Annotated in this window: 54 protein-coding genes and 1 pseudogene (2 of these 55 only partly in view); 13 read left to right on the top strand and 42 right to left on the bottom strand. The window is 69.3% G+C overall.

The window, feature by feature from the left end; genetic code table 11:
- A protein-coding gene (gene yaaA, locus RBB84_RS05440) for a peroxide stress protein YaaA (protein WP_064256247.1) crosses the window boundary here: on the top strand, positions 1–320 show its 3' end. It extends 424 nt beyond the left edge of the window; the window shows 320 of its 744 coding nt (coding positions 425–744); the start codon falls outside the window, past its left edge; the stop codon is at positions 318–320.
- Here yaaA and RBB84_RS05435 read toward each other — a convergent pair.
- The 4 genes from RBB84_RS05435 to mqo all read right to left on the bottom strand — a co-directional run bounded on the left by RBB84_RS05435 (position 313) and on the right by mqo (position 5800).
- Positions 313–1395 carry an FUSC family protein gene (locus tag RBB84_RS05435; RefSeq protein ID WP_064256248.1) on the bottom strand — a complete coding sequence of 361 codons (1083 nt, stop codon included), beginning with the start codon at positions 1393–1395 and terminating at the stop codon, positions 313–315. The two genes, yaaA and RBB84_RS05435, sit on opposite strands and share 8 nt — an antisense overlap.
- Before the next feature lie 92 nt (positions 1396–1487).
- Positions 1488–2909 carry an MFS transporter gene (locus RBB84_RS05430; protein WP_228045118.1) on the bottom strand — a complete coding sequence of 474 codons (1422 nt, stop codon included), beginning with the start codon at positions 2907–2909 and terminating at the stop codon, positions 1488–1490.
- A 59-nt stretch (positions 2910–2968) separates the two neighbouring features.
- Positions 2969–4231, bottom strand: coding sequence for a uroporphyrinogen-III C-methyltransferase (gene cobA, locus RBB84_RS05425; RefSeq protein ID WP_041803306.1), 1263 nt, complete (start codon positions 4229–4231; stop codon positions 2969–2971).
- A 96-nt stretch (positions 4232–4327) separates the two neighbouring features.
- Entirely contained in the window at positions 4328–5800 is a 1473-nt protein-coding gene (gene mqo, locus RBB84_RS05420; protein WP_230809625.1) for a malate dehydrogenase (quinone), read from the bottom strand.
- Positions 5801–6041: 241 nt separating this feature from the next.
- Here mqo and RBB84_RS05415 point away from each other — a divergent pair, with 241 nt between their 5' ends.
- Together RBB84_RS05415 and mtr are read left to right on the top strand one after the other, a co-directional pair.
- Entirely contained in the window at positions 6042–7112 is a 1071-nt protein-coding gene (locus tag RBB84_RS05415) for an alpha/beta hydrolase (protein WP_064061050.1), read from the top strand.
- Complete coding sequence (gene mtr, locus RBB84_RS05410) at positions 7109–8482, top strand: mycothione reductase (RefSeq protein ID WP_064256249.1); 1374 nt, start codon at positions 7109–7111, stop codon at positions 8480–8482. The genes RBB84_RS05415 and mtr overlap by 4 nt, the downstream gene beginning before the upstream one ends.
- Before the next feature lie 75 nt (positions 8483–8557).
- On the opposite strand, the gene RBB84_RS05405 is transcribed toward mtr, so the two are convergent.
- Positions 8558–9124: a hypothetical protein gene (locus tag RBB84_RS05405; protein ID WP_024100650.1), complete on the bottom strand. Its 567-nt coding sequence runs from the start codon at positions 9122–9124 to the stop codon at positions 8558–8560.
- A 75-nt stretch (positions 9125–9199) separates the two neighbouring features.
- On the opposite strand from RBB84_RS05405, the gene RBB84_RS05400 reads away from it, so the two are divergent.
- Positions 9200–9502, top strand: coding sequence for a hypothetical protein (locus RBB84_RS05400; protein ID WP_350247252.1), 303 nt, complete (start codon positions 9200–9202; stop codon positions 9500–9502).
- Between the two features lie 108 nt (positions 9503–9610).
- Here RBB84_RS05400 and map read toward each other — a convergent pair whose 3' ends face one another.
- Both map and RBB84_RS05390 read right to left on the bottom strand, forming a co-directional pair.
- Entirely contained in the window at positions 9611–10468 is an 858-nt protein-coding gene (gene map, locus RBB84_RS05395) for a type I methionyl aminopeptidase (protein WP_019289132.1), read from the bottom strand.
- A 65-nt stretch (positions 10469–10533) separates the two neighbouring features.
- A complete protein-coding gene (locus tag RBB84_RS05390; protein ID WP_019289131.1) occupies positions 10534–12177 on the bottom strand; it encodes an AMP-binding protein in 1644 nt (547 codons plus the stop codon).
- A gap of 108 nt (positions 12178–12285) precedes the next feature.
- Here RBB84_RS05390 and RBB84_RS05385 point away from each other — a divergent pair, with 108 nt between their 5' ends.
- Complete coding sequence (locus RBB84_RS05385) at positions 12286–13149, top strand: LuxR C-terminal-related transcriptional regulator (protein WP_006554249.1); 864 nt, start codon at positions 12286–12288, stop codon at positions 13147–13149.
- A gap of 49 nt (positions 13150–13198) precedes the next feature.
- A complete protein-coding gene (locus tag RBB84_RS05380; protein WP_019289129.1) occupies positions 13199–14554 on the top strand; it encodes an APC family permease in 1356 nt (451 codons plus the stop codon).
- 2 nt (positions 14555–14556) lie between these two features.
- Here the strand turns inward: RBB84_RS05380 and RBB84_RS05375 are convergent, their stop codons facing one another.
- From RBB84_RS05375 to dxr, 5 genes are all read right to left on the bottom strand, one after another.
- Positions 14557–16398, bottom strand: a complete 1842-nt coding sequence (locus tag RBB84_RS05375) for a penicillin-binding transpeptidase domain-containing protein (protein ID WP_197481833.1) — start codon at positions 16396–16398, stop codon at positions 14557–14559.
- A gap of 32 nt (positions 16399–16430) precedes the next feature.
- Entirely contained in the window at positions 16431–17267 is an 837-nt protein-coding gene (locus RBB84_RS05370) for a GNAT family N-acetyltransferase (RefSeq protein WP_064256251.1), read from the bottom strand.
- Positions 17268–17381: 114 nt separating this feature from the next.
- The gene (gene ispG / locus RBB84_RS05365; RefSeq protein WP_024100645.1) at positions 17382–18536 is read right to left on the bottom strand and encodes a flavodoxin-dependent (E)-4-hydroxy-3-methylbut-2-enyl-diphosphate synthase; all 1155 of its coding nucleotides are present in this window, start codon (positions 18534–18536) and stop codon (positions 17382–17384) included.
- Positions 18537–18581: 45 nt separating this feature from the next.
- Positions 18582–19799, bottom strand: a complete 1218-nt coding sequence (locus RBB84_RS05360) for a M50 family metallopeptidase (RefSeq protein WP_064256252.1) — start codon at positions 19797–19799, stop codon at positions 18582–18584.
- 15 nt (positions 19800–19814) lie between these two features.
- Positions 19815–20966, bottom strand: a complete 1152-nt coding sequence (gene dxr / locus RBB84_RS05355; protein WP_064256253.1) for a 1-deoxy-D-xylulose-5-phosphate reductoisomerase — start codon at positions 20964–20966, stop codon at positions 19815–19817.
- Between the two features lie 151 nt (positions 20967–21117).
- Here dxr and RBB84_RS05350 point away from each other — a divergent pair, with 151 nt between their 5' ends.
- Positions 21118–21366 (top strand): DUF2631 domain-containing protein, encoded by a 249-nt coding sequence (locus tag RBB84_RS05350; RefSeq protein WP_024100642.1) that lies wholly within the window; start codon positions 21118–21120, stop codon positions 21364–21366.
- Positions 21367–21457: 91 nt separating this feature from the next.
- Here RBB84_RS05350 and rlmN read toward each other — a convergent pair whose 3' ends face one another.
- On the bottom strand, positions 21458–22567 hold the full coding sequence (gene rlmN, locus RBB84_RS05345) for a 23S rRNA (adenine(2503)-C(2))-methyltransferase RlmN (protein WP_024100641.1): 1110 nt from the start codon (positions 22565–22567) through the stop codon (positions 21458–21460).
- Positions 22568–22703: 136 nt separating this feature from the next.
- Between rlmN and RBB84_RS05340 the strand changes: the two genes are divergently transcribed.
- Positions 22704–23537 (top strand): CoA ester lyase, encoded by an 834-nt coding sequence (locus tag RBB84_RS05340; protein ID WP_064256254.1) that lies wholly within the window; start codon positions 22704–22706, stop codon positions 23535–23537.
- 12 nt (positions 23538–23549) lie between these two features.
- On the opposite strand, the gene RBB84_RS05335 is transcribed toward RBB84_RS05340, so the two are convergent.
- From RBB84_RS05335 to rpsB, 6 genes are all read right to left on the bottom strand, one after another.
- A complete protein-coding gene (locus RBB84_RS05335) occupies positions 23550–24296 on the bottom strand; it encodes a class I SAM-dependent methyltransferase (protein WP_064256255.1) in 747 nt (248 codons plus the stop codon).
- Between the two features lie 7 nt (positions 24297–24303).
- A complete protein-coding gene (locus RBB84_RS05330) occupies positions 24304–25242 on the bottom strand; it encodes a phosphatidate cytidylyltransferase (RefSeq protein WP_064256256.1) in 939 nt (312 codons plus the stop codon).
- Between the two features lie 2 nt (positions 25243–25244).
- Positions 25245–25802 carry a ribosome recycling factor gene (frr, locus tag RBB84_RS05325; RefSeq protein ID WP_024100638.1) on the bottom strand — a complete coding sequence of 186 codons (558 nt, stop codon included), beginning with the start codon at positions 25800–25802 and terminating at the stop codon, positions 25245–25247.
- A 28-nt stretch (positions 25803–25830) separates the two neighbouring features.
- Complete coding sequence (gene pyrH, locus RBB84_RS05320) at positions 25831–26559, bottom strand: UMP kinase (RefSeq protein ID WP_006550976.1); 729 nt, start codon at positions 26557–26559, stop codon at positions 25831–25833.
- A 197-nt stretch (positions 26560–26756) separates the two neighbouring features.
- Entirely contained in the window at positions 26757–27581 is an 825-nt protein-coding gene (tsf, locus tag RBB84_RS05315) for a translation elongation factor Ts (protein WP_006550975.1), read from the bottom strand.
- A 130-nt stretch (positions 27582–27711) separates the two neighbouring features.
- Positions 27712–28554: a 30S ribosomal protein S2 gene (gene rpsB / locus RBB84_RS05310; protein ID WP_060650992.1), complete on the bottom strand. Its 843-nt coding sequence runs from the start codon at positions 28552–28554 to the stop codon at positions 27712–27714.
- 308 nt (positions 28555–28862) lie between these two features.
- On the opposite strand from rpsB, the gene RBB84_RS05305 reads away from it, so the two are divergent.
- On the top strand, positions 28863–29366 hold the full coding sequence (locus RBB84_RS05305; RefSeq protein ID WP_024100636.1) for a M23 family metallopeptidase: 504 nt from the start codon (positions 28863–28865) through the stop codon (positions 29364–29366).
- Between the two features lie 98 nt (positions 29367–29464).
- On the opposite strand, the gene RBB84_RS05300 is transcribed toward RBB84_RS05305, so the two are convergent.
- Complete coding sequence (locus RBB84_RS05300; RefSeq protein ID WP_024100635.1) at positions 29465–30991, bottom strand: MinD/ParA family protein; 1527 nt, start codon at positions 30989–30991, stop codon at positions 29465–29467.
- Positions 30992–31057: 66 nt separating this feature from the next.
- Positions 31058–31996: a tyrosine recombinase XerC gene (locus RBB84_RS05295; protein ID WP_006550971.1), complete on the bottom strand. Its 939-nt coding sequence runs from the start codon at positions 31994–31996 to the stop codon at positions 31058–31060.
- A gap of 85 nt (positions 31997–32081) precedes the next feature.
- On the opposite strand from RBB84_RS05295, the gene RBB84_RS05290 reads away from it, so the two are divergent.
- The gene (locus RBB84_RS05290; RefSeq protein WP_024100634.1) at positions 32082–33269 is read left to right on the top strand and encodes a multidrug effflux MFS transporter; all 1188 of its coding nucleotides are present in this window, start codon (positions 32082–32084) and stop codon (positions 33267–33269) included.
- A gap of 15 nt (positions 33270–33284) precedes the next feature.
- Here the strand turns inward: RBB84_RS05290 and RBB84_RS05285 are convergent, their stop codons facing one another.
- The gene (locus RBB84_RS05285; RefSeq protein WP_006550969.1) at positions 33285–34049 is read right to left on the bottom strand and encodes a siderophore-interacting protein; all 765 of its coding nucleotides are present in this window, start codon (positions 34047–34049) and stop codon (positions 33285–33287) included.
- 114 nt (positions 34050–34163) lie between these two features.
- Between RBB84_RS05285 and RBB84_RS05280 the strand changes: the two genes are divergently transcribed.
- Both RBB84_RS05280 and RBB84_RS05275 read left to right on the top strand, forming a co-directional pair.
- The gene (locus RBB84_RS05280; RefSeq protein WP_006550968.1) at positions 34164–34430 is read left to right on the top strand and encodes a hypothetical protein; all 267 of its coding nucleotides are present in this window, start codon (positions 34164–34166) and stop codon (positions 34428–34430) included.
- Positions 34431–34572: 142 nt separating this feature from the next.
- Positions 34573–35889, top strand: a complete 1317-nt coding sequence (locus tag RBB84_RS05275; RefSeq protein WP_064256258.1) for a ClC family H(+)/Cl(-) exchange transporter — start codon at positions 34573–34575, stop codon at positions 35887–35889.
- A 24-nt stretch (positions 35890–35913) separates the two neighbouring features.
- Here RBB84_RS05275 and dprA read toward each other — a convergent pair whose 3' ends face one another.
- From dprA to RBB84_RS05230, 9 genes are all read right to left on the bottom strand, one after another.
- Complete coding sequence (gene dprA / locus RBB84_RS05270; protein WP_064256259.1) at positions 35914–37047, bottom strand: DNA-processing protein DprA; 1134 nt, start codon at positions 37045–37047, stop codon at positions 35914–35916.
- Positions 37044–38552, bottom strand: coding sequence for a YifB family Mg chelatase-like AAA ATPase (locus tag RBB84_RS05265; protein ID WP_006550965.1), 1509 nt, complete (start codon positions 38550–38552; stop codon positions 37044–37046). The genes dprA and RBB84_RS05265 overlap by 4 nt, the downstream gene beginning before the upstream one ends.
- Positions 38552–38926, bottom strand: a complete 375-nt coding sequence (locus RBB84_RS05260) for a YraN family protein (protein WP_019289117.1) — start codon at positions 38924–38926, stop codon at positions 38552–38554. Before RBB84_RS05260 ends, RBB84_RS05265 begins: the two co-directional genes overlap by 1 nt.
- A gap of 177 nt (positions 38927–39103) precedes the next feature.
- Entirely contained in the window at positions 39104–39418 is a 315-nt protein-coding gene (locus RBB84_RS05255) for a DUF2469 domain-containing protein (protein WP_006550963.1), read from the bottom strand.
- Between the two features lie 37 nt (positions 39419–39455).
- Entirely contained in the window at positions 39456–40208 is a 753-nt protein-coding gene (locus RBB84_RS05250) for a ribonuclease HII (RefSeq protein WP_024100630.1), read from the bottom strand.
- On the bottom strand, positions 40205–41014 hold the full coding sequence (gene lepB, locus RBB84_RS05245) for a signal peptidase I (RefSeq protein WP_006550961.1): 810 nt from the start codon (positions 41012–41014) through the stop codon (positions 40205–40207). The genes RBB84_RS05250 and lepB overlap by 4 nt, the downstream gene beginning before the upstream one ends.
- Before the next feature lie 228 nt (positions 41015–41242).
- Positions 41243–41584: a 50S ribosomal protein L19 gene (gene rplS / locus RBB84_RS05240; RefSeq protein WP_006550960.1), complete on the bottom strand. Its 342-nt coding sequence runs from the start codon at positions 41582–41584 to the stop codon at positions 41243–41245.
- A gap of 83 nt (positions 41585–41667) precedes the next feature.
- Positions 41668–42573 carry a hypothetical protein gene (locus tag RBB84_RS05235; protein WP_024100629.1) on the bottom strand — a complete coding sequence of 302 codons (906 nt, stop codon included), beginning with the start codon at positions 42571–42573 and terminating at the stop codon, positions 41668–41670.
- 68 nt (positions 42574–42641) lie between these two features.
- Entirely contained in the window at positions 42642–45002 is a 2361-nt protein-coding gene (locus RBB84_RS05230; RefSeq protein ID WP_064256365.1) for a Tex family protein, read from the bottom strand.
- A 155-nt stretch (positions 45003–45157) separates the two neighbouring features.
- Here RBB84_RS05230 and RBB84_RS05225 point away from each other — a divergent pair, with 155 nt between their 5' ends.
- Positions 45158–46144 carry a hypothetical protein gene (locus RBB84_RS05225; protein ID WP_228045015.1) on the top strand — a complete coding sequence of 329 codons (987 nt, stop codon included), beginning with the start codon at positions 45158–45160 and terminating at the stop codon, positions 46142–46144.
- A gap of 18 nt (positions 46145–46162) precedes the next feature.
- Here the strand turns inward: RBB84_RS05225 and trmD are convergent, their stop codons facing one another.
- The 11 genes and pseudogenes from trmD to smc all read right to left on the bottom strand — a co-directional run.
- A complete protein-coding gene (gene trmD, locus RBB84_RS05220) occupies positions 46163–46870 on the bottom strand; it encodes a tRNA (guanosine(37)-N1)-methyltransferase TrmD (protein WP_006550956.1) in 708 nt (235 codons plus the stop codon).
- A gap of 3 nt (positions 46871–46873) precedes the next feature.
- Positions 46874–47464 carry a ribosome maturation factor RimM gene (gene rimM / locus RBB84_RS05215; RefSeq protein ID WP_064256367.1) on the bottom strand — a complete coding sequence of 197 codons (591 nt, stop codon included), beginning with the start codon at positions 47462–47464 and terminating at the stop codon, positions 46874–46876.
- A gap of 10 nt (positions 47465–47474) precedes the next feature.
- Entirely contained in the window at positions 47475–47717 is a 243-nt protein-coding gene (locus RBB84_RS05210) for an RNA-binding protein (RefSeq protein WP_006550954.1), read from the bottom strand.
- On the bottom strand, positions 47717–48163 hold the full coding sequence (gene rpsP, locus RBB84_RS05205) for a 30S ribosomal protein S16 (RefSeq protein WP_064256368.1): 447 nt from the start codon (positions 48161–48163) through the stop codon (positions 47717–47719). The genes RBB84_RS05210 and rpsP overlap by 1 nt, the downstream gene beginning before the upstream one ends.
- A 241-nt stretch (positions 48164–48404) precedes the next feature.
- A pseudogene (locus tag RBB84_RS05200) lies at positions 48405–49148 on the bottom strand (amidohydrolase family protein); the annotation flags it as partial.
- Positions 49149–49212: 64 nt separating this feature from the next.
- The gene (gene ffh / locus RBB84_RS05195) at positions 49213–50781 is read right to left on the bottom strand and encodes a signal recognition particle protein (RefSeq protein WP_024100624.1); all 1569 of its coding nucleotides are present in this window, start codon (positions 50779–50781) and stop codon (positions 49213–49215) included.
- A 128-nt stretch (positions 50782–50909) separates the two neighbouring features.
- Positions 50910–53423: a [protein-PII] uridylyltransferase gene (locus RBB84_RS05190; RefSeq protein WP_064256370.1), complete on the bottom strand. Its 2514-nt coding sequence runs from the start codon at positions 53421–53423 to the stop codon at positions 50910–50912.
- Positions 53413–53751: a P-II family nitrogen regulator gene (locus RBB84_RS05185; RefSeq protein ID WP_006551220.1), complete on the bottom strand. Its 339-nt coding sequence runs from the start codon at positions 53749–53751 to the stop codon at positions 53413–53415. The genes RBB84_RS05190 and RBB84_RS05185 overlap by 11 nt, the downstream gene beginning before the upstream one ends.
- Before the next feature lie 63 nt (positions 53752–53814).
- Complete coding sequence (locus RBB84_RS05180) at positions 53815–55122, bottom strand: ammonium transporter (protein ID WP_006551219.1); 1308 nt, start codon at positions 55120–55122, stop codon at positions 53815–53817.
- A gap of 221 nt (positions 55123–55343) precedes the next feature.
- Entirely contained in the window at positions 55344–56936 is a 1593-nt protein-coding gene (gene ftsY, locus RBB84_RS05175; protein WP_064256371.1) for a signal recognition particle-docking protein FtsY, read from the bottom strand.
- Positions 56937–56948: 12 nt separating this feature from the next.
- Positions 56949–57671 carry the end of a chromosome segregation protein SMC gene (smc, locus tag RBB84_RS05170; protein WP_064256372.1) on the bottom strand. Its footprint extends 2904 nt past the window's final position, so only the last 723 of its 3627 coding nucleotides appear in the window; its start codon lies off the right edge, out of view; it ends in the stop codon at positions 56949–56951.

Below are 57671 nucleotides of genomic sequence, written 5' to 3'. Positions count from 1 at the left end.
AGTCCGTGTGGCGGAACGAGCTCACCGACGCGCTGGTGGCCGAGGCCGGCGGCGACCTCGTGGTCGATCTCCGCTCCGGGGTCTACCAGCAGCTCGGTCCCGTGCCAGGTGCGGTGACCGCAACCGTGCTCACCGAGCAGCCCGACGGCACCCGCAAGGTCGTCAGCCACTTCAACAAGCACCACAAGGGCCTGCTGGCCCGCGCGCTGGTCCTCACCCGCGCGGAGCCGAGCGATATCGGAGCGCTCGCCCGCGTCGCGACGAAGGCGGGACTGAGGGTCGAGGTGGAGTCGCCGACCGAGCTGGTCGTGCTCACCTGACCTCGAGTCCCATCGCCGCGACGATCCGGCGAGCCGTGTGCAGGACGGCGCCGAGTCGCGCGGTCAGGACCAGGTCGTCCGATTCGGTGGCGAACCGTTCGAGTTCGGTGAGATTGCTGCGGCACGTCCCGTCGGGGTCGACCTCCCGGCCCGCCCCCACGGCATCGACCATCTCGGCGAGGGCGTCGAGCATCGCTGCGATCCCCGTCCGCAGGCGGCGACGGTCGGCTTCGGCGACGTCGTCGCCGAGTACGGGGTCCAGAGCGTGCGCGAGTTCCTCGACAGCGCTGGACACCGACGAGAGGTCGTCGAGGGTCCGGTCCCAGCGACGTGCCCATTCCCCGGCCCGTGCAGCGGCGGGGCGTGGGTTCATCCGGGCACTCTCGTGCGCCCACCGTGATTCCTCGAAGGCGCGTTGCACGAGGCTGTCGATGCCCCGCGCGCGCTGCACCCAGTCCCGCACCCCCGACGATCCCTCACGGCATCCGGACGCCATGTCCCGCAGCAGGTCGCGCAGCTCACCGGTGAGTTCGCGGGCCTCCTTGCCCGCCGAGTACACCGGCGGGAAGACCAGCGCCGTCACGGCCACGCCGATCGCCGCGCCGATCGCCGTCTCCGCGAGTCGTTCACCGAGCAGGATCGGGCTGTCCGAGGCGCCCGTCGCGATCACCAGCAGCGCGGTGATCGCCACCCAGATGCCACTGGCCCCGAACCGTCGCCAGCGACCCGCGAAGTAGCCGATCGCCACGGCGATGCCGATCGCAGCGGTCGTCGACTCCACGAGCCGCGTCACCACGACCGCGACCAGCAGACCCGCAACCACCGCCCCGACCTGCACCACCGCCTGCTGGAGCGAGCGCACGAGTGTCGCCTCGACGAGGAAGACCGCGACATAGGGCGCGAGGAAGGCCTGCTGGAAGTGGAAGACCTCGGTCACGACGAGCCACGCGACGACCGCGGCGAGCGTGGACCGGAACGCCTGGAGGGCGACGTACCGCTCGTGTCCGGCCTCGCGCACCGCGCGGACGATCCACGATCCGACGAATCTGCCCCGTTCGCGAACACCGACCTGCATGAGTGTCGGGTACCCGGGGGTCGTGCGTGGCAGGCGTGAGCAAACTCATCCGCCGCAGCGATCGCTCGTCCGCCACGGTGACGGTCCGACGGTCAGGAGGTCTGCGCGGCCTTCTCGGCCTCCTGCGCCTGCGCGACCTCTTCGGGAGTGAAGCGGATGAACAGCGCCGCGACACCGGCGATCACCGCGCAGACCGCGCAGCCGACGAGCGCGAACATGTATCCCTCGCCCTGGGCGACGAGCTGGGCGTCGGTCATGTCGGCGACGGCTCCGGAGACACCACCGAGCGACATCGTCCGCGAGGTGGCCATCGCACCGATCACCCCGAGGCCGACCGGACCTCCGAGAGTCTGGGCGACCTGCGCGATCGCCGAGAGCGGTCCGATCTCGTGCGGTCCCACCCCGGAGATCGCGCACAGCGGCAGCGGGACCACGGCCAGGCCGACCCCGAAGCCGACAACGAGCACCAGCACGAACAGGGTCGGGAAGTAGCGGACGCTGCCGTCCATGGTCGAGCCGTAGAGCAGGCTGACAGTCATGATCGCCGAGCCGGTGACCACGAGCCAGCGCGGTTCGATCCGCGCGACCAGCTTCGACGACACCGCGGCGGCACCGCCGAGACCGAAGGCGAACGGCACGAAGGCCAGACCCGCGGCGAGCGGGCTGTAGCCGAGGATGTCCTGCACGAACAGGGCGACGAAGGCCGCGAGGCTGAACATCACGGCGCCCGCGAAGAAGATCGCCACGAAGGTCGCGACGCGGTCCTTGTTGCGGAACAGCACGAACGGCAGCAGCGGGTTCTCCGCCCGCCGCTCGACGAGCAGGAACACTCCGAGCAGCACGAAGCCGGCGACGATCGCGCCGATGACCGAGGGGCTCGACCAACCGACTTCGGGCCCCTCCGTGAGACCGAAGACCAGGCCGGTGCATCCGAGTGTCGCGAGGATCGCGCCCGGCACGTCGAGCGCGAGGCGTTCGGAGGCGGTCTCACGTAGCGCGATCGCGGCGAGCACGACGATGAGGACGCCGATAGGGACGTTGATGAGGAAGATCCAGCGCCACGAAAGCTGGGTGAGCGCACCCCCGAGGATCAGTCCGGCGATGGACCCGACACCGGTCATGGCCGCGAAGACCGCGATGGCGCGGTTGCGTGCCGGACCTGCGGCGAAGGTCGTCGCGACGAGCGCGAGGGCGGTCGGGGACGCGACCGCGGCGCCGACGCCCTGCAGGGCGCGGGCGCCGATGAGCATCGCCTCGCCGGTCGCCAGACCGCACAGCAGGGAGGCCAGGGTGAACAGGCCGACTCCGCCCATGAACGTGCGTTTGCGTCCGTAGCTGTCGCCGAGACGGCCGCCGAGGAGCATCAACCCGCCGAAGGCGAGGGCGTAGGAGGTGAGGACCCAGTTGCGACCCGCATCCGACAGTCCCAGATCACTCTGCAGCGGCGCGAGCGCGAGGTTCGCGACCGTTCCGTCGAGCACGACCATCAACTGGAGGCCGCTGAGGACCAGCATGGCCAGAGCGACCGCGCGGGTGGCCGACGGATGCGAAGTGGCTGACACGTGATCCAACGTTACCCACCGTCCGAGTCGGAGCCGGTCCGCGGATCGAGTCCGAATCCGGCCACCGGCCCGATCACGACGATCGCGGGCGGGCGCACGGCCTCGTCCCGGACACGCTGAGCGACGGTCGACAGATCGGCACGCACCACACGTTGGCTGCTCAGCGTGCCCTCCTGCACGACGACCACGGGGGTGTCGGTGGGACGTCCGCCGGCGATCAGGGCGTCGGCGAACTGCTCGATGCGTTCGACGGCCATGAGCAGGACCAGGGTGCCGCGCAGCTTGGCGAGCGCGTCCCAGTCGGTGAGCGAGTCGGGATGTCCGGGCGCGACGTGGCCGCTGGCCACGACGAATTCGTGGGTGACCCCACGGTGGGTGACGGGGATCCCGGCCGCAGACGGCACGGAGATCGCGCTGGTGATGCCGGGGACGACGGTCACCGGGATGCCGGCCGCGGTGCAGGCCTCGAGCTCCTCGTAACCGCGACCGAAGACGTACGGGTCGCCGCCCTTGAGTCGGACGACGAACTTGCCGGCCTTTGCGCGGTCGATGAGGGTCTCGTTGATGACCTGCTGGGCCATGGCCCGTCCGTACGGGAGCTTCGCCGCGTCGATCACCTCGACGTGCGAGTCGAGTTCCGCGAGCAGTTCCTGCGGGGCGAGATGGTCGGCGACGACCACGTCGGCGCGGGTGAGGAGGCGTCGACCGCGCACGGTGATCAGGTCGGGATCGCCCGGTCCTCCGCCCACGAGGGCGACGCCGACCGGCTTCGGCGCGGTCTCGGCGAACTCGGTGACGGCCGCTCCGGCGAGGGCGTCACGGATCGAGGTGCGCACGGCGGCGGACCGGCGGTGGTCGCCACCGGCGAGGACGCCGACGGTCAGACCCTCGTAGCGGGCCGTGGCGGGGGTGACGGCGCTGCCGTGACGGGCGTTGTCCGCGCGGACGCAGAAGATCCTGTTGCGTTCGGCTTCGGCGACGACCGCTGCGTTGGTCTCGGGTTCGTCGGTGCAGGCCATGGCGTACCACGCGCCGTCGAGGTCGCCGTCGCGGTAGTCGCGCAGGTCGAGGGAGATGCGGCCCTTCGTCGCCATGCTCTCGACCACGGGGGTCGCGGCCCGGGCGACCACGTGGACGTCGGCACCGGACGCGACGAGCAGACCGAGACGCCGCTGCGCGACGCTGCCTCCTCCGACGATCACGACGCGGCGTCCACGGAGATCGAGTCCGACCAGGTAACTGGTCTCGTCCTCAGCGGCAGCGGACACGGGCATCTCCCCATCTCTCGTGTCGGGGCGAATCCGATCGGACCCACCTTCGGGACACCTGTGGCCCGGGCATCGCCCCGGGCCACAGGTGCAGTGATCGGATCAGACCGCGGCGGCCTCTGCGGGTGCCTCGGCCACGGTGTCGGAGACGACGTCGAGCTGCAGCGACTTCGTGCTGTGGTCCCATACCTGGCGGAACAGGTCGGGGTTGTCGGACAGCTTCAGACCGAGCGACGGGACCATTTCGCGGAGCTTGGACTGCCAGCCCGCCCACTGCTGCGGGAAGCAGCGCTCGAGGACGTCGAGCATGGCCGGAACGGCCGTCGAGGCACCCGGCGACGCACCGAGCAGACCGGCGATCGAACCGTCACCCGCGTTGACCACGGCGGTACCGAACTCGAGGACACCGCCCGCACCCTTGCGTCGGATGACCTGCACACGCTGGCCGGCGACGATGAGCTCCCAGTCCTCGAGGCGCGCCTCGGGCACGAACTCGGCGAGGGTGCCGATGCGGTCGGCGGGCGACTGCATGAGCTCACCGACGAGGTACTTGACCAGGCCGAGCTCGGTGACGCCGACGCCGAGCATCGACATCAGGTTGCCGGGCTTGACGGACTTGGGCAGGTCCATGATGCCGCCCTGTTTGAGGAACTTGGGCGACCAGCCGGCGTAGGGACCGAAGAGCAGACCCTGCTTGCCGCCGATGACGCGGGTGTCGAGGTGCGGCACCGACATCGGAGGGGCACCGACCGCGGCCTTGCCGTAGACCTTGGCGCTGTGCTGCGCGATGACCTCGGGATTGGTGCAGCGCAGGAAGGCACCGGAGACGGGGAAGCCACCGAAGCCCTTGATCTCCTTGATGCCCGACTTCTGCAGCAGGTGCAGCGCGCCGCCGCCGGCGCCGACGAAGACGAACTTCGCCTGGACCTTGCGCGACTCGCCGGTGCGACGGTTGCGGACCTTCACGATCCAGCTGCCATCGGACTGCTTGGACACGTCGGTGACGTCGTGGCCGAAGAAGACGGTGCCGCCGGAGGCCGCGACGTGGTTGATGAGCTGCTTGGTGAGGGCACCGAAGTCGATGTCGGTGCCGGTCTGCGTCCAATTCAGGGCAACCGGGTCGGAGAAGTCGCGGCCCTTGCCCATGAGCGGCAGACGCTCGGTGAAGACCTCGGGGCTCTCGGTGTACTCCATGCCCTCGAAGAGGGGATGGCCGGCAAGGGCGTCGTAGCGGGCACGCAGGTACTTCACGTTCTCGGCGCCGTGTACGAAGCTGACGTGCGGAACCGGATTGATGAAGTTCTTGGGGTCGGACAGAATGCCGTTGTCGACGGCGTACGCCCAGAACTGGCGCGAGACCTGGAACTGCTCGTTGACGTTGACGGCCTTCGCGATGTCGACCGAACCGTCCGGCTTCTCAGGAGTGTAGTTGAGCTCACACAGCGCGGAGTGGCCCGTACCGGCGTTGTTCCAGGGGTCGCTGCTCTCGGCGGCCGCGGCGTCGAGGCGCTCGAACGCGGTGATCGACCAGTCGGGCTGCACCTGACGCAACAACGCACCGAGGGTTGCGCTCATGATGCCCGCGCCCACGAGCACTACATCGGTTTTCGCTACTACGTTCTCTGACACTGGGAAATCGACTTCCTTGTCTGGTTCGCACGCGCCGCCGAAGTACGGAGGTACCGTCTCGCGTGGGTGTCCCGTCAACGCGGCGCGCGAATGCGACCGACAGGTTACCCGCGCGTGGTCCGGCGTTTCATTTCACCTCATTGTGTACCCATGAGCGGTGGTCGGCGAACACACCTAGGGTGTGATAGTGACTACTTGGCGTCCTGACGTCCTCGGAGACGGCTACGAACAGCTCGAACTGCCGCTGGGCACCGACCCCGACGGCGAAGGCGAGATCTCGGCGACCCTGGTGCGCTACCAGCCTCCGTCTACCGATCTCCCCGACCGGGCGGTGCTCTACGTCCACGGCTTCACCGATTACTTCTTCCAGCAGCACCTCGCCGAGCACTTCGCGGCGCGCGGTTACCGCTTCTTCGCGCTGGACCTGCGCAAGTGCGGTCGTTCGCGGGCACCCGGGCACACCCCTCACTTCGTCACCGATCTCTCCCACTACGACGCCGAACTCGACGAGGCGCTGCGCGTGGTGCGCGAGGAGGTCGGTGGCGGTGTGCTGCTGGCGGCCCACTCGACGGGCGGGCTCGTCCTGCCGTTGTGGCTCGACCGTCTCCGTCGCCGGCCCGGCGGGGTTGCCGCGGCGGGCATCGTGGGTCTCGTCCTGAACAGTCCGTGGTTCGACCTGCAGGGACCGTCCTACCTGCGCAATGTCGGCACGGCGGCCGTCGACATCGTCGGCCGCCTCCGCCCGCGCGCGCTCATACCGCTGCCGAAGACCGAGGCCTACGGCCGCAGCCTGCAGTGCGACGGCTGGCGCTACGACCTCGACTGGAAGCCGTTGACCGGGTTCCCCGTCCGCTTCGGCTGGTTACGTGCCGTGCGGCGGGGCCAGGCCGTCCTGCACCGCGGGCTCGACATCGGGGTGCCGTCGCTGATCCTGCGGTCCGGTGCCTCGCGCTTCGCTCCGCGGTATGACGCGAGCGTCGACACCGTCGACGCGGTCCTCGACGTCCGCCAGATAGCCCGATGGGCGGGATGCCTCGGCAACCGCACGACGATCGTGCCGATCGACGGTGCCCGTCACGACGTGTTCCTGTCCACACCCGGTCCCCTGGCGGAGGCCTTCCGGGAATTGGACTTGTGGCTGGAATGGTTGGACGGAGCGGACGAGGCGGACACCTCCGGTTCCCGAACCGAGGCCGACGACTCCGACGACTCCGCCACCGTTTCCGTACTGCACCGACTCACGGGAGAGCACGCGTGACCCACTACGACCTCGCGATCATCGGCACAGGATCGGGGAATTCGATCCTCGACGAGCGGTACGACGGGAAGCGCGTCGCTCTCCTCGAAGAAGGCACCTTCGGGGGCACCTGCCTCAACGTGGGCTGCATCCCCACGAAGATGTACGTCTACGCCGCGGAGGTCGCCCACACGGTCCGCACCGCGGCGAAGTACGGCGTCGACGCGTCGATCGACGGAGTGCGGTGGAACGACATCGTCGACCGGATCTTCGGTCGCATCGATCCCATCGCTGCGGGCGGCGAGCGCTACCGCCGCGAGGACTGCGCGAACGTCACCGTCTACGACGGTCACGCGCGGTTCGTCGGCGAGCGCCGCATCGACACCGGAACCGGTGAGGTGATCACCGCGGACCAGGTGGTCGTCGCGGCCGGTTCGCGGCCCGCGATCCCGCAGGAGGTACTCGATTCCGGTGTGAGATATCACACGAGCGACGGCATCATGCGGTTGCCTAAACTGCCCGAGTCCCTCGTAATCCTCGGGACGGGTTTCATCGCGATGGAGTTCGCCCACGTCTTCTCGGCGCTCGGCACGCGGGTGTCGGTGATCGCGCGGACCGACCGTCTACTGCGGCACCTCGACGCCGACGTCTCCGAGCGGTTCACGGCGCTCGCCGCGGCCAAGTGGGACGTCCACCTCGCCAATCCGGCCCGGGCGTTCCGTCCGGTCGGCGACGGCGTGGAGGTCGAACTCGCCGACGGCACCGTCGTGAGCGGCGACGCCCTGCTCGTCGCGACAGGTCGGCAGCCCAACGGTGACCTGCTCGACGCCGCGGCGGCGGGCATCGAACTCGATGCGAAGGGCCGGATCGTGGTCGACGAGTTCCAGCGCACGTCCGCGGCGGGTGTGTTCGCCCTCGGCGACGTGTCGTCGCCCTACCAGCTCAAGCACGTGGCCAACCACGAGGCGCGGGTCGTCCAGCACAACCTGTTGCACGACGCGTGGAGCGGCGACACCACGGGTCTGCAGCGGACGGACCACCGCTACGTCCCCTCCGCGGTGTTCACCGATCCGCAGATCGCGTCGGTCGGTCTCACCGAGGCCGCGGCCCGGGAGGTGGGATTCGACATCTCCGTCAAGATCCAGGACTACGGCAACGTCGCCTACGGCTGGGCGATGGAGGACACCGAAGGTTTCTGCAAGCTGATCGCCGATCGGTCGACGGGTCTGCTGCTCGGCGCCCACATCATCGGGGCCCAGGCGTCGACGGTCATCCAGCCCCTCATCCAGGCCATGTCGTTCGGTCTGCCCGCGCGGGAGATGGCGACCGGGCAGTACTGGATTCACCCCGCGCTGCCCGAACTCGTCGAGAACGCCCTGCTGGGTCTCTGAACTTCGGGGTCTCCGAGCACCTTCACCAGCGCCGTGTGGCCTGCTGCCCTCTCCGGGCCGCAGGCCACACGCGTCTCACCAGCTTCCGGTGCGCAGCGCGATCGCGGACGCGAAGTCGGTGGGCGCCTCGGCGGGCACGTTGGCGACCCCGGCGAGTTCGACCACCCGGAACTCTCCCGTCACGTAGCGCATCGATGCGTCCGCTTCGGGTCGACGCGAGGCATCGCCCACGACGATCGTGGTGGGCACCTCCGCGGGCGGCGCCGACGCGTCGCGCACCGTGCCGTCACGATCCGCGACCGCGGGATGGCCGCGGTCGGCGACCACCAGGCTCGCGAAGCGTCCGAAGCGTCCTGCGGCGACGGCCCAGGCCAGTTCGGCTCCCGCGCCGCTGCCCGCCAGATGAACCCAGGGCAGGGCGAGGGCGTCCAGTAGGGCGAACACGTCGGCGGGCGCGAGTCCGTCGATCTTCTCGACCACGATCGTCCGCAGGTCGGACGTGTGCAGCCGCTCGCACACGACGTCGTACACACCTGCGTCCTCCCCCGCGTCGGGGAAGAGCAGCACCGTGTAACGACTTTCGGGGCCGCCGATCCGAACCTGCACGTCCCCACCGGGCGTGGTCACCGTCCTCGATTCCATGGGCAAACGCTACATGGCCGCAGTCCGTGCTCCGCCTCTTGCCGTATCGAGACGGGCTGGGGAGTGGACATGCGGATGTTCGGGATCCTGCGTTTCGTCACAGACAGTTCCGTGGTGCAGTTCCTGGGCTTCTTCGCCACCATGCTCCTGATCGTTGCGCTGTCGATGCTCGTCGGGGCAATCCAGCACCGTTGGCGCGCAACGGGTCTGCTGACGGCCGCCGCGTCCGTCGTCGTGATCGGTGGTCTCGCCGCGACCCTCGTCACGTGGACCCGGTCGTGGTCGTCGCTGTGGTCGTGGATCGTCGACGCGTCGCCGACGACGACCCTGGTGGTGCTCCCCCTGCTGGTGGCCGCGGTGTGCGTGGGCGCGACCTGACAGGTCGCCCGCAACGCGGCACCCCAGGCCGGCCGCCTTCCGGAACAGGTTCGGCCCCGACCCTTTCCGGGTCGGGGCCGAACTCCGTGCTCGCTCAGCGAGCGGAGGTCACGGCAGGGTGAGGATCTCGGCGCCGGTGTCGGTGACGACGATGGTGTGCTCGAACTGCGCGGTCCACTTGCGGTCCTTGGTGACGACCGTCCAGCCGTCGTCCCAGATCTCGTAGTCGGGCGTACCGAGGTTGATCATCGGTTCGATGGTGAACACCATGCCGGGCTCGATGATCGTGTCGATGTCGGGCCGGTCGTAGTGCAGGATCACCAGGCCGTTGTGGAAGGTCTCGCCGATACCATGGCCGGTGAAGTCGCGGACGACGCCGTAGCCGAAGCGGTTGGCGTAGGACTCGATGACCCGGCCGATGACGTTGAGGGCCCGGCCCGGCTTGACCGCCTTGATGCCGCGCATCGTGGCCTCGCGGGTGCGATCGACGAGCAGGCGGACGTCCTCGGAGACGTCGCCGGCCAGGAAGGTGGCGTTGGTGTCGCCGTGGACGCCGTCGATGTAGGCGGTGACGTCGATGTTGACGATGTCGCCGTCCTCGACGACGGTCGAGTCGGGGATACCATGGCAGATGACCTCGTTGAGCGAGGTGCAGCACGACTTGGTGAAGCCGCGGTAGCCGAGGGTCGACGGGTAGGCGCCGTGGTCGCACATGTACTCGTGCGCGACGCGGTCGATCTCGTCGGTGGTCACGCCCGGCGCGACAGCCTTACCGGCCTCGACGAGGGCCTGTGCGGCGATCTTCGACGCGAGTCGCATCTTCTCGATCGTCTCGGGTGTCTGCACCCACGGCTCGTTGCCTTCCTTCGCCGTGGGCTTCCACACGTACTCCGGCCGTTCGATCGATGCGGGCACCTCCCGGACGGGAGTCGGAGTGCCGGGGACGAGCGGAGCGCGGGTAGCCATGACTTCCAGATTAGCCGCCGCGCCCCGCTCCCCCGTCATCCACCGATCGGGCCGTCGTGCGCCGATCAGCCCACAGCGCCCGCCTGGCGCAGCTTGAAGCGCTGGACCTTGCCGCTCGGCGTCTTGGGCAGGTGCGGCACGAAGTGCACCGCGCGCGGGTAGGCGTGGGCGGCGTACTTCTGCTTCACGAGCTTCTGCAGCTCCGCCTCGACCGCGTCGTCGCCCTCGACACCCTCCCGCAGCACCACGAACGCCTCGAGGACCTCCCCCCGCAGTTCGTCCGGCAGACCCACGACGGCGGCCTCGATCACGTCGGGGTGCATCACGAGCACCGACTCGACGTCGAACGGGCCGATGCGGTAACCGGCCATGATGATCACGTCGTCGTCGCGGGACGAGAAGAAGAAGAAGCCGTTCTCGTCGACCTTGCCGGCGTCGCCAGTCAGGTACCAGCGGCCGTCCTCGCTGAACCGGTCGGCGGTCTTCTCGGGTGCGTCGACGTAGCCGGTGAACCACACGAGCGGGCTCGCGTGCACGTCGATCGCGACGCGTCCGACCTCACCGGGCTCGGCGATCTCGTCGCTGTCCTCGCGCAGCACCGCGCAGCTCCAGCCCGGCAGCGGCTTGCCCATCGAACGCGCCGGGGTGTCCTCGCGCAGCTCGTCCGCCCACGCGTCGACGACGAACATGCCGTGTTCGGTCTGTCCGTACTGGTCGCGCACCACGACACCAAGGGTCTCCTTCGACCACTCGAGGACGTCCGGGGTCAGCGGCTCACCGGCCGAGGAGGCACGACGCAGCCGCACCGGCGGGTGCTCGGCGGTGTCGGCCTTGAGGCTGCGGTAGACCGTCGGGGCCGCCGCGAAGTTGGTCACCCCGAAGGTGTCGAGGATCTGCCAGGTGAGCGCGGGCGAGAAACCGGCGTGCAGCAGGAGGCTGCGCCGACCGGCCGCGAGCGGTCCGAGTAGCGCGTAGTAGAGCCCGTACGCCCATCCCGGATCGGCCGCGTTCCAGAAGACGTCGTCCTTGCGCACGTCGAGGCCGAACTCCAGGTAGGCGTGGAAGGACGCCAGCGCCTTCACCGGGACGGGAACACCCTTGGGAGTGCCGGTCGTGCCGGAGGTGAACAGCTGGACCAGGCGCCCCTCGGCGCCGACGGCGACGGCCTCGCCACGCGGGTCGTCGGCAGACTGCGCGGCGACCAGCTCGCCGAAGTCGCGGGCCCCACGCCCGGACGCGTCGGCGTCTCCCTCACCGGCCACGACGACCTGCCACGGCACCTCGGCGGGAAGATCCGATCCGGCGGCGAGCTTGCCGGCCTGATCACGATCGGCCACGACCACCTTGGTGCCGCTCGCGTCGAGCCGGAAGGCGATCGCCGGCGGGGCGAAGGCGGTGAAGAGCGGCACGTGCACGGCGCCGCGACGCCAGATACCGAGAACCGCGACCACCAGGTCTGCCGACTTGCCCATGAGCGTCGCGACGTGGTCGCCGGGTTCGACACCGAGATCCGCCAGCGCCGCGGCGAAGCGGATCGACCGTTCGCGGAGCTCGCCGTAGGTGAGATCGGTGGAGCTCAGGTCCGCGTCGACGACGGTGAACGCCACCGCGTCGGCGGGATGGTCGTCGCACAGCAGTCGGGCTGCGCAGGCGTCTGCCGTGTCGTACCGCTCGAGCAGTGTCCGCACGCGGCTCGCTGTGTCGCCCATTGTGGTCCTTTCGTCCGTACCGGCCAGGGTGTTCCTGATCTGTGGAGCACACCCGTTCGACGTCTATGATTCGAGTCACACCATGTTCCCCGATACCCCCGGAAAGGGGTGGCGTTCGTGTCGTCCTCCTCGTCGGCGCTGCTGCGTCCCCGTGACGGTGATGCCCTGCGCGGTGAACTCCGCCGCACCGCGGCGCAGGCACAGTTGCCGGTGGTCTTCGCCGGCGAGGTCCAGCAGGGATCGCTGCAGCTCAGCGAATTCTTCGGCACCCGCACCAACAGCCTGGCGGGGGTCGTGGTGCCTCCGCGGGCCGGTCTCGGCGGTCGCGTCCTCGCGGAGTCGCGGGTGGTGACGGTGTCGGACTACGGTCGCTCTGCGTCGATCACGCACCACTTCGACCGTCCCGTTCTGTACGAGGGATTGCGGTCCATCCTCGCCGTGCCGGTACTCGTCGAGGGCAAGGCCCGCGCGGTGTTGTACGGCGCCGCGCGCGAGTGCGCGCCGGTCGGTGATCGGGCGGTGACGGCGTTCGCGCAGGCGGCCGCACGTCTCGCGCACGAGATCGAGGTGCGCGACGAGGTCGATCGGCGACTTGCGATGCTCGAGCGGTCGTCCGGCGACCGCGATCCCGTCGCGACCGCGCAGGTCCGCGAGGTCCACGCCGAGCTGCGGGTGCTCGCGCAGGGCACGACCGATCCGGCGCTGCAGGAGAAGCTCCGCTCGTTGTCCGACCGTCTCGCCGGGGTGCTCGACGGAACGGAACCGGAACCGACGGACGTCGTGCTGTCCCCGCGCGAGACCGACGTGCTGTCCCATGTGGCGCTGGGGTGCAGCAACGCCGAGATCGCCCAGCGCCTGTCGGTCGGTGCCGAGACGGTCAAGAGCTACCTGCGCAGCGCCATGAGCAAGCTCGACGTCCATTCCCGCCACGAGGCCGTCGTCGCCGCGCGAAAATCGGGTCTGCTGCCCTGATATCCGGCCGGTCCCCCATCGGCGGACAGGGTGCGGAAGGGGGCCTGCGGTGGCCGAGACGACCGACTCACCCCAGCTCGTCCGCGTCCTCGGACCGGGTCTGCTCCTGCTGTTCGTCATCGGCGACATCCTGGGCACCGGCATCTACGCTCTCACCGGGGAGGTCGCGAACGAGGTCGGCGGCGTGGTGTGGCTGCCGTTCCTCGTCGCGTTCGCCGTCGCGACGGTGACCGCGTTCAGCTATCTGGAGCTGGTCACGAAGTATCCGCGGGCGGCCGGAGCGGCGCTCTACACGCACAAGGCGTTCGGCGTGCATTTCCTGACCTTCCTGGTGGCCTTCGCCGTGATGTCCTCGGGCATCACCTCTGCCGCCACTGCTGCGCGGGCGTTCGCCGCGAACTTCGCCGAGGCCTTCGGACTCGACCTGGCCGGCACGGCCGGGATCACCGTGATCGCGCTGGTCTTCGTCCTCGTCCTGGCGGTGATCAACTTCCGCGGGGTCGGCGAGAGCGTGAAGACCAACGTGGTGCTCACGATGGTCGAGTTGGGCGGCCTGCTCATCATCGTCGCGATCGGCATGTGGGCGTTGGGTTTCGGCGGCGGGGACTTCTCGCGTGTGGTCGAGATCGATCCCGGCGACCGGTCCGTCTTCTCCGCGGTGGTCGCAGGGACGGCCCTGGCCTTCTTCGCGATGGTGGGGTTCGAGGATTCGGTGAACATGGCCGAGGAGTGCAAGGAGCCCACCCGGATCTTCCCCCGGATGCTGCTGCTCGGCCTGGGTCTCGCCGCGTTGGTGTACGTGCTTGTTTCGATCACCGCGATCGCGCTCGTCGCGCCCGAGGAGCTCGGGGCGGGCGAGACGCCTTTGCTGCGGGTGGTCGAGGTCGGCGCGCCGGCGTTCCCGGTCGGGATCTTCGCCTTCGTCACGATGTTCGCGGTGGCCAACACCGCGCTGATCAACATGCTGATGGCGAGCCGGTTGGTCTACGGCATCGCCCGCGAGGACGTCCTGCCCGCCGTCCTGGGGCGGGTGCACCCCACGCGCCGCACGCCCTATGTCGCGATCGCGTTCACGACGCTGCTCGCGGTCGGTCTCGTCGTCTTCGTCGGCGGGGTGCCCGAACTCGGGGGGACGACGGCGCTGCTCCTGCTGGGGGTGTTCGCGATCGTCAACGTCGCCGCACTGGTCCTGCGCCGGGACCACGTGGAGCACCGGCACTTCCGCGCGCCGACGATCCTCCCGGTGCTCGGGGCGGCCAGTTGCCTGTTCCTCGTCCTGCCGTGGGTCGACCGGCCCGTGACCCAGTACCGGACGGCCGGGGTGCTGCTCGGGATCGGTGTGGTGCTGTGGCTGGTGACGCGACTCGCGGGCCGGCGCGACGGTCGGCCCGCGAGTACGACCTGAGCTCAGGCTCCCTCGTCGTATTCCGGCGGCAGGGCGGCGAACATGTCGCGGGTGACCGCGACCGCGTTGTCGGAGCTGCCGCCGCGCACGACGAGCGTCGCGAACGCCAGATCACCGCGGTAACCGACGAACCACGAGTGCGACCCGCCCTCGACCTCGGCCTCGCCGGTCTTGCCGTAGACGTCGCCCTGGTCCCGGATGCGGTCGGCGGTACCGCTCGTGATCACCAGGCGCATCATCTCGCGCAGACCCTCCACCATCTCCGGCGTCACCGGCGGCGGCGAACCGCTCACAACGGTCTCGCGACCCGCGATGAGATAGGGCACCGGGGTACGGCCGGCGGCGACCGTCGCCGCGGTGAGCGCCATCCCGAACGGGCTCACGACCACCTTGCCCTGACCGAAGCCGTCCTCGGTCCGTTCGACGAGATCCTCCGCGGGCGGAACCGATCCGGTGAAGGTCGGCATCCCGACCACCTCGTAGTCCACACCGATACCGAACTGCGAAGCGGCGACGGTCAGCGCGTCCGGGGCCATCTCGGAGGCGAGCTTGGCGAAGGAGGTGTTGCAGGATCGGGCGAAAGCGGTAGCGAGAGAGACCGTCCCGAGCTCGAACTCGTTGTAGTTCGGCACGCTGCGCTCACCGATCGTGATGCGGCCCGGGCACGGCACCATCGTGTTCGGGGTCGCGCTCCCCTCGGCGATCGCCGCACCCGAGGTGACGATCTTGAACGTCGAGCCCGGCGGGTACTGGCCGGCCAGCGCGACCGGGCCGTCCCGGTCGGCGGCCTTGTTCTGGGCCACCGCCAGCACCGCACCCGTGGACGCCTCGATCACGACCGTCATCGCCTGCTCGGTGCGGGCATCGACGGCCGCCTGGGCCGCGAGCTGGAGGGGACGGTCGAGACTGACCGAGAACGACGGCACCGGTTGCGGCGGCGTCTCGGTGAGCACCCCGGTGTCCACGCCGTACTGGTTCACCACGACGACGCTCCACCCGGCCGTGCCGTCGACCTCGTCGATGACGGTCTTCTTGATCTGACCCACGAGATCCGGCGCGAAGTTGCGATCGGTCGCGACGAGGTCGGCCTGCTCGGTCACCACGACACCGTCGATCCCGGCGAGACGTGGGGCGACGCGCTCGTAGTCGTCCTCGCGCAATCGCATCACCGAGCGCGGCCCGGAGGAGGCCGTCACCGATTCCGCGATCGCCTGCGCCGTGAGCGAGGAATCGAACTCCGACAACGTCGACGCGAGCTGGCGGGCGGCGCCGGCGACGTCGGTGGTCTGCGCGGCGTCGAAGGCGATGCCGTAGACCGTGCCGGGGACGAGGATGTCGCTGCCTGCGTGCTCGTTGACCCGGGCACGCGGCGCCGGGCTGCTGCGGAGCTGCATGGTCTGCCGTTCGCCGAGCTGCGGGTGCAGCGCGGACTTCGCCCACCGCACGATCCAGTCGTTCCCGCTGCGCCCCATGTTGAGCTCACCGGTGTACTGCCATACCCGTTCCTTCGGCAGGTGCCACTCGTAGTTGTAGCCCACGGTCGCGGAGTCGCCGCTGATCCGGGTGGATGTCGTTGTGGCGATGAGGGATTCGGCTTGAAGCCCGTCCAGGACCTCCTGCATCGCGACGGACGCGTCGTCGGGGCGGTCGGTGCGATCCGCCGCCGACGCGACGTCCTGCGCGGCGAACGAGTCGAGAAACGCCTGGGCGGCGGCCTCCGGCCCGGTCGGCCGCGGCGTGCACGCGACGGCCAGGCCGAGGAGCACGACGGCCGCCGACCACACAGCGCCGATCCGGAGTGCGCGTGCGTACGGGGATGCCGGGGTGGAACTTCGAGGTCTCATCGCCCGTCATCGTAGGCAGAGCCGACGGGAAATCAGTCGAGCAGCACCGTGGAGAACGTCGCGACCTGACGGAAACCCGCGCGGGCGTAGGCTCCACGAGCCGGGGCGTTGAAGCTGTTGACGTAGAGGCTGGGCAGGCGACCACTGCGAGCGACCGCGCAGGCCACGGCGGCCGTGCCGATCGTGCCGAGGCCCGAGCCACGATGCGCGGGATCGACCCAGACGCCCTGGATCTGGCCCACCGTGGACGACTGCGAACCCACCTCCGCCTTGAACAAGACCTGTCCGTCCTCGAACCGCGCCCAGGCGCGTCCCGCCGCGATCAGGCTCGCGACGCGGCGCCGGTAACCCGCACCGCCGTCGCCGGTTCGCGGATCGATGCCGACCTCCTCGATGAACATCGAGATCGCGGCGGGCAGATACACATCCAGTTCGTCGGTCCGCACGGGCCGGACCAGCGGGTCGGGGTCCACGAGCGGTTCGCGGTCGAGGACGAGGAGGGGTTGTTCGGCGCGCACCTCGCGGGGAGCGCCCCACGTGGATTCGAGCCGCTCCCACATGGGCAGCGCGTACTCGGCGCGACCGACGATGGACGAACACAACCGCGGCCCGCGACTCGCGCGCTCGGCGAACGCCTGGATGTCGTCCGGACTGCCCAGCAGCGGAATGAGGTTCGCGCCGGAGAAGCACAGCGAGGTCTCGGGGCCTCCGCGGCTCCACATCTCGCCGCCGACGGCACGCCCGTCGAGTCCGTACTCCTCGACGCGGCCGGCCACCATGCACGCGGCCACGGGGTCGCGGGAGAGCACCCGGAGCACCGCGGCGGTGTCACGTCCGCCCAACGACCGGACGCCCAGAAGCTTGAGCACTCGCTCACCACCCGTCGAGAAGCCGATACGAGATCAGAGTGCCATGCCGGACGGCGGCGTGGAAACCTGAGTCCTCGAAAGTGAGAGAACGCCGTCCCGTGCGCCCCACCCGTATCAGCCGACCGACACCACGGGGCCGCCGCCCGAGTCGTTGCCGTCCATCTCGTCGGCGATGCGCATCGCTTCCTCGATGAGGGTCTCGACGATCTGCGCCTCGGGCACGGTCTTGATGACCTTGCCCTTGACGAAGATCTGGCCCTTGCCGTTTCCGGAGGCCACACCGAGGTCCGCCTCACGAGCCTCACCGGGTCCGTTGACGACGCAACCCATCACCGCAACCCGCAGCGGCACCTCCATGCCCTCGAGTCCGGCGGTGACCTCGTTGGCGAGGGAGTAGACGTCCACCTGGGCACGCCCGCAGGACGGGCACGAAACGATCTCGAGTTTGCGGGGACGCAGGTTCAGCGACTGCAGGATCTGCGTGCCGACCTTGATCTCCTCGGCGGGCGGCGCCGACAGGGACACGCGGATGGTGTCGCCGATGCCCTCGCTCAGCAGCGCACCGAAGGCGACGGCCGACTTGATGGTGCCCTGGAAGGCGGGGCCGGCCTCGGTCACACCGAGGTGCAGCGGGTAGTCGCACTGCGCGGCGAGCTGCCGGTAGGCCTCGACCATCACGACGGGGTCGTTGTGCTTGACGGAGATCTTGATGTCGCCGAAGCCGTGTTCCTCGAACAGGCTCGCCTCCCACAGGGCGGACTCGACGAGAGCCTCCGGGGTGGCCTTGCCGTACTTGGCGAGGAGCCGGGGGTCGAGGGAGCCGGCATTGACGCCGATCCGGATGGGGATCCCGGCGTCTCCGGCCGCCTTGGCGACCTCCTTGACGCGACCGTCGAACTCCTTGATGTTGCCGGGATTGACGCGCACGGCCGCGCAGCCGGCGTCGATCGCGGCGAAGATGTACCGCGGCTGGAAGTGGATGTCGGCGATTACCGGGATCTTGCTCTTCTTCGCGATGATCGGGAGTGCGTCGGCGTCCTCCTGACGCGGGCACGCGACACGCACGATGTCGCAGCCGGACGCCGTGAGCTCCGCGATCTGCTGGAGGGTGGCGTTCACGTCGTGCGTCTTCGTGGTGGTCATCGACTGCACGGACACCGGATGATCGCTGCCGACGCCGACATTTCCGACCATGAGCTGGCGGGTCTTGCGTCGGGGTGCGAGGACCGCAGGAATTTCGGGCATGCCCAATCCGACGGGGCTGGTCACAGTTCGCCTTCTTTCGTCGCTACTCGGCAAGTCTACCGGCGCAGATCAGAACAGCTTGATGGGGTTGACGATGTCTGCTGTAAGGGTGAGCACCATGTAGGCGCCACCGATGACCACCGCCACATAGGTCAGCGGCAGCAGTTTCATGTAGTCCACGGGAGGGCCGACCGGCAGTCCACGCAGGCCGCGCAGCCAGTTGCGGGCCTTCTCGTAGATCGCGACGGCCATGTGCCCACCGTCGAGCGGCAGCAGCGGGAGGAGGTTGAACGCACCGAGGAAGAAGTTCAGCTGAGCGAGCAACAACACGAACGACTCCCAGATGCCGCGCTCGGCGAACTGGCCGCCGATGACACTGGCGCCCACGACACTGACCGGGGTGTCGACCGCGCGCTCTCCCCCGGTGACGGCCGTCCACAGGTCGGCGACCTTACTCGGCAGGCTCACGAGGGCGTCGGCCGTGCGGACCGCCAGGTAACCGGTGAAGTCGAAGGTCGCGGGGATCGCCGAGAGCGGCGTGTACTCGATGATGCCCGGCTCTCCCCCGACCCCGATCGCACCGACGGTGCGGGAGACGGGTTCGGCGTCGAGCGACTCGCTCTCGTAGACCCAGCGCTGGACCTGCTGGACCGTGACGGGCACGGTGAGGGTCTCGTCACCACGCTCGACGGTGAACGGTACGGTGCCCGACAGGGGCTGCGTGGCCCGGACGAGGTCGCCGAAGGTCTCGACGGACTGCCCGTCCACGGCGACGATCACGTCGCCCGGTTCGATGCCGGCCTGCTCGGCCGGGCCGGGACCCGAGCAGTCGGTCGGGGTGTAGTCGGGCGGCCCGTCCTGGGTCGGCGCGGCACAGCCGACGGTGCCGACCACCGCACGGTTGTCGGTGTTGGGCAGTCCCGCGCTGGCAGCGAGGCCGTAGATGAGCACGATGCCGAGCAGGAAGTTCATCGCGATGCCACCCGACATCACGACCAGACGCTTCCACGTCTTCTGCTTGTACATCGCGCGCTCGACCTCGTCGGGCGCGAGTTCGTCCAGGGCCGTCATACCCGCGATGTCGCAGAACCCGCCGGCCGGAACCGCTTTGAGACCGTATTCGGTCTCCCCGCGGCGGAACGCGAACACACGGGGACCGAACCCGATGTAATAGCGCCGGACCTTCATGCCCAGCTTCTGCGCCGTCCACATGTGGCCGGCCTCGTGCAGGGCGATGGAGACGGCGATGCCGAGGGCGAACACCACCACGCCCAGTACGAACATCATGAGTGGCCGATCCTCCTATACGAGTGTGCGCGCCCGGTCGCGGGCCCAGCCGTCGGCGGCGAGCACGTCGTCCACGGTACTGGGTTCGGCGGACCACTCGTGTGCGTCGTTCAGCACGGCCTCGACGGTCTGCACGATCCGCGGGAACGACAGCGTCCCCGCGAGGAAGGCCTCGGCGGCGACCTCGTTGGCCGCGTTGTAGACGGCGGTGAGGCATCCGCCGCCCACGCCCGCTTGGCGCGCGAGCCGCACGGCGGGGAAGACGTCGTCGTCGAGGGGTTCGAACTCCCAGGTGGACGCGGTCGAGAAGTCGAGTGCCGGGGCGGCGTGCGGGACGCGGTGCGGCCAGCCGAGGGCCAGCGCGATCGGCAGCTTCATCGACGGCGGCGATGCCTGGGCAAGGGTCGATCCGTCGACGAAGGTGACCATCGAGTGCACGATCGACTGCGGGTGCACCGTCACGTCGATCCGGTCGTAGTCCACACCGAAGAGCAGGTGGGTCTCGATGAGTTCGAGTCCCTTGTTGACGAGGGTCGCCGAGTTGAGGGTGTTCATCGGCCCCATCGACCAGGTGGGGTGGGCGCCGGCCTGTTCGGGCGTCACCGATTCGAGGCGATCGGCGGTCCAGCCGCGGAACGGACCGCCCGAGGCGGTGAGCACGAGACGCGCCACCTCGCCGCCGGTGCCGCCGCGCAGGCACTGCGCGAGCGCGGAGTGCTCCGAGTCGACGGGCACGATCTGGCTCGGCGCCGCCGCCTTCGTCACGAGCGAGCCGCCCGCGACCAGCGATTCCTTGTTCGCCAACGCGAGTCGTGCACCGGTGTCGAGCGCCGCGAGGGTTGGTTCGAGACCGAGGGAACCGACCAGGGCGTTGAGCACGACGTCGGCCTCGACTTCGCGTACGAGTTCGGTGACGGCGGTCGGGCCGCTCCGGACCGGCAGGTCGAGACGTGCGGCAGCGTCAGGCTCGGCCACGGCGACCTCGCGGACGCCGGTCGCGCGGATCTGTTCGGCGAGTAGGTCCGTCTTGCCTCCGCCCGCGGCGAGACCGACGACTTCGAAGTCGTCGGGATTGGCGGCGATCACGTCGAGTGCCTGGGTACCGATGGAACCGGTACTGCCCAGCAGGAGCACCCGGGTGCGGGAAGAAGATCGAGTCTCGGCCACGCGAGCATTGTTCCCCACGCACCTGAACGGTTCCTGAACCGCCCGGCTTCCACCCGTCCGAACGCACCGCACGCATGCCCCGCTTCGTACGACGCGGGGTCGTATGTCACGATAAGCAGCAACAGCAGCATCTGGTGAGCAGGAGGAAACCGTGGCCGGTACCGAGTTGCAGTCCACTCGTGGTGATGTGGCGGCGGAAGTGCCGTCCGCCGAGTGGGGTTGGAGCGGGGAAGCCCCCAGGTTCTTCCGCGTCATGGCCCTGATCGTGGCGGTGTTCCTGCTGCTGATGCTGATCGGCAACCACGAAGGCCACGTGGAGAGCCTGTACCTGATCGGCTCGGCGGCCCTGCTCGTGTTCATCGTCGCGCGCGACGCGGTGCGCCGGCGCCGGTTGCGCTAGGTCCATCGACGAAAGGCCCGTCCGGAATTCTCCGGACGGGCCTTTCGTGTCTGTCGGGGGTCGGCTCAGCTCGGCTGCCACATCTGTCGGCTCAGCCCTCGGCAGCGAGCTGACCGCAGGCCGCGGCGATCTCCTGACCGCGGGTGTCGCGCACGGTGCACGACACGCCCTGGGCCTGCACGCGCCGCACGAACTCACGTTCGACGTCCTTCGGGCTGGCGTCCCACTCACTACCCGGGGTGGGGTTGAGCGGGATGAGGTTCACGTGCACGAGCGACCCGAGAGCCTTGTGGAGCTTCTTGCCGAGCATGTCGGCGCGCCACGGCTGGTCGTTGACGTCGCGGATGAGGGCGTACTCGATCGAGACGCGCCGGCCGGTCTTGTCGGCGTAGTACCGCGCCGCCTCGAGGACCTCGGCGACCGACCACCTGTTGTTGACGGGGACGAGGGTGTCGCGCAGTTCGTCGTCCGGGGTGTGCAGCGACACCGCGAGGGTGACGCTGAGTCCTTCGTCGGCGAGGCGGCGGATGGCCGGTGCGAGTCCCACGGTGGAGACGGTGACCGAACGCTGCGACAGACCGAGGCCTTCGGGAGCGGGTGAGGTGATGCGCCGCACCGCCGCGACCACGCGCTTGTAGTTCGCGAGCGGCTCGCCCATGCCCATGAACACGACGTTCGACAGCCGTCCCGGTCCGCCGGCGACGTCACCGTCGCGCAGGGCAGCGGCAGCCGCGCGCACCTGGTCGACGATCTCGGCCGTCGACAGGTTGCGGTCGAGACCGCCCTGGCCGGTCGCACAGAACGGGCATGCCATGCCGCATCCGGCCTGGCTGGAGATGCACAGCGTGGCGCGGTCGGGATAGCGCATGAGGACGCTCTCGAGCAGGGTGCCGTCGTGGGCGCGCCACAGGGTCTTGCGAGTCTCGCCTCCGTCGCACGCGATGTGCCGGACCGCGCTGAGCAGGGGCGGGAACAACGCCTCCCCCACCTTGTCGCGGACGGCGGCGGGCAGATCGGTCATCTTCACCGGATCCGCCTCGAGCCGCCCGTAGTACTGGCGGGCGAGCTGGTCGGCGCGAAAGGCCGGAAGCCCCAGTTCGCGCACCGCATCACGACGCTGATCTGCGTCGAGGTCGGCAAGATGGCGTGGCGGAAGACCACGCTTGGGTGCATCGAAGACCAGGGGCAGGGAAGAAGCCATAATCACCTATTGTCCCATGATCCGGGACGGATGGGTCCGGGCGTCGCTGTGATACTCGCCCCCATTCCTGTGCCGGTGGCACCGCTCGGTCTCCCTCACGCCGAGTCACCCGGGCGCGGAGGGGGAATACGGGAGCATGGACATCATGACCGGTCTCGTCGCTCCCGAAGTCGCACGCTCGTGGTTGCTCGTTCCGGGCCGCTCCCCCGATCTCTTCGACGCCGCCGCCGGCTCGCCCGCCGATGCGGTGGTGCTCGACCTCGAGGATGCCGTGCCCGCCGCGGCCAAACCCGCCGCTCGCGACGGCATCGTGGCGTGGCTGCGCGAGGGCGGGAAGGCCTGGGTGCGGGTCAACGACGCCACCACGTCGTTCTGGGCCGACGATCTCGCCGCGCTCGCCGGCCTATCGGGCCTGCAGGGCGTCATGCTCGCGAAGGCGGAGAGCGGTCACCAGGTCGAGGCCACCGCCGACCTGCTGCCGGAGGGCACGCGCATCCTCGTGTTGATCGAGTCGGCGATGGGTCTCGAGGCGGCTCCCGAGATCGCCCGCGCGGAGGGAACCTTCCGCCTGGTCTTCGGCAGCGGCGACTTCCGGCGCGACACCGGCATGAGCGACAGCCCGATGGCGATGGCGTACGCGCGATCGCGGTTGGTCATCACGAGCCGCGCCGCGCGCCTGCCGGGACCCATCGACGGACCCACACTCAGCGACGATCCCGAGGTCCTCGAACGTGAGGCCGAGCTGACGCGCTCGATGGGGATGACCGGCAAGTTGTGCATGACCGGCGAACGCGCGTCGTACGCGAACGTGGCTCTGAGCCCGAACAGCACGGACGTGGACTGGGCGGAAGGCATCATCGACAAGCTCGGTGAGGACGGGCGCAACGTCCGCGACGGCAGCGACCTGCCGAACCTCGCGAAGGCGAAGAAGATCACCGAGCTGGCGCGGATGTTCGGTATCGGCCGGTAGCGCTGACCGGTCTCAGCTCAGTTCCAGGCCACCGATGGGTCTGCGGCGCACGTGCAGCCGGTAGCGGACGGTGAGCGTCGTGCCGGGTGTCTCCCGGATCGCCCGGGTCGCGACGCGGGGTGCGAACTCGATGCCGAGCACCCGCTCGAGGGTCGCGCGGTCCGGGAACTCCCACAGCGTGTCGATGCGGCGCAGATCGAATCCCTGCGCCTCGAAGAACGCCTCGACCGCGGCCGGGTCGTAGTGCGGGAGGTCGTCGCGCATCCAGTCGCCGTAGGGATGGGCGGTGGCGTCGAGGTCGACGACGGCGAGCGCCCCGCCGGGACGCAGCACCCGCATGGCCTCGAGGATTCCGGCGCCGCACCCGGGGCCGAAGAAGTAGGCGGTGCGGGCGTGGACGAGATCGACCGAGGCGTCAGGCAGCGGCATGTCCGCGGCGGAGCCTTCCGTCACGGTGACCGACGGAAGACCTTTCACGCGGGTGCGGGCCGCGGCGACCAGCGGCGGGTGCGGCTCGATTCCGGTCACCGTGCGTGCGTCGGCCGCGAACATCGGAAGGTGGAAACCCGAACCGCACCCGACGTCGACGACGTGGCGGCCGATCCAGTCCGCGGCCTCCCGCAGCGCCGCGTACACGGCGCCGCGGGGGTCCTGCGCGCGGTTCTCCTCCTCGTACACCTCGGGCCAGTGCCAGATGTTGGGGCTGGCGATCACACCATTTCCCGACTTCGGCGCACGAAGCTTCGACGGACGCACCATCGGCCGACTACACGAAGGCCGTGAGGATCAGCCAGGTGACGAAGGCCGACGGCAGGATCGAGTCGAGCCGGTCCATGATGCCGCCGTGACCGGGCAGCAAGGTGCCCATGTCCTTGATACCGAGGTCGCGTTTGACCTGCGACTCGATCAGATCTCCGGCCGTCGCCGTGAACACGAGCACCGCACCGAGGATCACACCGACCCACCACGGGCCGTCGAGCAGAAGCATGACCGTGAGGACGCCGACGGCGACGCACGCCACGAGCGACCCGCCGAACCCCTCCCAGGACTTCTTCGGGCTGATCGCCGGCACCATCGGGTGCTTACCGAAGAGCACGCCCGCTGCGTAGCCACCGATGTCCGACGCCACGCACACGAGCATCAGGCAGAACACGCGCTGCGCGCCCTGATCCTCGAGGACCATGAGGGTCGCGAACGACGCCAGCAGCGGCAACCAGGCGGCGACGAAGACCGCGACAGCGGTATCGCGCAGGTAGTTGCGTGGCTGCGCGACGAGACCGTGGTCGAACAGGCGCCACAGCATCGTCACGACGACCGTGCCCGCGAACGCGCCGAGCACACCCGTTGTGCCGTACGGCCACCCGAGCCAGATCATCGCCTGACCACCGGCCAGCAGCGGCAGTCTGGGGACGAGCACGTCGGCTTCACGCAGACGCTTGGTGACCTCCCAGGTCGCGATGCCGATGGCGATCGCGACGACGGCGAGCCACGCCTTCGGGGCGAACAGCAGGATCCCGATGACGAGCGCACCCAGACCCCCGCCGACCGCGAAGGCGGCCGGCAGGTCGCGTCCCGCCCGTGAGGGTTTCTTCACCGGCTCCGACGCAGGGTCGGGGGCCGGTGCCGGGTCTGCAGGGGTGGCACCGGAGTCGGCTCCGGCACCGAATGGAAGCTGCGGGTCGGAGGACCCGTCGGCTCGACCCACTGTCAGACCTCCATCAGTTCGGCTTCCTTGTGCTTGATCAACTCGTCGATCTGACCGACGTACTTGGCGGTCGTCTTGTCGAGTTCCTTCTCGGCGCGGTTCACATCGTCCTCGCCGGCCTCGCCGTCCTTCTGGATGCGGCCGAGTTCCTCCATCGCCTTGCGGCGGACGTTGCGCACGGCGACCTTGGCGTCCTCGCCCTTGGCCTTTGCCTGCTTGACGAGTTCGCGGCGACGCTCCTCGGTGAGCTGCGGGACCGAGATGCGGATGATGTTGCCGTCGTTGGTGGGATTGACACCGAGATCGGAGTTGCGGATCGCGGTCTCGATCGCGTTCAGCTGCGAGGCCTCGTACGGCTTGACGATGACCATGCGCGCCTCGGGAACATTGATGCTGGCGATCTGCGTGATCGGCGTGGGAGCCCCGTAGTAGTCGACGACGATGCGGTTGAACATGCCCGGGTTCGCGCGACCGGTCCGGATGCCACCCAGATCGTCCCGGGCCACCGTGACGGCCTTCTCCATCTTCTCTTCTGCTTCGAAGAGGGCTTCATCGATCACGGCAGTTCCTCCATGTTCCGTTGTCCGTTCATGACCGTACGAGTGTTCCGATCTTCTCACCGGCGATGGCTCGGGCGATATTGCCCTTGGTCAGCAGATTGAAGACCATGATCGGCATGGCGTTGTCCATGCACAGGCTGAAGGCGGTCGCGTCGGCGACCTTGAGGCCCTGCTCGATGACCTCGCGATGGGTGATCTCCTCGAACAGCACCGCATCCGGGTTCGTGCGGGGGTCGTCGGAGTAGACGCCGTCCACGGCCTTCGCCATGAGGACGACCTCGGCGCCGATCTCGAGGGCGCGCTGCGCGGCGGTGGTGTCGGTGGAGAAGTACGGCATGCCCATGCCGGCACCGAAGATGACCACACGCCCCTTCTCGAGGTGGCGGCGCGCACGCAGCGGCAGGTAGGGCTCGGCGACCTGCCCCATCGTGATGGCGGTCTGCACGCGGGTGTCGATGCCTTCCTTCTCCAGGAAGTCCTGCAGCGCAAGGGAGTTCATGACCGTGCCGAGCATGCCCATGTAATCGGACCGCGCGCGTTCGAGACCGCGCTGCTGGAGTTCGGCGCCGCGGAAGAAGTTGCCGCCACCGATCACGACGGCGACCTCGGCGCCACCGCGCACGACCTCCGCGATCTGCTGGGCCACCGTCGTCACCACGTCCGGGTCGAGTCCGACCTTGCCGCCGCCGAACATCTCGCCGCCGAGCTTGAGCAGTACCCGGCGGAATCCGGGCCGATCGTGGGCGTGGTCGGACATGACTCTCCTCTGGTTGCGCATGAATCGGCCCTTATCATCCTGCCTCATCCGCTCGAGGGAACCGAGATCGGGCGGATAGACACGCCACACCTGTCACCGCGCAGCACGCGCGAGCGCCTCCGTGCCCCGAGGCGGCGTGGCCCGACACACCTCGACCCCGCCGGTAGCAGCACCGACGGGGTCGTGGAGTGGAAGAACTAGCTGGCGCCGACCTCGAAACGCACGAAGCGGACGACGTTCGCGCCGGCCTCGTCGAGGATCGCCTTGACGGTCTTCTTCGAGTCCGTCACGGACGCCTGCTCGAGCAGGACGACATCCTTGAAGTAGCCGTTGACGCGGCCTTCGACGATCTTCGGCAGAGCCTGCTCCGGCTTGCCCTCGGCCTTGGCGGTCTCCTCGGCGATACGACGCTCGTTGGCGACGATGTCCTCGGGAACCTCGTCACGGGTGACGTACTTGGCCTTCAGAGCGGCGATCTGCATGGCGGCAGCGCGAGCGGCCTCTGCAGCAGCGTCGCCCTCACCGGTGTACTCGACGAGCACGCCGACGGACGGCGGCAGGTCGGAAGCACGCTTGTGCAGGTAGACGGCGGTCTGACCGTCGAAAGCGGCAACGCGACGCAGCTCGAGCTTCTCGCCGATCTTCGCGGACAGCTCCTGGACGAGGGCGTCGACGGTCTTGCCGTCGGCCTCGACGGCCTTGAGTGCCTCGACGTCGTTCGCGCGGGCCTGTGCGGCAGCGGTGACGACCTTGTCGGCGAGAGCCTGGAACTCGTCGTTCTTGGCGACGAAGTCGGTCTCGGAGTTCAGCTCGACGAGAACGCCGTCCTTGGCGACGACGAGGCCCTCGGCCGTGGAGCGCTCGGCGCGCTTGCCCACGTCCTTGGCACCCTTGATGCGCAGCTGCTCGACGGCCTTGTCGAAGTCGCCGTCGTTGTCGGCGAGAGCGTTCTTGCAGTCCAGCATTCCGGAGCCGGTGAGCTCACGGAGACGCTTGACGTCGGCGGCGGTGTAGTTCGCCATGGAAGCGAGCCTCCTGTGTCTGTGGTGGAAAAGTCTCTGGGGGCGGCCCTATCGCGCGGATGAGCTCGGGCCGCGATGCGACGGCCCCGACCAGGATCTCTCGATCGGAAGGTCGGGGCCGGGCAACGAATCAGGCCTCGGGGGCCGCGTCTGCTGCGGGGGCTGCGTCCGCTGCGGGCGCCTCGGCGTCGGCGGCGGGGGTGGCCTGCGCGAGCAGCTCCTGCTCCCACTCGGCGAGAGGCTCGGCGCCGGCCTCGGGCTTGGCCTCGGCGTCGCTGCTCTTGCCGGCGCGGGCCTGCAGGCCCTCGGCGACGGCGGAAGCGACGACCTTGGTCAGCAGCGCTGCGGAACGGATCGCGTCGTCGTTGCCCGGGATCGGGTAGTCGACGAGGTCCGGATCGCAGTTGGTGTCGAGGATGGCGATGACCGGGATGTTCAGCTTGCGGGCCTCACCGACGGCGATGTGCTCCTTGTTGGTGTCGACGACCCAGATCGCCGACGGAACCTTCGCCATGTCGCGGATGCCGCCGAGGGTGCGCTCCAGCTTGTTCTTCTCACGCGTGAGCATGAGGATTTCCTTCTTGGTGCGTCCCTCGAAGCCGCCGGTCTGCTCCATCGACTCGAGCTCCTTCAGGCGCTGCAGGCGCTTGTGAACGGTCGAGAAGTTGGTGAGCATGCCGCCGAGCCAGCGCTGGTTCACGTAGGGCATGCCCACGCGGGTAGCCTCTTCGGCGATGGATTCCTGAGCCTGCTTCTTGGTGCCGACGAACAGCACGGTTCCACCGTGAGCGACGGTCTCCTTGACGAACTCGTACGCCTTGTCGATGTACGTCAGGGTCTGCTGCAGGTCGATGATGTAGATGCCGTTGCGGTCGGTGAAGATGAACCGCTTCATCTTCGGGTTCCAGCGACGGGTCTGGTGTCCGAAGTGGGCGCCGCTGTCGAGCAGCTGCCGCATAGTCACAACAGGCATGCCTGTTTCTCTCTTTCGTGTCGGTTTCCGCGGTGGATCTTCCGATCCCCGCCCTGGCGCCCACATGCCCGTCGAACCCTTGCGGGACCGGCCGACGGCCATTGCCGATGCGGCCCGGAGAAACGGGTCGGCATCGATGCGCGGACGCGCGAAGTCGATCTGCGTATACAGACCGCCCGACAAGTGTACGCGGAGCAGGCGCGGATCCCTAACCGGGAGTCACCGAACCTGTGGACGGATCCGGAGTTGTCCACAGATCGCGTCGCCCCCCTGGTGCGCAGCGACTCCGATTCACGAGGCTGGCGGGCATGCTCCTCACCGCTCCCCTCCGGTCGCTCGCCGTCGTGATCGCCGTGGTCGTCGTGCTCACCGCTGCGCCGGGACCCGGATCGGCCGACGCCGGACGGTTCGTGTGGCCGCTCGATCCCCGGCCGGTCGTGAGCCGGCAGTTCGACCCGCCCGAGCAGAACTGGCTCCCCGGTCACCGCGGTGTCGACCTCGACGCACACGTGGGGCAGACCGTCGTGGCCGCCGGTGACGGCGTCGTCGCGTTCGCCGGTGTCGTGGCCGGGAAGCCTGTGGTCTCCGTCGATCACGAGGGCGGGCTGCGCACCACCTACGAGCCGGTGGAGGCGGCGGTCGCCGCGGGTCGCCGGGTGACGAGGGGCGATCCCATCGGCACCGTCGTCGCCGGTCACGATGGCTGCGCCTCCCCCGCATGCCTGCACTGGGGACTCCGACGCGGCCGCGACGACTATCTCGACCCGCTGCCCCTCGTCGAGCGCCCGGTGATCCGCCTGCTGCCGGTATGAGACGTCCCGGGGCCCGTGCGCCTCGCCTGGCGCACTGCGTGTCGACCCGACTAGCGCCCCGCGTGTCGACCCGACTAACGCCCCGCGTGTCGACCCGACTAACGCCCCGCGTGTCGACCCGACAGTGCAGGGAAGTCGTCGGCGACCATCGCGGCGAGTTCGACGAACGCCGTGCGTGTCGCGGGGCGGAGGCGTTCGAGATCGATCTCGGCTCCCTCGGCGAGATGCTCGTCGAAGGGCAGCACCTTCACCGCCCGGCACCGCGCGAGGAAATGCGCGGTCAGCGCGTCCATGTCGATGCTCGCCGCACCCGGGCGCGGCGAGCTGATCACCACGACCGTGCGTTCGACCAGGTCGGAGTAGCCGTGCGCCTGCAGCCAGTCGAGGGTCGCCGCCGCACTGCGGGCCGCGTCGACCGCAGGTGAGGCGACGAGGACGAGGGTGTTCGCCAGGTCCAGCACGCCCCGCATAACCGAATGCATGATCCCGGTCCCGCAGTCGGTGAGGATCACGTTGTAGTAGACCTGCAGAATGCCGACGACGCGGCGGTAGTCCTCCTCGCTGAACGCTTGGGAGGCAGCGGGATCGCGTTCGCTCGCGAGCACTTCGAGCCGGCTCGGCGCCTGGGAGGTGTGGGCACGCACGTCCGAGTACCGGCGGATGTTCGACGCGTTCGCGAGCAGGTCCCGCACCGTCGAGGTGGTCTGCTGCGGAATTCTCTGCCCGAGGGTGCCGAAGTCCGGATTCGCGTCGACGGCGATGACGCAGTCGCCACGCAGCGACGCGAACGTCGACCCGAGCCCGACGGTCGTGGTGGTCTTTCCCACCCCGCCCTTCAGCGACAGCACCGCGATCCGGTAGTCGCCCGGGATCGGCTGGCGGATCCGGGCGACGAGCTCCTCGCGGCGCTCACTGCCTCCTCCGTCGAGCCTGCCGCCGGTCAGCCGGTCGACCCGCTCCCGCCACCGCCGCGTGGAACGTCGTGACCTGCGGACGAGCACTCCCGACGCGAGGTCGACATTCGACGGCTGATGGTCGAACCGATGGGCCTCGTGTTGCAGGTCGTCGACCGGAGCGTCCGTTCGCGCCGGTAGCGGGCCCGAGACCTCGGGTTCGACCGGTCCAAGAGCGACCTCCGTAGTCTCCGGGCCCGACACCTCAGGTGCAGGTGCAGGTGCAGGTGCAGGTGCCACAGTGTCGGGCTGCGTCTCCATGGCTTCGGGTGCCGCTTCCGAGAAGACGGGCTCAGGCTCGGGTTCGGTCACGGCTTCCGGAACCACCGCATCGGTCGCTGCCGAGACCGCCGCCTCGGGCTCCGACGATGGGAGCACCGGATTCTCGGGTCGCGCCGGTTTGTGCGCGACGAGCGGTTCGGACGCCTCCGGCTCCGGGTCGTCTGCGCTGATCCGGGGCCGCAACGCCATGCCGAGAGGCACGGAGGCCGTCATCTCGATCGGAGCGGAGGCAGTGGGCGGAATCGCACCGTCGCCAGGCGAAGTGGAGGAGCCGAGCGTCTCGGCGACTCTGGCCGCGCGGCGGAGGCCGCGTCGCGCGTGGTCGGTTCCGGATTCCGGTGGGTCCTGCAGCCAGGCGGGCACGGCAGGACCCGGTTCGTTGCGTCTCATCTGTTCCCCCGATTCGATGGTGCCGGCGCACGCTATCAAACCGGGACGGCTTCTCGGGCAGGCCGATCAGGCGCGGGGATGAGCCTGATCGTGCGCGGCGCGCAGACGCGCCACCGACACGTGGGTGTAGAGCTGCGTGGTGGCCAGACTCGAATGGCCCAGCACCTCCTGGACCACGCGCAGGTCCGCTCCCCCTTCGAGCAGGTGCGTCGCAGCACTGTGCCGCAGGCCGTGCGGTGCGAGGTCGGGTGCGCCCGGCACCGACGAGACGGCGTCGTGCACCACAGACCGGACCTGCCGCTGATCGATCCGGCCACCACGCTTGCCCAGCAGCAGCGCCGCACCCGACGACGGTCGTGCGAGATGCGGGCGTCCGTGACGCAGCCACGCGTCGAGCGCCTCTGCCGCGGGACCTCCGTAGGGAACGATCCGTTCCTTGTCGCCCTTGCCGAGAACCCGGACGACCCGCCGCTCGGCGTCGACGTCGTCGATGTCGACCGCGCACAGCTCACCGACCCGGATTCCGGTGGCATAGAGCAGCTCGACGATCACCCGGTCACGCAGTGCGACGGGATCGAGTTCACGCGCACCGGATTTCGCGGCCTCCATGATCTCCAGTGCCTGGTCGTCGCGGAGCACGGCGGGCAGGGAGCGGTGCGGACGTGGCGAGACCAGACGCGTCGCCGGATCGGCGTCGAGTCGGCGGGTGCGTACGAGCCATGCCGTGAAGACGCGTGCCGACGAGGTGCGCCGCGCGAGCGTGGTGCGGGCCGCTCCCGCCGCCACCATCCCGGCGAGCCAGGATCGCAGCAGATCGAGGTCGAGGTCGGTGATGCGCGCATCGGGATTCCGGTCGGCGAGGTGCTGCAACAGCGAACGGATGTCGGCGCGATAGGCGCGGATCGTGTGTTCCGAGCGGTTGCCTTCGAGGCGGAGGTGGTCGACGAAGTCCCCGAGGTGCACGTCCAGCGTCGCGGGGAGCATGTCGGATTCCTTGCCTCGCATGGGTCTACCGTGCGGCACGACCGCCTCGGGTGCAACGGCCCGCGCCGACTAAGGTGCTTTCGTGAACAAAACGATCCCGGTACCGATGTTGTGCGCCCTGGCGTTGCTGTCGGCGATCGCGCCGCTCGCCACGGACATGTACCTCCCGGGACTTCCCGTCATGGCGGAGAGCCTGGGCAGTTCGACCGTCGGCGTCCAGCTCACACTCACGACGTTCATGGCGGGTCTCGGACTCGGCCAGCTGCTCGTGGGTCCCCTGTCGGACGGCTGGGGCCGTCGACGGCTGATCCTCGCCGGCACGATCGTCCTGGCGGTGAGCAGCGCGATCTGCGCGATGGCACCCACCGTCGAGATCCTGATCGCTGCGCGTCTGGTCCAGGGCTTCAGCGGCGGCACCGGCATCGTCCTCGCCCGGGCGGTCATCGCCGACCGGGCGCGAGGCAATCAGGCCGCCAAGCTGTTCAGCCTGATGATGATCATCGGTGGCATCGCGCCCGTCGCCGCTCCTCTGCTCGGTGGTGTGCTGCTGGGACCGATCGGATGGCGCGGCATCTTCTGGGTGCTCACGGGCCTGGCCGTCCTGATGGCCGTCGGCGCCTTCGCGTTCGTCCCGGAGACCCTGCCGCCGGAGAAGCGGCACGGCGGCGGTCTGAAGACGATGGCCGGCAACTTCGGGTACGTCCTCCGGCAGCGACGCTTCGTCGGTTACGCCGCCGCGATGGCCCTGGGCTTCGGCGCCATGTTCTCGTACATCTCGGCCTCGCCGTTCGTCACCCAGAACATCCTCGGTCTGAGCCCCGGCCAGTTCTCGATGGTGTTCGCCGTGAACTCGGCCGGTCTCGTGCTGGCCAATGCCGTCAACACCCGCCTCATCGGCCGGTTCGAGGTGCGGACACTGCTGCTCTTCGGTGTGACCACCATGTTCACGGCGGGCGCCCTGCTGTTGCTGACGATGGTCGTCGTCGGCTACGTCGCGGCGTTGATCCTGCCGCTGCTGTTCGTCGCGATCAGCATGATGGGCCTGACGCTGGGCAACGCCACCGCGCTGGCCCAGTCGCAGGTCCCGAAGGCGGCCGGTACGGGCTCCGCCGTGATCGGCGCCTCCCAGTTCGGTCTCGCCGCCGTGGTCTCCCCCCTCGTCGGGCTCGGCGGCGAAGGCACAGGTATCCCGATGGCCGTCGCCATCGTCGTGTGCTCGGGACTCGCGCTCACCTCCGCTGCGGTGCTGGCGCGTGACTCGGCCGCGGTGCCGGCGCGCGAGTCCTCGAGCTGACGCGAACCGCCGCCGTCAGTTGCTCTCGACGGCCGCCAGTTCGCTCTTCCACACGCGGAAGCCCTCCTCGGTGCGTCCGCGACGCCAGTAACCCGAGATCGACGCGCGTGCCGGCGGTACGGCCCGTTCCTTCCGCAGGTACGGCCGGATGTGCTTCATGACGGCCTCGGCCTCACCGTGCACGAAGACCTGCACGTCGCCGCCCGGCCAGGGCAGGGCCTTCACCGCTGCGACGAGCGGCGAGTTGCCGTCGATCAGGTCGGCACCGGCGTCACCGGCCGCGACACCGCGATGGAGCCACGTGATGTCCACACCCGCCGGCGCGTCGAGTTTCAGTTCGTCGCCTGGACCGATGACCTCCAGGAAGACCGCGCCCCGCGCGTCGGCGGGCAGGTCCTCGAGCGCAGTCGCGATCGCAGGGATCGCGGTCTCGTCGCCGGCGAGCAGATGGAAGTCGGCGGAGCGATCGGGCCGGTATCCCGCGCCGGGTCCCCGCACCACGACCTGCGTGCCCGGTTGCACCGAGCGAGCCCACGGCCCCGCGACACCCTCGTCGCCGTGCACGACGAAGTCGATCCAGATCTCCCCGGCGTCCGGGTCCACGCGCCGGACGGTGTAGGTGCGGACGACCGTCTCGTCCCCCGCGGGCAGCTCGATCTTCACGTAGCTGTCGGTCTCCGCACGGGCCTGGAACTCGCCGAAGCCGTCTCCGCCGAGCACCACGCGGACGAAGTGCTCGCCGATCGCCTCGGTCCGCAGAACCGTGAGTGTCGTCCCCATGGGCGCTTTCCGTGCCACCGAACCTCCTATTAGGGTTACCTATCTCGCGTCACCGTACTCTGTCGCGGGGTGCGGCGGGGAGGTCACGATCGGCGAGGCTCTAGGCTCGAGAACATGAGCACCACCGCGGCCGACATCGCCACATGGATGACCGACATCATCACCACCGAACGCAGGGTCACCCAGACCGACATGGTCGACGCGATCGAGGCCAAGTTCGGCTCCGAGTGGATCTACGTGAACGACAACGGCCACCCCTCGATCGACCGCGCCGTCCTCAAGGAGTTCCGCAAGGCCCACCGCGGTGCCGTGAAATGGGACCGCGAGGACCGCGCTTGGTACGTCGAGGACGAGCCGACCGCCGACACCTCGGCCGAGTAGGCGGTCCTCCTCCGAATTCACCCTCGCGCGTCCCCGCGAAACGTCTCGGAGTCTGTGAACATACGGTCACGACTCCTTCGCGCGACCGTCTCCGGCACCGCCGGGCGGATCGGCGCGTCGGCGGCAGGTCGGAGGGCGCCGGGTGGACATCGAGAACGTGCGGGAACCTACCGTTCCCGCTCGCGAACTGGCGACGATCTGTGTGCTGGCGATCGTGGCCGGCGCCGTCATCGGCGTCGTCGGCGGGGCCTTCCGCTGGTGCCTGGAACGGCTCGAGCGATGGCGGATCCACACCGCGGAGTGGGCGCACGAACTTCCCGGTCCGGGATGGCTCGTGCCGGTGGGAATCACGATCCTTGGCGCTCTGCTCGCAGCGCTGATCGTCCGGATGGTCCCCCTCGCCTCGGGTAGCGGAATCCAGCACGTCGAAGCCGTCGACCGCGGGCAGGCCGAGCCCCCACCTCTGTCGGTGCTGCCCTCCAGATTCGTCGGGGCGCTCCTGTCGATCGGGTCGGGTCTCGTCCTGGGACGGGAGGGCCCGATCGTGCACATGGGTGCCGCGGTGGGCGCCGAGACCGCACGCTGCGCCCGGCGTCCCGAGCACGAACGTCTGCTGCAGACCTCGGTGTCCGGTGCCGGACTCGCGGTCGCGTTCAATGCCCCGATCGGCGGTGCGCTGTTCGTCTTCGAGGAGGTCACCGGCAGCTTCCGTTTCCGCACGGTCGTACCCGTCGTCCTGTCGGTGGCCGCCGCGGTGGTGTGCTCGCGGACGATCGTCGGCGACACCCCCGACTTCGCCGTGGACCCCATCGCTCCCCCGTCGATCGTCCTGCTGCCCGTGTTCGTGGTGTTCGGTCTGCTCACCGGACTGCTCGGCGCGGCCTACAACCGGATGGTCCTGGGCTCGCTGAGCGTGGTGGAGTCGGTCCGGTCGCTCTCCCCGGTGATGAAGGCTGCAATCATCGGCGGACTCGTCGGGTTGTTGTCCGTGGTCGCACCGTGGGCCGGCGGTGGCGGCGACTCCCTCGTCCAGCACGTGGTGAGCGGTGGTGCGATCGCACTGCCGGTGGTCGCCTGGTACGTCCTGCTGCGGTTCGTCGCCGGCCCGCTGTCGTACGCGGCCGGGACACCGGGCGGACTGTTCGCGCCGCTCCTCGCACTGGGCGCTCTCTGGGGTCTGTTGTGCGCCGGGATCTGTACCGCGATCGTCCCCGGGATCGGGTCGTCCCTGGCCGTGCCGATGGCCATCGCGGGGATGGCCGCTCTCTTCGGCGCGTCGGTGCGGGCCCCGATCACCGGAGTCGTCCTCGTCGTGGAGATGACCGCGGCGACGGGAGTGACGGTCCCGATGCTCGCCGCGACGATCTGCGCCGTCGTCGTGGCGTATTCCACGCGGGTCCCGCCCATCTACGACAGCCTGCGCGACCGCATGTTCGGCACCCCTCCCGACCAGGGGTAGACCGCCCCGGGCGTCGATCCGCCGTCACGCCCGCCGCCACCCTCCGTCCGTCACCACCACCAGACCGTCGAGTTCGAGCAGGGGCAGCGCCGCCCGCACCCGCTCGATCGGCAGCCCCGCGGACTCGGCCACCATCGCCGGATCACAGACATCCGACGCCGGAAGCGCCTCGTAGACAAGGGCCATGTCGCCCGACAATCCGTCCAGGTCGCGGCGGAACAGGCCGTCGAGGTCGTCGTCCCCGCCCGCCAGCAGCGGACCGCACTCCTCGACGACGTCGCGCGCCGCGCCCACCAGACGCGCCTCGCCCTCCCTGATCATGCGGTGACAGCCCTGCGAGGCCGCCGAGGTCACCGGTCCGGGCACCGCCATGACAGGCCGCCCGAGTCGTCGCGCCCACGCCGCGGTGTTGCGCGCCCCGCTGCGCCAGCCCGCCTCGACGACGACCGTGCCGGCGGACAACGCCGCGATCAGCCGGTTGCGGGCGAGGAACCGGTACCGCGCCGGAGTCGTGCCCGGGGGATACTCGCTCACCACCAGACCCGATTCGGGGATCCGCCGCAACATCGTCGCGTGTGCCGCCGGATACGCCCGGTCGACACCGCAGGCCAGGATCGCGACGGTGGTGCCACCCACCCCGAGCGCCGCGCGGTGTGCGGCCGCGTCGACGCCGAAGGCCGCGCCGGACACGACCGTCCATCCGTCGGCGGCGAGATCCCCGGCGATCTCGGCGGTGACGTGCTCCCCGTAACCGCTCGCGGCGCGGGTCCCGACGATGCCGATCGCGCGTTCGGCGAGGTCGTCGATCCGCCGGCTCCCCCACACCCACAGCGCGAGGGGTGGCCCTTCGGCGTCGGTCGCGGTGTCGAGAGTGCCGAAGCCGAGCATCTGCCAGGCAGGCCATTCGTCGTCGTCGGGCGTGACCAGTCGCCCGCCGGCCCGTCCCAAACGATCGAGATCCCGTGCCGCGGTATCGAGGTGCGCCCGCACCGAGTACCGCGACGAGAGTTCGTCGAGGCCCGCACCCGACCGGATGGCGGCTGCCACCTCGAGTACACCCTCGGCTTCCACTGCCGCCGACAACGAACGTGACGCACCCTGTGCGACGGTCGACAGATAGGCCCAGGCCAGGCGCCGTTCGTCGCCGTGCCCGCTCATGCGACACCCCGATCCCGGAAGTCGAGTGCGGCAGCGACGTGCGTCGCCGTCGGCGAATCAGAACCGTCGAGGTCGCTCAGCGTCCACGCGACCCGCAGTGCCCGATCCGCTCCTCGCGCGGTGATGGCGCCCTTGCGCAGCGCCCATTCGACGGGTTCGAGCGCAGCACGTGGAAGACGGAACTTCTGCCGGAGAGCCGGCCCGGGCACCTCGGCGTTGGTGGCCCAGCCGTGCTCGGCCCACCGCTCGCGTGCCGCGGCTCTCGCCCGGGCGACGCGCGCCCGTACGTCGTCGGTGCTCTCGCCGGTCTCCCCCATCAACGCGCTGGTCGCGACGGCTTGCATCCGGACCCGCAGGTCGACGCGGTCGAGGAGCGGGCCCGACAGACGCCCCAGATAGCGGCGACGTGCGGTCGGCGCGCACACGCAGTCGGCGTCGCGTGGTGGTGCGCACGGGCACGGGTTGGCGGCGAGGATCAGCTGGAAGCGGGCCGGATATCGCGCGACACCGTCCCGGCGGGCGATGCGCACCTCCCCGTCCTCGAGCGGCGTCCGCAGCGCTTCGAGTGTCTTCGTCCCCATCTCGGCGACCTCGTCGAGGAACAGCACGCCACGGTGTGCCCGGCTCACCGCGCCGGGTTTCGCCATGCCGGTACCGCCTCCGATCAGCGAACTCACCGACGCCGTGTGATGGGGCGCGATGAAGGGCGGTTCCGTCACGAGCGGCCGGTCGCTGGTGAGGGTGCCCGCCACCGAATGGATGGCCGTCACCTCGAGGGCGTGACTTTCGTCCAGGTCCGGCAGGATCCCCGGAAGTCGCTGCGCGAGCATTGTTTTCCCGATTCCCGGCGGGCCGGTCAACATCAGGTGGTGCGCGCCGGCCGCAGCGACCTCGATCGCGCGACGCGCTTCGTGCTGGCCGACCACTTCGCTGAGATCGCCGCGCACCGCCCGCGGTGGCAGCGCGCGCGGATCGGGCCGTTCGAGCGGACCGTCGCCCTGGAGCCAGAGCACCAACTCGCGCAGTGTCTCGGCGCCGTAGACGTCGATGCCGTCGACGAGCGCCGCTTCGGTCATCGTCGCGGTCGGCACCACCACGCGCGACCAGCCGTGTTTCTTCGCCGTGAGCACGGCGGGCAGCACACCGCGCACCGGCCTGACGCGCCCGTCGAGCGCGAGTTCGCCGAGCAGCACCGTCCGGGAGACGGCCTCGGTCGGCACGACATCCGCTGCGTCGAGCACCGCGCACGCCAGTCCGAGATCGTAGACACTGCCGACCTTCGGCAGCGTGGCCGGCGACAGTGCGAGCACGACCTTCGAATCCGGCCACTTGGCACCGGAATTCGACACGGCGGCGCGCACCCGGTCGCGCGACTCCTGGAGCGCGGTGTCGGGCAGCCCGACCATCGTCACGCCCGGCAGACCTCGCCCGATGTCGGCTTCGATCTCGACGACCTGCCCGTCGATCCCGGAGACGGCGACCGACCAGGCACGGCCGAGCGCCATCAGAGGACCTGCTTGCGATGGGTGATCTCCGGGGCGTGTCCCCGCGCGAGCAGGACGGTGACCACATCGACGCGGATGTGCGACCAGCGGCGCGTCTGCTCGGACAACCACTGTCCGGCGAGGCGACGGATCCTTTCGGCCTTCGCGGGCGTCACCGCCTCGGCGGGGGTGCCGTAGCCGGTGCCGGTGCGGGTCTTGACCTCGACGAAGACGACGGACGCGCCGTCCTGTGCGATGAGATCGAGTTCGCCGTATCGGCTGCGCCAGTTCCGTTCGAGCACGACCATGCCGGTCGACTCGAGGTATTCGGCGGCAAGATCCTCGCCTCGCGCGCCCAGATCCCGGTTGTGTGATGTCCGATTGGTCCCCTGCATGCCCCCACTGTGGAGGACCGGGGCACGCGGAATCGGGGTCCGAGCACGAAGATCGGGGAAACTGTGGATGAGTGCGGTGCCTGTGCACAACGGCGGGCGACGTGCCACGGAGAACGGCTCGGTGTCGGCGCCCCGGCTAGGATGCGGCCGCTGTGCGCAGGGTCATCCCCGAGGGCGTCAGCCCAGCTTGTCGGGCAGTCTCAGTTCGGGCTTGTCGAGCTCTTCGATGTTGACGTCCTTGAAGGTGATGACACGGACGTGCTTGACGAAGCGGGCGGGACGGTACATGTCCCACACCCAGGCGTCGGACATGCGCACTTCGAAGTACACTTCGCCGTTGGCGTTGTGCGGCAGCAATTCCACCGCGTTCGCCAGGTAGAACCGGCGTTCGGTCTCCACGACGTACGCGAACTGACCGACGATGTCCCGGTACTCCCTGTACAGCGAGAGTTCCATCTCGGTTTCGTACTTCTCGAGATCCTCGGCACTCATCGGTCTCGGTGTCCTCCCAGTCTGGTGTGTCCTGCAATCATCCCGCATCCGCCTCGTCGGTGAACAATCGACGCCCCAGGTCGTCTGCATACGATCGACGAACCAGGTCGTCGGCGAACAGCCGACGTCGCACTGCGGGCACTCCGCACACGGAGCGCACATTGGCCCACGACCGCCGGTGCTGCGGCGACGGGCCGTGCTCGGCCAACGCCGCCATGTGCGTCGGAGTGCTGTAGCCCTTGTGTACTGCGAAACCGTACTCCGGTAGCTCGCCGTCGAGGTCGACCATCATGCGATCGCGTGTAACCTTCGCGAGCACGCTGGCCGCCGCGATGCACGCGGCCGCCGCGTCGCCGCCGATCACGGGCAGCGACGGCGCGGGCAGTCCGGGCACCCGGAAGCCGTCGGTCAGCACGTAACCGGGCGGAGTCGACAGACCTGCCACCGCGCGTCGCATGCCTTCGATGTTGGCGACGTGGATGCCGATCGCGTCGACCTCCTCCGCGGGGATCACCACCACGCTCCACGCCCGGGCGCGTCGCACGATCACCGAGTACAACTCCTCGCGGATGCGTTCGGTGAGCTTCTTCGAATCGTCGAGCCGGTCGAGCGACGCGTGCGGCCGGTCGCCGAGCACGCACGCGGCGACGACGAGCGGCCCGGCGCAGGCACCGCGGCCGGCTTCGTCGACCCCCGCTACCGGACCGAGACCGCACCGCGCGAGCGCGGACTCCATGGTGCGCAGTCCGGAGGAGCGACGGATCACGGGTCGAGGTGGCCAAGCAGTCACGAGGGAAGGATCTCCGGTGAGTCGATGAGGCCCCATCGGCCGGGAGGCAGCACGATGAAGCGGGCTTTTCCGATGACATTGTCCAGCGGGATAGAGCCCTGGTGCTCGTCCCCGACGTGGTAGCGCGAGTCGGCCGAGTTACTGCGGTTGTCGCCCATCACCCAGACGTGGCCCTCGGGCACGGTGACGGGCCCGAAGCAACGCCCGGAGGGGACCTCGGTCTCGCAGGTGACGACACCCGGGGTGAACGGGAAGTCCATGGTCACGTACGGCTCGTCGAGCGGGACACCGTCGACGAGGACGCGGCCCTGGTCGTCGCAGCATTCCACCGTCTGCCCGCCGGTCGCGATCACGCGCTTGACGAGGTCGTTCTCGTCCGGCGGCACGACGCCGACGAGCGAACCGATCTCCTGCAGTCCCCGCACGACGACGTTGTCGGAACGGGTCGAGGTGTAGCCGGCCGACCACGAGTCGGGGCCTTCGAAGACGATGACGTCGCCGGGACGGGGGTCGGTGAAGCGGTATCCCACCTTCTCGACGACGATGCGGTCGCCGGTGCAGCCCGGGCAGCCGTGCAGTGTCGGCTCCATCGACTCCGAGGGGATGAGATAGACCCGCGCCACGAAGGTCTGCAGCAGGAAGCTCAGGGCCAGTGCGACGACGACCAGGATCGGCAGTTCACGCCAGAACGACTTCTGCTTCTTCGCCTTCGGGGCGGTGTCCTTCGCTGCGGGGTCCTCGCGCCGGTGGTGTGCACCGTCGGCTCGATCGCTCCGAGCCGAACCTCGAACATCGTTGCGGTTCACATCCGGTCGAGCCGGATCGTGCGGGGAATCTGCCACCTCGACAGACTAGCGTCTGCGGCACGGCGGCCCGCCGAGGACGACCGTCGACCGGACGGGAGAGCGACAGACCGCTGCCCACAACGACGACGACCCGGCCGGGACGGAAGTCCGGGCCGGGTCGTCGGATGCTGTATCGGGTGGCTCGGGAGCCGTGCCGAGCAGCCCGAGGGGCTGGTCAGCGGCCGAAGATCAGCGCTTCTCCTTGATCTTGGCAGCCTTGCCGCGCAGCTCACGCAGGTAGTAGAGCTTCGCGCGACGGACGTCGCCACGGGTCAGCACGTCGATCTTGGCGAGGTTGGGGCTGTGGACCGGGAAGGTGCGCTCCACGCCGACGCCGAAGGAAACCTTGCGGACGGTGAAGGTCTCGCGGATGCCGCCGCCCTGACGCCGGATCACGACGCCCTTGAAGACCTGCACACGCTCCTTGCTGCCCTCGATGACCTTGACGTGCACGTCGAGAGTGTCGCCGGGACGGAAGTCCGGGATGTCGTCGCGCAGCGACTTGGCGTCCAGAAAGTCCAGGGTGTTCATCGGTTTTTCATCCTCTTGTTCGCTCGAGCAGAGGAACCTGGCGGCGACCGCCGTGTGGCGGGCTCGACCGGTTCGTGCCCAGGTCAGGTAGGCGTGCCCGAACGGGGCAACCCGTCCATTGTGCCAGACGGAACATCGATCGATGAAATCGGCGGTGGCGCCGGCTTGACGCGACGGTCCAGTTCGGCCTCGGTCGCGGTGCGCGAGTGCTCGACACTGCCCCGCACGGTTTCGAGCGTCGGTGCGCCCGCGACGAGATCCTGCACGAAGATCTTGGCGCGGATCACCGGGCGCCGCAGTCGACGTTCGCGTTCGAGCGCGCGCGCCATGCGACGGGGCCGCTTGCCGTACCGCCAGCGAGCCCAGGGCGCGCCGGGCCGGGAGAGCCGGATCGCGCCGACCCACAGCAGCGGAACGACGAACAGCCCCACCAGGCCCGTCCAGATCTTTCCTTTCGCCAGGACGATCGCGGCGAGCAGGAGGTTCACGAGCACAGCCACCACCAGCGCGGCCCGTCCGGCCCAGTCACCGCTGTCCTCGAAGTTCGTGGTGTCCCCGAGTTCGAACGGTCGCAGACCGAGCAACCACATCCCGGTTACGGCGATCGCCACGAAGACGGCGTCGACGGACACCCGTCCCTGTTCTTCCCAGTACACGTCGTTCAGATAGAAGATCAACGCGAACTCGTCGAGTGTCAGTGCGGCGCCGACTCCGAAGAGCGCCGCGAGGATGCACGCGGCGACGCGGTTCGCGTCCTCCGAGATCGCGATCAGTCCCCCACCGGCGATCACCATCGTGACGACACCGAACACCACGTGGTGCACGTGCTGACCGCCCGGGGTGATGTTGCCGGGCCACCAGCGCACCTGCGCGCGGATCAACCGCACGCTGATCCGGATGAAGACGAACGCGGCCACGAAACCGAGCAAGAAGAACAGCAGCGGCAGGCGGCCCTGATCGACGATCTCGCGCCGCATCCAGTCGAGCATCACCGGATCACCCCGGCCACCGTGGATCTCATGTCCACAGCATTGCAGGAGTGACCCGGTGATTCGCGTCAGTTGTTGCCGAAACCGGCGCGTCGCAGGGCGTCGGCCAAGGATCCGGAGGCGGCCGGCGTCGAACGGCGGTCGCCGCCACGGCCCTGCTGCCCACGATTGCCCTGACCGCTGCGTCCACGACCGCCGCCCTGGTTGCCGCTGCCCTGACCTCCGGGACGACGGCCACCTCCGCGCGGCTGGCCGCCCGACTTCTCGGCGCCCGGGGTGGGGACCTCGTCGTCGAGGCGCAGCGTCAGACCGATGCGCTGGCGCGCGACGTCGACCTCGAGAACCTTCACCTTGACGACCTCACCGGACCGGACGACGTCGTGCGGATCCTTCACGAAGCTGCGCGACATCGCGGAGACGTGCACGAGGCCGTCCTGGTGCACACCGACGTCGACGAACGCACCGAAGGCCGCGACGTTGGTGACCACTCCTTCGAGAACCATGCCGGGCTTCAGGTCGGCGACCTTCTCGACACCGGCGGCGAACGTCGCGGTCTTGAACTCCGGACGCGGGTCGCGGCCGGGCTTCTCGAGCTCGGAGATGATGTCGGTGACGGTCGGGACACCGAAGCGGTCGTCGGCGAACTCGTCGGCGCGCAGCTTCCGCAGGGTCGCGATGTTGCCGAGCAGTTCGCGGACGCTGCTGCCGGTCCGGTCGACGATCCGCCGCACCACCGGATACGCCTCGGGGTGCACCGCGGACGCGTCGAGCGGGTCGTCGCCGTTGGGGATGCGCAGGAAGCCCGCGCACTGTTCGAAGGCCTTCGGGCCGAGTCGCGGAACGTCCTCGAGCGCTCGCCGTGCACGGAACGGACCGTTCTGGTCGCGGTGGGCGACGATGCTCTCCGCGAGCGAGCCGGTGATCCCCGAGACCCGCGACAGCAGCGGGACAGATGCCGTGTTGACGTCGACGCCAACGGCGTTCACCGCGTCCTCGACGACCGCGCCCAGCGACCGCGCGAGCATCGTCTCGGACACGTCGTGCTGGTACTGGCCGACCCCGATCGACTTCGGGTCGATCTTGACCAGTTCGGCGAGTGGATCCTGCAAGCGGCGCGCGATGGAGACCGCACCACGGATGGACACGTCGAGATCCGGGAGTTCCTTGGTGGCGTACTCGGAGGCCGAGTAGACGGACGCGCCCGCCTCGGACACCACGATCTTCGTCAGCCCGGGCACCTTCGCCAGCGACACGAGTTCGGCTGCGAGAGCGTCTGTCTCACGCGACGCCGTGCCGTTGCCGATGGCAATCAGTTCGACACCGTGCCGCGTGACCAGCGCGGCGAGCACCGCGAGGGCCTCGTCACGCTTGTTGTGCGGCTGATGCGGATAGATGGTGGCGTGGTCGACGACCTTGCCGGTCGCGTCGACGACGGCGACCTTCGTGCCGGTGCGGTAGCCGGGGTCGAGGCCCATCGTCGGTCGCGTTCCGGCCGGTGCGGCGAGCAGCAGGTCCTTGAGGTTGGCGGCGAAGACGTCGACCGCGTCCTTCTCGGCGGACTGCCGCAGCCGCATCCTGATGTCCAGCGACAGCGACATCTGCAGCTTGGTGCGCCACGCCCACCGCACAGTGTCGAGCAGCCACTTGTCGGCGGCGCGTCCCTCGTCGGCGATGCCGAAGCGCGTCGCGATCCGGCCCTCGTAGTAGGTGCGCTCACCGGGCACCGGCTCGTCGATCTCGGGATCGAACGACAGCGACAGCACCTCCTCCTTCTCGCCGCGCAGGAGGGCGAGAATGCGGTGCGAGGGCAGCTGGGTGAACGGTTCCGAGAACTCGAAGTAGTCGGAGAACTTCGCGCCGTCGTTCTCCTTGCCGGACCGCACGGTGGAGCTCACCTTGCCGCGCGTCCACATCGCCTCGCGGAGCTCGCCGACGAGGTCCGCGTCCTCGGCGAAGCGTTCGACGAGGATGGCGCGCGCACCGTCGAGCTGCTCGGAGGTGTATCCGGCGGGGTCGGTGGTGGGGTCGCCGATGAGCGCGTCGGCGACGGGTTCGTGACCGGCCTCGCGCGCGATCTGCGCCTTGGTGCGCCGCTTCGGCTTGAACGGCAGGTAGATGTCCTCGAGCCGCGCCTTGGTGTCGGCGAGCATGATCTGTCCGCGCAGCGTGTCGTCGAGCTTGCCCTGCGCCTCGATCGATTCGAGGATCGCGACACGGCGCTCGTCGAGTTCACGCAGATAGCGGAGGCGTTCCTCGAGGGTGCGCAGCTGGGCGTCGTCGAGCCCGCCGGTCGCCTCCTTACGGTAGCGCGCGACGAACGGCACGGTCGCGCCGCCGTCGAGCAGTCCCACGGCCGCAGCGACCTGGTCTTCGCGGACGTCGAGTTCCTGGGCGATCCGCCGGTTCACGGTGTCGAGTTCGGTCGTCACGTCGAACGACCCTACAGTTGCCGTCCCCCGCCCGCGCCTGTGACCGTAGGGCGCCCGCGCGCGTAACGGCACTCGCGCTCGCGCGCGGGGTCCGTGCAGGCTGCCGGGTGGACCGGCGCTATCGTCCACAGCACAATGGAATGCAGGAACCGGACATGAAGCACGGGCGCGGACGCGCACGATCGGGCGCGATGATGCTGTGCGTGGCCACCGCACTGGCCGTATCCGGCTGCGAATCGATGGACTCCCATCCGCTCCCGCACGAGGCGCTCGGTCTCGCCTCGGTGACGGACACCGATTCCGACGAATCGACCGTGACGCTGTCGACGGCCGGACTGCCCCGACAGATCGACGCGGCCGTCGCGCTCGCCGACAGCCGCGGAGCGCGCCTGACTGTCGCCGTGCTCGACCGTGAATCCGGGACCCGCGTGCTCGGCGGTTCGGACGAACCCTTCGAGACCGCCTCGACGGTGAAGCTGTTCATCGCCGAGGAGGTCCTGTACCGCGAGGTGACGGGCGAGGCGACGCTCGCCGACGAGGACCACGAGTTGATCCGGTCGATGCTGCGGTCGTCGGACGACAACGCGGCGACGCTGTTGTGGGAAACCTACGGTGGTCCCGAGATCGTCGAGCACGTCGTGGAGCGGCACAACCTGACCGGCACAACTCCTCCGGATCCGGGGTCCTGGTGGTGGAACACGACCACGACGGCGTCGGACCTGCTGACCTGGTACGACGATCTGCTCGGCGACAGTGCCTCCGGTGATGAGAGCGCGGCCCGGATCGTCGGCCATCTGGTGGAGTTCACCGACGAGGGCATCGACGGATACGACCAGCGTTTCGGGCTTCCCGAGGGTCTCGGCGACTCCACGGACCTGGGTGTGAAGCAGGGGTGGATGTGCTGCCTGGCCGGTGAATGGCTGCACCTGTCCACCGGGTTCTTCGGCGACGACCACCGGTACGCGGTCGTGGTCGCGGCGCGGGAGACCGTCACCTACGAAGAGTCGGATCCCTTCTACGACACCGGTTTCCTGCCCGACACGGCGATGTACGACGCGACGGACGACGGGAGCGCGCAACACGCGCGCGAGACCGTCACGCTGGCGGTCGAGACGACGCTCGGAAGCGCGCACCGGCCCTGAGGACCGTCGGGCCCGGCGTCAGTCGTCGGACGGGAGCAGATCGGGTCGTCGTTCGCGGGTGCGTTCGAGCGACTGCTCGTGGCGCCAGCGAGCGACCTTGCCGTGGTCGCCGGACAGCAGCACCGGTGGCACCTCGAGGTCGCGCCACACCGCCGGCCGAGTGTAACTCGGCCCTTCGAGCAGTCCGTCGGAAAACGAATCCTCTTGATGCGACGCCTGATTGCCGAGTACACCGGGCAGCAGACGGACGACGGCCTCGACCATGACGAGGACGGCGACTTCCCCACCGATGAGGACGTAGTCGCCGATGCTCACTTCTTCGACGCGCACGCGCCGCGCGGCATCGTCGAAGACGCGCTGGTCGATTCCTTCGTAGCGGCCGCAGGCGAAGACGATCCGCTTCTCCTTCGACCACCGTTGTGCGGTGGCCTGATCGAAGCGGCGACCGGCGGGCGTCGGGACGACGAGCAGTACGTCGGGATCGGTTTCACCGTCGGGCCCGGCGAGCACGTCGTCGAGCGCCGGTCCCCACACGGTGGGTTTCATGACCATGCCCGGTCCGCCGCCGTAGGGCGCGTCGTCGACGGCCTTGTGCACGTCGTGCGTCCAGTCGCGCAGGTTGTGCACACCGACGGAGATGAGCCCCTTGTCGATCGCCTTGCCGAGCAGGGCGACGCGCAGGGGTTCGAGATATTCGGGGAAGATGGTGACGACGTCGAGCCGCACGGACTACTGCTTCCCCTCGGTCGACTTCTTCTTCTTGGACGGCGGTTCCCCGAAGTCGGGGTCGAGGAGTCCTTCGGGCGGATCGATCTCGATCACGCCGTCCCGGACCGACACCGTCGGGACGATCTCGGTGACGAACGGGACGAGTAACTCTTCGCGCTCCTGGCCGGCTGGCCGGATCGACAGCAGTTCGCCGGCGGCCGTGTGCAGGACCTCGCGGACGGTGCCGACCTCGGTTCCGCCGTCGGGGCGACCGGCGACGATCCGCACCGTCAGCCCTTCGAGTTCGTGGTCGTAGAACTCGTCCGGGTCGTCGGACGGCGGAAGGTCGGCGCTGTCGACGACGAACAGCACCCCACGCAGTGCGTCGGCGGCGTCGCGACCGTCGATGCCCTGCAGGCGCAGCAGAAGCCGCCCGGAGTGCTCCCGGGCGGCTTCCACTGTGTACTCGTGCAGGTGCCTGTCGCGAGGCTTACGGCCACGCAGGACCGCGCCGACGGCGAAGCGCTCCTCGGGTTCGTCGGTGCGAACCTCGACGACGACTTCGCCTCTGATGCCGTGCGACTTGGCCACACGGCCCACGACGAGCTCCATCGACGCTCGCCTAGCGGTCGGTGTCGACGACGTCCACACGGATACCCCGGCCACCGATTCCGGTGACGAGGGTCCGCAACGCGGTCGCGGTGCGACCGCCGCGGCCGATGACCTTGCCGAGGTCGTCGGGATTGACGTGCACCTCGACGGTGCGGCCCCGACGGCCCGCGATCAGGTCGACGCGGACGTCGTCGGGATGGGCGACGATTCCACGAACGAGATGCTCGACGGCATCGGCGACCACGGCGCTCATTACTCGGCGGCCTCGGTGGACTCGGCCTCGGTGGACGCCTCGGCGGTCTCTTCCTTGGCAGCCTTCTTCTTCTTGGGCGTGACGGCCTCGGCAGCCGGCTCGTTCTCGGCCTGCGCGAGAGCGGCCTGGAACAGCTCGAGCTTGGACGGCTTCGGCTCCGCCTTCCTCAGGGTGCCCTCGGCGCCCGGCAGGCCCTTGAACTTCTGCCAGTCACCCGTGACCTTGAGGAGGTTGAGGACCGGCTCGGTCGGCTGCGCGCCGACGGCCAGCCAGTACTGCGCACGCTCCGAGTCGATCTCGATCAGCGAGGGCTCTTCCTTGGGGTGGTACTTGCCGATGGTCTCGATGGCCCGGCCGTTGCGACGGGTGCGCGAGTCCGCAATGACGACGCGGTACTGCGGGTTGCGGATCTTGCCGAGACGGGTGAGCTTGATCTTGACAGCCACTGCTGTGTTCTCCTTCGGGGTGCGCCGAGGCGCGTGTCACGTGCAATTCGGACGACGCGCCCTTCTGGCACGCCCGGTTTTGCCTCTAGCCTGTGACCGCCGCGCGGTACGTAACCGGATGCGACGACAGCGAACCATTCTGCCAGACGCGCGAGCCAGGACGAAACCGGCACCCGGTGACTCCGCGCACCCTCTCTACAGCCGCGCGGGGCGCCCCGAGACCACCCGGCCGCACAGCGTACGCCTCGGTCGGGTCGAGACCCACACGCACGAGCGATGCGATCTCGTCGGCGATGCGCCCGTGCTGCACCTGGCCACCTGCATCGGTGCCCGCGTAGATCGGGATGCCGGCCTCGTGGGCGGCGCCGATGGTCTCGTCGGTCAGGCCAGTGCCGTGTTCGATGCAGTCGATCCCCGCCGCGAGCAGTCCGGACAGGGCGTCCTCACCGAGGACGTGCGCCGTCACCCGCGCGCCCTCGCGGTGGGCCGCGGCGATCGCCTCGACGAGGATCTCGTCGCTCCACAGCGGCGCGAGGTCGCCGGCCTCCCGGTCGATCCAGTCGCCGATGAGTTTGACCCAGCCCTCACCGGCCTGGGCCTGACGGGCCACTTCGTCGGGCAGCTGCGACTCGTCCTCGAGGTCGACGGGCAGCCCGCGGATGTAACGCTTGGGCAGCGCGATGTGCCGGCCGGCCCGGATGATCCGGGACAGGTCCGCCCGCTGATCGAGGGCCCGGGTGTCGACAGGCGACCCGGCGTCGCGGAGCAGCAGGACACCCGCGTCGCGTTCGGTGACGGCCTGCGCGAGCAGACCCTCCTCGTCCTCGGCTCCCCCACCGAACCGGAGGCCGACATGGCAGTGCGCGTCGACGAGGCCCGGCAGGATCCAGCCGTCGGCGCAGAGCACCTCGGCGTCGCGGCCGGGCTCGGCCGTGAACGCTCCGTCGGCCCCGACGAACAGTTCGACGGGTTCGCCGTCGGCCAACGACCGGCCTCACACGACGAAGGAACGCGCATCACCCTCGGTCACGGTCATCCCCCGGCCCGGCTCAGTTCTTGGGGAACTTCAGCTTCGACAGGTCGAAGTTCTCGAGTCCCGGAGGAAGCTCGTCGAGGCCCTTCGGCATCTTCGACAGGTCGGGCATCCCGGCGGGCATGCCACCCGGGAGACCGGGGAAGCCGCCGGGCATACCGCCCCGCACCTTCGGCGGCGTCGGTCCGCGACCGCCCTTCTTCCCCTTCTTGCCCTTCTTGCGCTGATTCTTGCGTGCGCCCGGCATGCCCATCTGGCCGGCCATGGCCGTCATCATCTTCCGGGCCTCGAAGAACCGGTCGACGAGCTGGTTGACGTCGGAGACCTTCACACCGGAACCGTTGGCGATGCGCAATCGCCGCGAGCCGTTGATGATCTTCGGGTTGGCGCGCTCCTCCGGCGTCATGCCGCGGATGATCGCCTGGATGCGGTCGAGCTGCTTCTCGTCGACGTTGGCGAGGGCGTCCTTCATCTGCCCGGCTCCGGGCAGCATGCCCAGGAGATTGGCGATGGGGCCCATCTTCCGCACGGCCATCATCTGCTCGAGGAAGTCCTCGAGGGTGAGCTCGCCGGAACCGATCTTGTTGGCGGTGGCCTCGGCCTGCTCGGCGTCGAAGACCTGCTCGGCCTGCTCGATCAGGGTGAGCACGTCGCCCATGCCGAGGATGCGGCTGGCCATGCGCTCGGGGTGGAAGACGTCGAAGTCCTCGAGCTTCTCACCGGTGGAGGCGAACATGATCGGCTGGCCGGTGAGCTCGCGGACGCTGAGCGCGGCACCTCCGCGAGCGTCGCCGTCGAGCTTGGTGAGCACCACGCCGGTGAAGCCGACGCCCTCGCGGAACGCCTCGGCTGTGCTCACGGCGTCCTGACCGATCATCGCGTCGAGGACGAACAACACCTCGTCGGGCTGCACGGCGTCGCGGATGCCCGCGGCCTGCGCCATGAGTTCCTGGTCGATACCGAGGCGACCGGCGGTGTCGACGATGACCACGTCGTACTGCTTGTTGCGCGCCTCGGCGATGCCCTGCTCGGCCACGGCGATCGGGTCGGCGGCGGTGACTCCGAGTTCGTTCTCGCCTCCGCCGATGGAGGTGCCGGGATGGGGCGCGAAGACCGACACGCCGGCACGCTCACCGACCACCTGCAGCTGGGTCACAGCGCCGGGGCGCTGGAGGTCGCAGGCGACCAGCATCGGGGTGTGCCCCTGCGCCTTGAGCCACTTCGCGAGCTTACCCGCGAGCGTGGTCTTACCGGCACCCTGCAGACCGGCGAGCATGATGACCGTCGGCGGGTTCTTCGCGAACTGCAGACGACGGGTCTCGCCGCCGAGGATCCCGACGAGTTCCTCGTTGACGATCTTGACGACCTGCTGGGCCGGGTTGAGCGCGCCATGCACCTCGGCGCCCTTGGCGCGCACCTTGATCTTCTTGATGAACTCGCGCACGACGGGCAGCGCGACGTCGGCCTCGAGCAGGGCGAGGCGGATCTCACGGCAGGTCGCGTCGATGTCCGCGTCGGACAGCCGCCCCTTGCCGCGCAGGTCCTTCAGGACCCCTGTCAACCTGTCGGAAAGGGATTCGAACACCGAATGCGCTCCTGAGCTCTGACGAAGATGCGGACATTGCTGCGAACCAGGGTAACCGCTCCCGATCCGTCGCGACCGCGGGTGGCCACACCACAGCGCGGGCCACCCGCGCTGTCACGATCCGTCGGTCACGCTCTGTCGACGGGTGCGGGCGGCTCGGGAGCAGGCAGGACCGACAACAGTTCCTTCTCGAGATGTTCCCGGGAGACACGGGTGTGGGCACCGGCGAGATCGACGCAGAACGAGTCGATCACCGTCGAACCCAGCGTGCTCACCCGCGCCCACCGCACGTCGGCTCCGACACGCTCGAAGACGTCCGCGAGACGGCACAGCAGACCGATCCGGTCCTCCGACCGGATCTCGAGCACGACCTGGTCCGATTCGGATCCTTCGAACCAGATGATCCGCGGCGGCGCGAGAGCGGCGCTGACGGGAACCGCCCGGGCCGTTCGCTCGGGAAGCCGGCTCTCCCGTTCGGCGCGGTCCTTGGCCTCGAGGGCACCGAGGAGGTCGAGATCGCCGGAGCGCGCCCGCACGAGTTCCTGCCGGAGCAGGGCCGCTTCGGGCGGTGAACCGAATCTCGGAGCCACGACGAAGCTGTTGACCGTGCTGCCGGCGTGACTGCCGATCGAGGCCGACAGCACCCGCAGACCGTGCAGGGAGAGCACACCGGCCTCGTCGGAGAGCACGCCCCGCTCGTCGGGCGCGACGAAGGTCGCGGAGAAGCTGCGGCCGTCCTCGCGTGGTTCGAGCGCGACGTGCAGGGCGCCGTCCTCGGCGAGGTTCGCGAGGGCGGGATCGATCGGATCCGGTGCCGGCAGCTCGTCCCCCGCCATCATCATGCGGCAGCGGCGCACGAGTTCCCGGATCAGCGACGCCTTCCAGTCCCCCCACACCCCCGGGCCGGTGGCCTGCGAATCTGCCTCGGCCAAGGCGTGGAGCAGGTCGAGCAGCACCGGATCCCCGTCGAGGGCGCCGACGACCGCGGCCACGGTCTCCGGATCGTCGAGGTCGCGGCGGGTCGCGGTGTGCGGCAGGAGCAGATGGTGCCGCACCATCGAGGTGAGCAGCGCCAGATCCGAAGGCCACAGGCCCATCCGCCGCCCGATCTGCAGGGCCAGTTCGGCACCGACCACGCTGTGGTCGCCGCCGCGTCCCTTCCCGATGTCGTGCAGCAACGCGCCGAGAACGAGCAGGTCCGGACGGGAGACCCGCGTCGTCAGTTCGCTCGCGTACACGGCGGTCTCGACGAGGTGCCTGTCGACGGTCCACGTGTGGACGGCGTCGCGGGGCGGCAGGTCGCGCACCGCACCCCATTCGGGGAGCAACCTCCCCCACAGTCCGGTGCGGTCCAGCGACTCGATGACGTCGACCGCGCGACGTCCCGAGCCGAGCAGCACCAGGAAGTCGTCGAGGGCTTCCCGGGGCCAGGGTTCGCGCAGCTCCGGTGCGTGATCGGCGAGTCGGGTGAGCGTGGCCGCCGAGACGGGCAGTCCGGCCTGCGCAGCGGCCGCCGCGACCCGCGTGATCAGGCCCGGATCGCGACGCGGATGCGCGTCGCGTGCGAGGGCGACCTCTCCCCCGTGCTCGACGACCCCTTCGTCGAGCGGACGCCGCACCGGTCCGCGGCGCAGACGCGACAGACCCTTGCGCGGCAGCGAATTGGCCGCGGTGCGCAGACCGACGTCGACGGAATAGCTGATCGTGCGGGCCGATTCGGTGAGCACCCGCGCAAGATCGAAACGGTCGCCGATCCGCAGCGCCGCAGCGATCTCGTCGGCGTCCTGCGCGCGCAGCTGGTCGCGGGAGCGGCCGGCGACGCGGTGCAGCTCGGTGCGTACATCGAGCAGTCGCCGGTGGGCGGCCGCGAGCCCGCCGCCCGGGACGTCGGGTCCGAGTCCTGGCATGCCGTCGGTGAGCTGCGCAACGGACAGGGCATTGAGCAACTGCACGTCCCGCAACCCGCCGCGACCGCTCTTGAGGTCGGGTTCGGCCCGGTGGGCGATCTGCCCGCTGCGCTGCCATCGCACCTCGGTCGTCTCGATGAGTTCGTCGAAGCGGGACCGGATGCCGGTGCGCCACTGCCGTCGCACACCACCGATGAGCAGATTGCTCAGCTGGGCGTCGCCCGCGATGTGCCGCGCCTCGAGCATTCCCAACGCGGCCGTCAGATCGGACGAGAACACCTGGAGGGCCTGGGGCACCGTCCGGACACTGTGGTCGAGCTTGATGTGCGCGTCCCACAGCGGGTACCAGAGCTCGTCGGCGACCTTCGACACGACGGACGGCGCCATGTCGTCGTGGAGGAGGATGAGATCGAGATCGGAGTACGGGAGCATCTCGCGGCGTCCGAGACCCCCGACGGCGACGATGGCGAAGCCTCCCTCGCGCTTGATGCCGAGTTCGGAGCCCTTCGTCGTCAACCAGAATTCGTGCAGGTCCACGAGGGCGTGGCGCAGGGCCACGGTGTCGAGGCGGCGGCTGCGGGGGCCGCCGGAGAGCAGGGTGTCTCGGGCGGCCGCCAGATCGGCGGCGCCCGCCGGTGCGGTTGTGCGGGCCGGGGACACCGAAGGCCCCGATCCCGCTGCCGAAGCAGCGCGATCAGGGCCTCGAGTGCCGGACCCCTGGGGGTCAGAGCGCATCCGAACCTCGTTCTCCGGTGCGGACCCGGACAACGGCTTCCACGGGCGTGACCCACACCTTGCCGTCGCCGATCTTGCCGGTACGGGAGGCCTCGACGATGGTCTCGACGACCTTGTCGACAGCGGAGTCGTCGATGACGACCTCGACACGGACCTTCGGCACGAAGTCGACGGAGTACTCGGCTCCGCGGTAGACCTCGGTGTGGCCCTTCTGGCGGCCGTACCCCTGCACCTCGCTGACTGTCATTCCCAGCACACCGGCCTGCTCCAGGCCTGCCTTGACGTCCTCGAGCGTGAACGGCTTGATGATCGCCGTGATCAGCTTCATATCCTCATCCTTCCCAGAGCCCGCTGGCCGCTGTCATCCCTGCTCACTGTCGTGGTCTTCTTATCACTTGAGAGCCGGCGCGAAGTCGTATGCGGATTCCGCATGTTCGGCTTCGTCGATACCGCGGGCCTCTTCCTCGTCGCTCACACGCCAGCCCATGGGCTTGAGTGCGAAGGCGATCACTGCGGTGACGACGGCGGTGAACACCAGGGCGACGACTGCGATGACGATCTGGATGACGAGCTGCTTGTAATCGCCACCGTAGAACAATCCGGTCTCGGTGCCGAGGAAGCCGATGGCGACCGTGCCCCACAGGCCGGACACGAGGTGGACACCCACGACGTCGAGCGAGTCGTCGTAACCGAACTTGTACTTCAGACCCACCGCGAGGGCGGACAGGACACCGGCGATGACGCCGAGGGCGATCGATCCGACCGGGCTCAGCGAGCCGGCAGCGGGGGTGATGGCGACCAGGCCGGCGACGGTACCGGACGCGGCACCGAGGCTGGTGGCCTTGCCGTCACGGATGCGCTCGGTGAGGAGCCAGCCGAGGATGGCGGCGGCGGTGGCGGTGGTGGTGTTGACCCAGGCCAGGCCGGCAGTACCGTCGGCGGCGAAGGCCGAACCGGCGTTGAAGCCGAACCATCCGAACCACAGCAGCGCGGCACCGAGCATGACGAACGGCAGGTTGTGCGGACGGAAGGCGGTGCGACCGAAGCCGGCACGCTTGCCGATGACGACGGCCAGGACGAGAGCGGCGATACCGGCGTTGATGTGGACGACCGTGCCACCGGCGAAGTCGATCGGCTCCACCGCGGCGCTGACTTCTCCGCCGTCCTCGACGGTGCCGAACATGGCCGCTGCGATGCTGTCCTCGGAGCCCGAGAGCAGGCCGCCACCCCACACCATGTGGGCGAGCGGGAAGTAGGCGCAGGTGACCCAGATGGCCGCGAACGCCATCCACGTACCGAACTTCACGCGCTCGGCCAGTGCACCGCTGATCAGGGCGGTGGTGATGATCGCGAAGGTCACCTGGAAACCGATGTCGATGATCTGCGGGTAGTTGCCCGAACCACTTGCAAGGAACTCACCGTCCTCGCCGTACATGGCTCCCTGCAGACCGAACTGCTCGAAGGGGTTCGCGAAGATCCCGAGTACGCTCTCGTTGCCGTAGGACATCGACCAGCCCCACAGGACGTAGATGACCCCGATCACGGCCATCGCGCCGAAGGACATCATCATCATGTTGAGCACGGACTTGGAACGGGACATCCCGCCGTAGAAGAACGCCAGGCCCGGGGTCATCAGAAGCACGAGCGACGCTGCTATCAGCATCCACGCTGCGTCGCCGGTGTTCACCACTTCCTCCACTTGCAACCTCCCTGTAGGCCGCGCCGAGCGGCGCGTTGTCGAGGGAAAGCTTGCTGCCCGGATGTTTCCGTGGAGGCGCCGCGCTGTTTCGTGGGCGTGAACGCAGGAACCGACCTTGTTTCATCCTTGTTTCACACTTTTCGGACACCGCATCCCCACCGACGGAACCGGCCGCTGCCCGCATGAGCGGACAGCGGCCGGAACAACGGACGCGGTGCGGATCAGCCCAACAGGGCGTCCACGAAGGCTTCCGGTTCGAAGGGGGCGAGATCGTCGGCGCCCTCACCGAGACCCACCAGCTTCACCGGGACGCCGAGTTCGTGCTGCACCTGGAAGACGATGCCGCCCTTGGCGGTTCCGTCGAGCTTGGTGAGCACCACACCGGTGATGTCGACGACCTCGGCGAACACGCGGGCCTGCATCAGACCGTTCTGGCCGATCGTCGCGTCGAGGACGAGCAGGACCTCGTCGACGGCGGCCTTCTTCTCCACGACGCGCTTGACCTTGCCGAGCTCGTCCATCAGGCCGGTCTTGGTGTGCAGGCGGCCGGCGGTGTCGACGAGGACCGCGTCGACACCGTTGTCGATGCCCCTCGCGACGGCATCGAACGCCACCGCGGCCGGATCGGCGGCCTCCTTGCCGCGGACGACCTCGGCGCCGACGCGTTCGGCCCAGGTCTGCAGCTGGTCGGCGGCCGCGGCACGGAAGGTGTCGGCGGCACCGAGCAGCACCCGGCGTCCGTCCGCGACGAGCACGCGGGCGAGCTTGCCGGTCGTCGTGGTCTTTCCGGTGCCGTTGACACCGACGACGAGCAGCACCGCGGGATGGTCCTCGTGCGGGAGGGCCCGGATGGAGCGGTCGAGCTCGGGGCGGAGCTCATCGACAAGCACGCTGCGCAGCACGGCGCGGGCGTCGGCCTCGCTGCGCACGTTGTTCACGACCATCTCCTCACGCAGACGGTCGACGATCTTGGTGGTCGTCGCGGCACCGAGGTCGGCCACGAGCAGCGTGTCCTCGATCTCCTCCCAGGAGTCCTCGTCGAGATCGCCACCACCGAGCAGGCCGAGCAGGCTCTTGCCGACCGCCGACTGCGAGCGGGCCAGACGGCCGCGCAGGCGGACAAGGCGACCTGCGGTGGGTTCGATCTCCTCGATCGGGGCTGCCGGAGGAACAGCGGCCGGTCCGGCCGGTTCGACGACCTCGGGTTCGGTGACCTCGGGTTCGGCAACGGTCTCTGTCGCCGGGGCGGGCTCGACCTCGGGCTCGACGGGCTCCGGAGCGGGACGCTCCGGCTCCGGGGCGACCTCGGGCTCGACCGGCTCCGGTTCGGCAGGCTTCGGCTCCGCAGGCTCCGGCTCGGGCTTGGGCTCGACCTTCGGCTCAGGCTTCGGTTCGACCTTCGGCTCGGGCTTCGGTTCCGCCTTCGGCGCGGGCGCAGGTTGCGCCTTCGGCGCGGGCGCAGGTTCCGCCTTCGGCTCGGCGGGTGCCGGTGCGCTCGGCGGAGCTTCGGTGATCTCCTCCGGCAACGGCACCGTGCGGGGCGCCGGCTCCGGCTTCACCGCAGGCTTCGGTGCCGGTTTCGGCGCAGGTCGGGGGGCCGGCGCCGGTGGCGCGGCCGTGCCCTGCGAGAAACTGAATCCGCTCTGCGCCTTGTAACCGCCCGAGCGGTCCTTTGTCTCGGCGGAATCGAGCTGCGGGGTCTCGGGCGCCTTCAGCGACACCTGCCGCCGCCGGTAGAGGGTCAGACCGACGACGAGCGCGACGAGAACGACCGCCAGCGCGGCGGCGATGACTATCCAGGCTCCGGTACTCACGCACCCATACTGTCAGGCCTGGAGCTCTTCCTCCGGTTCGGGGACCGGTGTCGCGATCTCGCGTCCGCGCAGTCGCTGCGAGATGACCCGGGTGATGCCGTCGCCCCGCATGCTCACGCCGTACAGCGCGTCAGCGACCTCCATCGTCGGCTTCTGGTGGGTGATGACGATGAGTTGGGACTTCTCGCGCAGCTGCTCGAACAGCCCGATCAACCGTCGCAGGTTGGTGTCGTCGAGCGCGGCCTCGACCTCGTCCATCACGTAAAAGGGCGACGGACGGGCCCGGAAGATCGCGACCAGCATCGCCACCGCGGTCAGGGACTTCTCGCCGCCCGACAGCAGCGACAGGCGCTTGACCTTCTTGCCCGGCGGGCGGGCCTCGACCTCGATGCCGGTGGTGAGCATGTCGCTCGGGTCGGTGAGCACGAGCCGCCCCTCACCGCCGGGGAACAACTTCGCGAAGACCTGTTCGAACTCGCGCTCGACGTCGGCGTACGCCTCGGTGAACACCTGCAGGATTCGCGCGTCGACCTCCTCGACGACAGCGAGCAGGTCCTTGCGGGCGCTCTTGACGTCCTCGAGCTGGGTAGACAGGAAGTTGTACCGCTCCTCGAGCGCCGCGAACTCCTCCAGTGCGAGCGGGTTGACGCGTCCGAGCGTCGCGAGATCCTTCTCGGCGCGCTTGGCCCGCCGCTCCTGGGTGACCCGGTCGTAGGGCATCGGTTGGGGAGCGAC

The sequence above is a fragment of the Rhodococcus sp. D-6 genome, assembly GCF_040256695.1.
GTDB lineage: Bacteria > Actinomycetota > Actinomycetes > Mycobacteriales > Mycobacteriaceae > Rhodococcus > Rhodococcus pyridinivorans.
Note: the sequence above shows the minus strand (reverse complement) of the source record. Positions and strands in the feature narration are given on the sequence as shown.

Excerpts from the sequence above, each read along its gene's own strand:
- tsf (WP_006550975.1), bottom strand. The coding sequence starts at position 27,581 with ATGGCGAACTACACCGCCGCCGACGTCAAGCGTCTCCGTGAGCTCACC.
- pyrH (WP_006550976.1), bottom strand. The coding sequence starts at position 26,559 with ATGTCCGACCACGCCCACGATCGGCCCGGATTCCGCCGGGTACTGCTC.
- rlmN (WP_024100641.1), bottom strand. The coding sequence starts at position 22,567 with ATGGCTTCTTCCCTGCCCCTGGTCTTCGATGCACCCAAGCGTGGTCTT.
- RBB84_RS05295 (WP_006550971.1), bottom strand. The coding sequence starts at position 31,996 with ATGCGAGGCAAGGAATCCGACATGCTCCCCGCGACGCTGGACGTGCAC.
- rimM (WP_064256367.1), bottom strand. The coding sequence starts at position 47,464 with ATGGAGCTCGTCGTGGGCCGTGTGGCCAAGTCGCACGGCATCAGAGGC.
- RBB84_RS05265 (WP_006550965.1), bottom strand. The coding sequence starts at position 38,552 with ATGGCGCTCGGCCGTGCCTGGTCGGTCGCCGTCTCCGGGATCGACGGG.
- mqo (WP_230809625.1), bottom strand. The coding sequence starts at position 5,800 with ATGAGCGCAACCCTCGGTGCGTTGTTGCGTCAGGTGCAGCCCGACTGG.
- RBB84_RS05335 (WP_064256255.1), bottom strand. The coding sequence starts at position 24,296 with ATGGTGCGTCCGTCGAAGCTTCGTGCGCCGAAGTCGGGAAATGGTGTG.
- RBB84_RS05400 (WP_350247252.1), top strand. The coding sequence starts at position 9,200 with ATGTTCGGGATCCTGCGTTTCGTCACAGACAGTTCCGTGGTGCAGTTC.
- RBB84_RS05280 (WP_006550968.1), top strand. The coding sequence starts at position 34,164 with ATGAGCACCACCGCGGCCGACATCGCCACATGGATGACCGACATCATC.
- RBB84_RS05300 (WP_024100635.1), bottom strand. The coding sequence starts at position 30,991 with ATGAGACGCAACGAACCGGGTCCTGCCGTGCCCGCCTGGCTGCAGGAC.
- rplS (WP_006550960.1), bottom strand. The coding sequence starts at position 41,584 with ATGAACACCCTGGACTTTCTGGACGCCAAGTCGCTGCGCGACGACATC.
- RBB84_RS05210 (WP_006550954.1), bottom strand. The coding sequence starts at position 47,717 with ATGAGCGCCGTGGTCGCCGATGCCGTCGAGCATCTCGTTCGTGGAATC.
- RBB84_RS05185 (WP_006551220.1), bottom strand. The coding sequence starts at position 53,751 with ATGAAGCTGATCACGGCGATCATCAAGCCGTTCACGCTCGAGGACGTC.
- RBB84_RS05305 (WP_024100636.1), top strand. The coding sequence starts at position 28,863 with ATGCTCCTCACCGCTCCCCTCCGGTCGCTCGCCGTCGTGATCGCCGTG.
- RBB84_RS05290 (WP_024100634.1), top strand. The coding sequence starts at position 32,082 with ATGTTGTGCGCCCTGGCGTTGCTGTCGGCGATCGCGCCGCTCGCCACG.
- RBB84_RS05375 (WP_197481833.1), bottom strand. The coding sequence starts at position 16,398 with ATGAGACCTCGAAGTTCCACCCCGGCATCCCCGTACGCACGCGCACTC.
- RBB84_RS05340 (WP_064256254.1), top strand. The coding sequence starts at position 22,704 with ATGGACATCATGACCGGTCTCGTCGCTCCCGAAGTCGCACGCTCGTGG.
- RBB84_RS05360 (WP_064256252.1), bottom strand. The coding sequence starts at position 19,799 with ATGATGTTCGTACTGGGCGTGGTGGTGTTCGCCCTCGGCATCGCCGTC.
- dprA (WP_064256259.1), bottom strand. The coding sequence starts at position 37,047 with ATGAGCGGGCACGGCGACGAACGGCGCCTGGCCTGGGCCTATCTGTCG.
- RBB84_RS05190 (WP_064256370.1), bottom strand. The coding sequence starts at position 53,423 with ATGCGCTCTGACCCCCAGGGGTCCGGCACTCGAGGCCCTGATCGCGCT.
- rpsB (WP_060650992.1), bottom strand. The coding sequence starts at position 28,554 with ATGCCTGTTGTGACTATGCGGCAGCTGCTCGACAGCGGCGCCCACTTC.
- RBB84_RS05435 (WP_064256248.1), bottom strand. The coding sequence starts at position 1,395 with ATGCAGGTCGGTGTTCGCGAACGGGGCAGATTCGTCGGATCGTGGATC.
- RBB84_RS05235 (WP_024100629.1), bottom strand. The coding sequence starts at position 42,573 with ATGCTCGACTGGATGCGGCGCGAGATCGTCGATCAGGGCCGCCTGCCG.
- RBB84_RS05255 (WP_006550963.1), bottom strand. The coding sequence starts at position 39,418 with ATGAGTGCCGAGGATCTCGAGAAGTACGAAACCGAGATGGAACTCTCG.
- map (WP_019289132.1), bottom strand. The coding sequence starts at position 10,468 with ATGGCTACCCGCGCTCCGCTCGTCCCCGGCACTCCGACTCCCGTCCGG.
- RBB84_RS05390 (WP_019289131.1), bottom strand. The coding sequence starts at position 12,177 with ATGGGCGACACAGCGAGCCGCGTGCGGACACTGCTCGAGCGGTACGAC.
- RBB84_RS05260 (WP_019289117.1), bottom strand. The coding sequence starts at position 38,926 with ATGCAGGGGACCAATCGGACATCACACAACCGGGATCTGGGCGCGCGA.
- RBB84_RS05405 (WP_024100650.1), bottom strand. The coding sequence starts at position 9,124 with ATGGAATCGAGGACGGTGACCACGCCCGGTGGGGACGTGCAGGTTCGG.
- RBB84_RS05285 (WP_006550969.1), bottom strand. The coding sequence starts at position 34,049 with ATGGGGACGACACTCACGGTTCTGCGGACCGAGGCGATCGGCGAGCAC.
- RBB84_RS05430 (WP_228045118.1), bottom strand. The coding sequence starts at position 2,909 with ATGCTGGTCCTCAGCGGCCTCCAGTTGATGGTCGTGCTCGACGGAACG.
- RBB84_RS05225 (WP_228045015.1), top strand. The coding sequence starts at position 45,158 with ATGAAGCACGGGCGCGGACGCGCACGATCGGGCGCGATGATGCTGTGC.
- cobA (WP_041803306.1), bottom strand. The coding sequence starts at position 4,231 with ATGCCCGTGTCCGCTGCCGCTGAGGACGAGACCAGTTACCTGGTCGGA.